This is a genomic window from Bacillus sp. AY3-1, from assembly GCF_008368785.1.
Lineage (GTDB): Bacteria > Bacillota > Bacilli > Bacillales > Bacillaceae_G > Bacillus_A > Bacillus_A wiedmannii.
In genome coordinates, this window is the sequence record NZ_QORZ01000014.1 from 61,705 (window position 1) to 109,884 (window position 48,180).

The 48,180-nt window shown below is 36.0% G+C and carries 48 protein-coding genes, 1 tRNA gene, 2 pseudogenes and 2 other annotated features; of the genes and pseudogenes, 17 read left to right on the top strand and 34 right to left on the bottom strand.

The genetic code is table 11. From position 1 onward, the window contains the following. The 5 genes from DN389_RS09425 to DN389_RS09445 form a co-directional block, all read right to left on the bottom strand. On the bottom strand, positions 1–697 hold a 697-nt coding region (locus DN389_RS09425), incomplete at its 3' end, for a DUF4047 domain-containing protein (protein WP_255450675.1). Positions 698–831: 134 nt separating this feature from the next. Continuing rightward, the gene (locus DN389_RS09430; RefSeq protein ID WP_048545061.1) at positions 832–1,419 is read right to left on the bottom strand and encodes a CalY family protein; all 588 of its coding nucleotides are present in this window, start codon (positions 1,417–1,419) and stop codon (positions 832–834) included. Positions 1,420–1,481: 62 nt separating this feature from the next. Beyond that, positions 1,482–2,051, bottom strand: a complete 570-nt coding sequence (sipW, locus tag DN389_RS09435; RefSeq protein ID WP_046958253.1) for a signal peptidase I SipW — start codon at positions 2,049–2,051, stop codon at positions 1,482–1,484. Between the two features lie 191 nt (positions 2,052–2,242). Then, complete coding sequence (locus DN389_RS09440; RefSeq protein WP_098189686.1) at positions 2,243–3,529, bottom strand: D-alanyl-D-alanine carboxypeptidase family protein; 1,287 nt, start codon at positions 3,527–3,529, stop codon at positions 2,243–2,245. Between the two features lie 155 nt (positions 3,530–3,684). Continuing rightward, positions 3,685–3,912, bottom strand: coding sequence for a hypothetical protein (locus tag DN389_RS09445; protein WP_000251864.1), 228 nt, complete (start codon positions 3,910–3,912; stop codon positions 3,685–3,687). Positions 3,913–4,199: 287 nt separating this feature from the next. Here DN389_RS09445 and DN389_RS09450 point away from each other — a divergent pair, with 287 nt between their 5' ends. Both DN389_RS09450 and DN389_RS09455 read left to right on the top strand, forming a co-directional pair. Further along, positions 4,200–4,415, top strand: a complete 216-nt coding sequence (locus DN389_RS09450) for a hypothetical protein (protein WP_149237036.1) — start codon at positions 4,200–4,202, stop codon at positions 4,413–4,415. A 180-nt stretch (positions 4,416–4,595) separates the two neighbouring features. Then, positions 4,596–4,668, top strand: a tRNA-Val gene (locus DN389_RS09455). Between the two features lie 124 nt (positions 4,669–4,792). Here DN389_RS09455 and DN389_RS09460 read toward each other — a convergent pair. The 12 genes and pseudogenes from DN389_RS09460 to DN389_RS09510 all read right to left on the bottom strand — a co-directional run bounded on the left by DN389_RS09460 (position 4,793) and on the right by DN389_RS09510 (position 12,162). After that, the gene (locus DN389_RS09460; RefSeq protein WP_149237037.1) at positions 4,793–5,098 is read right to left on the bottom strand and encodes a hypothetical protein; all 306 of its coding nucleotides are present in this window, start codon (positions 5,096–5,098) and stop codon (positions 4,793–4,795) included. A gap of 69 nt (positions 5,099–5,167) precedes the next feature. Then, complete coding sequence (locus DN389_RS29310; RefSeq protein ID WP_472926200.1) at positions 5,168–5,251, bottom strand: hypothetical protein; 84 nt, start codon at positions 5,249–5,251, stop codon at positions 5,168–5,170. A 108-nt stretch (positions 5,252–5,359) separates the two neighbouring features. Next, positions 5,360–5,953 (bottom strand): hypothetical protein, encoded by a 594-nt coding sequence (locus DN389_RS09465; RefSeq protein ID WP_149237038.1) that lies wholly within the window; start codon positions 5,951–5,953, stop codon positions 5,360–5,362. 151 nt (positions 5,954–6,104) lie between these two features. Further along, positions 6,105–8,120, bottom strand: a complete 2,016-nt coding sequence (locus DN389_RS09470; RefSeq protein ID WP_088082806.1) for a hypothetical protein — start codon at positions 8,118–8,120, stop codon at positions 6,105–6,107. 17 nt (positions 8,121–8,137) lie between these two features. Then, on the bottom strand, positions 8,138–8,665 hold the full coding sequence (locus DN389_RS09475; RefSeq protein ID WP_088082805.1) for a helix-turn-helix domain-containing protein: 528 nt from the start codon (positions 8,663–8,665) through the stop codon (positions 8,138–8,140). Between the two features lie 533 nt (positions 8,666–9,198). Beyond that, a complete protein-coding gene (locus DN389_RS09480) occupies positions 9,199–9,795 on the bottom strand; it encodes a hypothetical protein (RefSeq protein WP_137012228.1) in 597 nt (198 codons plus the stop codon). 157 nt (positions 9,796–9,952) lie between these two features. Next, positions 9,953–10,498: a hypothetical protein gene (locus tag DN389_RS09485; protein ID WP_116891862.1), complete on the bottom strand. Its 546-nt coding sequence runs from the start codon at positions 10,496–10,498 to the stop codon at positions 9,953–9,955. Between the two features lie 81 nt (positions 10,499–10,579). Beyond that, positions 10,580–10,848, bottom strand: a pseudogene (locus tag DN389_RS09490) (hypothetical protein). Between the two features lie 18 nt (positions 10,849–10,866). Continuing rightward, positions 10,867–11,227, bottom strand: a pseudogene (locus DN389_RS09495) (hypothetical protein). 134 nt (positions 11,228–11,361) lie between these two features. Next, positions 11,362–11,544, bottom strand: coding sequence for a DUF3976 domain-containing protein (locus DN389_RS09500; protein WP_001178300.1), 183 nt, complete (start codon positions 11,542–11,544; stop codon positions 11,362–11,364). Positions 11,545–11,572: 28 nt separating this feature from the next. Then, positions 11,573–11,950, bottom strand: a complete 378-nt coding sequence (locus tag DN389_RS09505; protein WP_149237040.1) for a permease — start codon at positions 11,948–11,950, stop codon at positions 11,573–11,575. A gap of 2 nt (positions 11,951–11,952) precedes the next feature. Next, on the bottom strand, positions 11,953–12,162 hold the full coding sequence (locus tag DN389_RS09510) for a helix-turn-helix transcriptional regulator (protein WP_002202726.1): 210 nt from the start codon (positions 12,160–12,162) through the stop codon (positions 11,953–11,955). A gap of 824 nt (positions 12,163–12,986) precedes the next feature. Between DN389_RS09510 and odhA the strand changes: the two genes are divergently transcribed. From odhA to DN389_RS09540, 6 genes are all read left to right on the top strand, one after another. Further along, on the top strand, positions 12,987–15,854 hold the full coding sequence (gene odhA, locus DN389_RS09515) for a 2-oxoglutarate dehydrogenase E1 component (RefSeq protein WP_098057940.1): 2,868 nt from the start codon (positions 12,987–12,989) through the stop codon (positions 15,852–15,854). 132 nt (positions 15,855–15,986) lie between these two features. Beyond that, entirely contained in the window at positions 15,987–17,246 is a 1,260-nt protein-coding gene (gene odhB, locus DN389_RS09520; protein WP_000569890.1) for a 2-oxoglutarate dehydrogenase complex dihydrolipoyllysine-residue succinyltransferase, read from the top strand. A 125-nt stretch (positions 17,247–17,371) separates the two neighbouring features. Then, positions 17,372–19,291: a putative thiazole-containing bacteriocin maturation protein gene (locus tag DN389_RS09525; RefSeq protein WP_048545080.1), complete on the top strand. Its 1,920-nt coding sequence runs from the start codon at positions 17,372–17,374 to the stop codon at positions 19,289–19,291. After that, positions 19,288–21,237, top strand: coding sequence for a TOMM precursor leader peptide-binding protein (locus DN389_RS09530; RefSeq protein ID WP_098057939.1), 1,950 nt, complete (start codon positions 19,288–19,290; stop codon positions 21,235–21,237). The genes DN389_RS09525 and DN389_RS09530 overlap by 4 nt, the downstream gene beginning before the upstream one ends. 16 nt (positions 21,238–21,253) lie before the next feature. After that, positions 21,254–22,795 (top strand): SagB family peptide dehydrogenase, encoded by a 1,542-nt coding sequence (locus DN389_RS09535; RefSeq protein WP_064056812.1) that lies wholly within the window; start codon positions 21,254–21,256, stop codon positions 22,793–22,795. 92 nt (positions 22,796–22,887) lie between these two features. Further along, the gene (locus DN389_RS09540) at positions 22,888–23,478 is read left to right on the top strand and encodes a class I SAM-dependent methyltransferase (RefSeq protein ID WP_064056813.1); all 591 of its coding nucleotides are present in this window, start codon (positions 22,888–22,890) and stop codon (positions 23,476–23,478) included. Positions 23,479–23,509: 31 nt separating this feature from the next. Here the strand turns inward: DN389_RS09540 and DN389_RS09545 are convergent, their stop codons facing one another. The 3 genes from DN389_RS09545 to DN389_RS09555 all read right to left on the bottom strand — a co-directional run bounded on the left by DN389_RS09545 (position 23,510) and on the right by DN389_RS09555 (position 26,083). After that, positions 23,510–23,920, bottom strand: a complete 411-nt coding sequence (locus DN389_RS09545) for a DUF3908 family protein (protein WP_000996803.1) — start codon at positions 23,918–23,920, stop codon at positions 23,510–23,512. A gap of 239 nt (positions 23,921–24,159) precedes the next feature. Beyond that, positions 24,160–24,648 (bottom strand): GNAT family N-acetyltransferase, encoded by a 489-nt coding sequence (locus tag DN389_RS09550; protein ID WP_149237041.1) that lies wholly within the window; start codon positions 24,646–24,648, stop codon positions 24,160–24,162. A gap of 100 nt (positions 24,649–24,748) precedes the next feature. Further along, positions 24,749–26,083, bottom strand: a complete 1,335-nt coding sequence (locus DN389_RS09555) for a CoA-disulfide reductase (protein ID WP_048567044.1) — start codon at positions 26,081–26,083, stop codon at positions 24,749–24,751. Positions 26,084–26,282: 199 nt separating this feature from the next. Between DN389_RS09555 and DN389_RS09560 the strand changes: the two genes are divergently transcribed. Further along, positions 26,283–26,711: a hypothetical protein gene (locus DN389_RS09560; protein ID WP_000332417.1), complete on the top strand. Its 429-nt coding sequence runs from the start codon at positions 26,283–26,285 to the stop codon at positions 26,709–26,711. Positions 26,712–26,750: 39 nt separating this feature from the next. Here the strand turns inward: DN389_RS09560 and DN389_RS09565 are convergent, their stop codons facing one another. Together DN389_RS09565 and DN389_RS09570 are read right to left on the bottom strand one after the other, a co-directional pair. After that, positions 26,751–27,986, bottom strand: a complete 1,236-nt coding sequence (locus DN389_RS09565) for a TcaA 3rd/4th domain-containing protein (protein ID WP_061672921.1) — start codon at positions 27,984–27,986, stop codon at positions 26,751–26,753. 19 nt (positions 27,987–28,005) lie between these two features. Next, positions 28,006–28,776: a zinc ribbon domain-containing protein gene (locus DN389_RS09570; RefSeq protein WP_149237042.1), complete on the bottom strand. Its 771-nt coding sequence runs from the start codon at positions 28,774–28,776 to the stop codon at positions 28,006–28,008. 197 nt (positions 28,777–28,973) lie between these two features. Between DN389_RS09570 and DN389_RS09575 the strand changes: the two genes are divergently transcribed. Next, positions 28,974–29,807, top strand: a complete 834-nt coding sequence (locus DN389_RS09575) for a hypothetical protein (RefSeq protein WP_098057933.1) — start codon at positions 28,974–28,976, stop codon at positions 29,805–29,807. 14 nt (positions 29,808–29,821) lie between these two features. On the opposite strand, the gene DN389_RS09580 is transcribed toward DN389_RS09575, so the two are convergent. The 10 genes from DN389_RS09580 to trpE all read right to left on the bottom strand — a co-directional run bounded on the left by DN389_RS09580 (position 29,822) and on the right by trpE (position 39,014). Then, positions 29,822–30,505, bottom strand: a complete 684-nt coding sequence (locus tag DN389_RS09580) for a DUF2278 family protein (RefSeq protein ID WP_098057932.1) — start codon at positions 30,503–30,505, stop codon at positions 29,822–29,824. Between the two features lie 91 nt (positions 30,506–30,596). Further along, on the bottom strand, positions 30,597–32,096 hold the full coding sequence (locus tag DN389_RS09585; protein WP_149237043.1) for an L-lactate permease: 1,500 nt from the start codon (positions 32,094–32,096) through the stop codon (positions 30,597–30,599). 115 nt (positions 32,097–32,211) lie between these two features. Then, positions 32,212–32,571, bottom strand: a complete 360-nt coding sequence (locus DN389_RS09590) for a DUF4029 domain-containing protein (protein WP_048567037.1) — start codon at positions 32,569–32,571, stop codon at positions 32,212–32,214. Between the two features lie 74 nt (positions 32,572–32,645). After that, complete coding sequence (gene trpA, locus DN389_RS09595; protein ID WP_149237044.1) at positions 32,646–33,422, bottom strand: tryptophan synthase subunit alpha; 777 nt, start codon at positions 33,420–33,422, stop codon at positions 32,646–32,648. 3 nt (positions 33,423–33,425) lie between these two features. Then, positions 33,426–34,619, bottom strand: coding sequence for a tryptophan synthase subunit beta (gene trpB / locus DN389_RS09600; RefSeq protein ID WP_149237045.1), 1,194 nt, complete (start codon positions 34,617–34,619; stop codon positions 33,426–33,428). Then, the gene (locus tag DN389_RS09605) at positions 34,616–35,230 is read right to left on the bottom strand and encodes a phosphoribosylanthranilate isomerase (protein ID WP_000865138.1); all 615 of its coding nucleotides are present in this window, start codon (positions 35,228–35,230) and stop codon (positions 34,616–34,618) included. The genes trpB and DN389_RS09605 overlap by 4 nt, the downstream gene beginning before the upstream one ends. Further along, entirely contained in the window at positions 35,227–35,988 is a 762-nt protein-coding gene (gene trpC, locus DN389_RS09610) for an indole-3-glycerol phosphate synthase TrpC (protein ID WP_064056820.1), read from the bottom strand. The genes DN389_RS09605 and trpC overlap by 4 nt, the downstream gene beginning before the upstream one ends. A gap of 1 nt (position 35,989) precedes the next feature. Beyond that, on the bottom strand, positions 35,990–37,015 hold the full coding sequence (gene trpD, locus DN389_RS09615; protein ID WP_046957046.1) for an anthranilate phosphoribosyltransferase: 1,026 nt from the start codon (positions 37,013–37,015) through the stop codon (positions 35,990–35,992). After that, a complete protein-coding gene (locus DN389_RS09620; protein ID WP_000636339.1) occupies positions 37,012–37,599 on the bottom strand; it encodes an aminodeoxychorismate/anthranilate synthase component II in 588 nt (195 codons plus the stop codon). The genes trpD and DN389_RS09620 overlap by 4 nt, the downstream gene beginning before the upstream one ends. Next, positions 37,596–39,014 (bottom strand): anthranilate synthase component I, encoded by a 1,419-nt coding sequence (gene trpE / locus DN389_RS09625; protein ID WP_002108692.1) that lies wholly within the window; start codon positions 39,012–39,014, stop codon positions 37,596–37,598. The genes DN389_RS09620 and trpE overlap by 4 nt, the downstream gene beginning before the upstream one ends. A gap of 52 nt (positions 39,015–39,066) precedes the next feature. Then, positions 39,067–39,311: a binding site (T-box leader), on the bottom strand. A gap of 42 nt (positions 39,312–39,353) precedes the next feature. Then, positions 39,354–39,591: a binding site (T-box leader), on the bottom strand. 306 nt (positions 39,592–39,897) lie between these two features. Between trpE and putP the strand changes: the two genes are divergently transcribed. Further along, positions 39,898–41,376 (top strand): sodium/proline symporter PutP, encoded by a 1,479-nt coding sequence (gene putP, locus DN389_RS09630; RefSeq protein ID WP_000107204.1) that lies wholly within the window; start codon positions 39,898–39,900, stop codon positions 41,374–41,376. 163 nt (positions 41,377–41,539) lie between these two features. Next, on the top strand, positions 41,540–41,938 hold the full coding sequence (locus DN389_RS09635; RefSeq protein ID WP_060489373.1) for an Ig-like domain-containing protein: 399 nt from the start codon (positions 41,540–41,542) through the stop codon (positions 41,936–41,938). Positions 41,939–41,962: 24 nt separating this feature from the next. Here the strand turns inward: DN389_RS09635 and DN389_RS09640 are convergent, their stop codons facing one another. Further along, a complete protein-coding gene (locus DN389_RS09640) occupies positions 41,963–42,358 on the bottom strand; it encodes a PH domain-containing protein (protein ID WP_000395645.1) in 396 nt (131 codons plus the stop codon). A 75-nt stretch (positions 42,359–42,433) separates the two neighbouring features. Next, the gene (locus tag DN389_RS09645) at positions 42,434–43,345 is read right to left on the bottom strand and encodes a DMT family transporter (RefSeq protein ID WP_000808244.1); all 912 of its coding nucleotides are present in this window, start codon (positions 43,343–43,345) and stop codon (positions 42,434–42,436) included. A 203-nt stretch (positions 43,346–43,548) separates the two neighbouring features. Here DN389_RS09645 and DN389_RS09650 point away from each other — a divergent pair, with 203 nt between their 5' ends. From DN389_RS09650 to cotY, 5 genes are all read left to right on the top strand, one after another. Then, a complete protein-coding gene (locus DN389_RS09650) occupies positions 43,549–44,280 on the top strand; it encodes an alpha/beta hydrolase (protein ID WP_060489369.1) in 732 nt (243 codons plus the stop codon). A 92-nt stretch (positions 44,281–44,372) separates the two neighbouring features. Continuing rightward, a complete protein-coding gene (locus DN389_RS09655; RefSeq protein WP_000765870.1) occupies positions 44,373–44,891 on the top strand; it encodes a YjcG family protein in 519 nt (172 codons plus the stop codon). 1 nt (position 44,892) lies between these two features. Next, entirely contained in the window at positions 44,893–45,315 is a 423-nt protein-coding gene (locus DN389_RS09660; protein WP_046957039.1) for a GNAT family N-acetyltransferase, read from the top strand. A gap of 99 nt (positions 45,316–45,414) precedes the next feature. Further along, positions 45,415–47,481, top strand: coding sequence for an ATP-dependent helicase (locus tag DN389_RS09665; protein ID WP_149237046.1), 2,067 nt, complete (start codon positions 45,415–45,417; stop codon positions 47,479–47,481). A 142-nt stretch (positions 47,482–47,623) separates the two neighbouring features. Next, positions 47,624–48,094, top strand: coding sequence for a spore coat protein CotY (gene cotY, locus DN389_RS09670; protein ID WP_001277699.1), 471 nt, complete (start codon positions 47,624–47,626; stop codon positions 48,092–48,094). Positions 48,095–48,180: the final 86 nt, after the last annotated feature.

The window sequence follows — 48,180 nt, forward strand, 5'->3', positions numbered from 1 at the left end:
GTTCTTCTACTTTCTTCTGCTCTTCTACTTTCTTCTGTTCTTCTACTTTCTTCTGTTCTTCTACTTTCTTCTGTTCTTCTACTTTCTTCTGCTCTTCTACTTTCTTCTGTTCTTCTACTTTCTTCTGTTCTTCTATTTCATTCTGTTTCTTTACTGTTTCATCTTTTAATAGTTTTTGTAAAGTCTGAATTTGTTCATCAATAGCTTGCAAACTAACTTCTTTCACGATATAATCTCGCTTCTCTTTTATACTGAGAAAACCTTCATTCACATATACGGCCACTTGTTGAATCGATTCACTTTTATTCACTTTTAATTCTTCTTGTATTTGATTATAAGGAGTTTCTATTGCAGTATATACATTTTGCAGCGCTTCCTCCTCAGAAGCAATTTTCTCACGTCCTTGTTGCCACACTACAATTGCCTGTTCAATTTCTTCTCTAGAAGTTACTGCCAACTTCCCCTTCATTTCTCCATACTGATGCTCAATAAACTGTTTATGTTTCTCAGCTTCCTCTTTTAACGTATCAACTGTCTTTGGAAATATAATCGCTGTAGAAAGAGCGGCTTCCACTTTCGTTTCATGAATAAATGCAGCTTCTGTATACGTCATTATTTGAGAGCCTAAATAAAACGTAATGGAGCACATACAAGGTAATATAAGCATCTTTTTTAATTTGTGAGGTGTTTTCAGCATCTTAATCTCTCCCATCGAACAAGATGTTCTCTATACAGAACGTTACTTTTATTATAATAAAGAACGATACAAAATGATAGCTATATACTAGAAAAATAGAAAAAGGGCTATCCATTTGATAGCCCTTTTACATATTATTTTGTTTCACCTTCTGTTTGTTGTGCATCAAACGTCCAAGTTAATTGTAACTTATCACCCTGGAATTCATTTTGATCTTTTTTATTATCAACGAACTCAAATTTCACCTTGAATTTATCAGATTTACCTGCAGAAATACCTTTTTCATCCCAGAACCAAGCAGCTAAATCATTATCTACTGCTGTAAGTGTATCACCCTTCAATTTATCTAATGTAGTTTGTTTCACAATCGTCTCATGCTTATCTACATTTTTTAAGAATGTTACTTTAATATGTTTACCAAAATCATCTTTATTATCTTTCTTCGTATCTTCTACACTATAGTCTGTTTTTAATAGAACTTTTTTAATATCTAATGTACCTTTATTTTCTAATTTAAATTCTTTTTCAACTGTATCACCAGGTTTTAAATTCGATACATTAACAACTGTTGATGGATTTAATGCTAAATCCAGTGTACCAGCCGCAAATGTATTGTTTGACACTTCTTTATCACTGAAAAATGCAAATGTTCCTCCGCCAACTAATGCTGCCCCTAACACTGCTGATGCGATACCCATACCTAATTTTTTCTTTAAAGTCATGTCCATATCCCCTTAATCTATATATTTGTTAACTTCCTAAACGGAAAGTATAACCAAACGAACTAGACGGATTGTTCTACTTTTTTCTCTTTCTTTTCTCCGTCAATGCTGCGAATCGCACCAAAAATAGAAATCGCAGAATAGCCTAATAAAAAGACTCCTGGAATAATAAGAAGCAATGCAGCTCCAGCCTTTGAACTAGCATAATTTAATGCATATCCTGCATAAGGAACTGTAATATCTGCATATTTCCCAATTACATTCTCCGCACGTACTGGTTCTAAATCAGGACCGTTGTTGTTATCACCTTTTGTTTCATACATTACTTTTCCATTTGTATCTTTCACACCGATAATACGGTGAGTGATAATTTTTTCATCTTTCTCTTTAAAGGTAATAACATCACCTTTTTGATATTTCGAACCATCTTTCGTCGGTTCTATCGCAATGATTGATCCTGTTAAAAATGTCGGTTCCATCGATCCTGATAGCACTGATTTAAATTGATATCCCAGCACTGTTGGATCTCCGCCACTCGCTTTTGACGAAATAACTACAAAAGCTAGAAAAACCATTAATGCAAATAAAACAAACGAGATAACGTTGCTAATCACTTTCCAAATTAATTTCATCGTCTCTCTCCCTCTCCGTTGTTTTATATTATTTGGAGTATATAATACTCAATCAGTTCTCTAACAAGAACACAACTAAATAATATAACGAACAACTCGTAAATGCAATAAGAAAATTTACAATTATTAGTTATTTTATATATACAAAAAAGACTGTGACAAAGTCTCTTCACAGTCTTTTTACTAGTAATTTATTTTTCTTCTGATTTCATTCCTGTTGTATTTCGGCGTAGCACTACAAATAAAATGGCTCCAAATAGTACAGCGGCACCTATCCCAATGCTTATTATTTTCACATTTGATTCATTTACTTCAGGCGTAGCCGTATCTTTTTTAGGCATCGCAAAAGTAACATCTTCTTTTGAAAGAACATTTATCGTCGCAATTGTTTGATTATTTTTCGTGATGTCAACTGCACCAACTACCTCACCACGATGAATTCCTTTATGATACAAAGAATCTTTATCTAATGAAGCCGCACGGAAAATCGTCCTCACATTTTTACCTTCATCTTTCTTAAGCATAAGCTCTGCACTTTTTTCAAGCTCGCTATCAATATCTTTATTTAAATACGTTGCCTTTTGATGCCAGCTATGTTTATCTAATACAGTTTGCTTCACAAATTGACCGAAAGAATAATCCGCCATCTGCTTCAAATCTTCATAAATTTCAGGTCTTTGGGAAGCCATTACTACATTTATAATGCGATTACCATCCTTCTCATTTAATAGAACGAGTGTATTACGCGCTTCATTTGTAAAACCCGTCTTCCCGCCAATGCTATATGGATTTTCAAAATAAGTAGACTTATTAAAAATAGAAACCGTCTGGCTAGATGTCGTAACCGTCGTCCTTTTCGTATTCATCGCTTGTAAAATCTCAGGATACTTTTGTACACCTCTCGTAATCATAGCCATATCATACGGCGTCGTATAATGGTTTGGATCATGCAATCCATTTGGCGTTACAAAGTGACTATCTGTAGCCCCTAATTGCTTTGCTTTCTCATTCATCATATGAGCGAACTTCTCAACATTTCCGCCAATACGCTCCGCAATCGCATACGACACATCATTTGCACTCAGCACCATTAAAATCATAAGCGCAGTATTTCTATTAATCGTCTCACCAGGTTGAAATTCAATTTGATAATTACTCTTCTCTTGATCTAATGCTAATTGCGAAAACGTAAATTGATCCTCTGGCTTCGTATGCTCCATAAGTAAAATCGCTGTTAACACCTTCGTCATACTAGCCGGAAATGCACGATGATGTGCGTTTTTGTTATACAAAACATCTCCAGTTTTTGCATCAATCGTAGTTGCAAACTGACTAAAAACATTTGGTCCTTCCGCAGGTGGTGGTGCCACTTGTTCTGGATTCACTCCAATATTCGTCTCCGCACGTAACGTCATAGGTGTCAAAAAAAATAAACAAATAACGGTAATAAAAGCCAAAATTTCCTTAAAATTTACCATATGACTCTCCCTTTTCACTATACTCTCACAGTTTAAAAACTGAATCTACCAATCCATATGTAATTTGTATTAAATTGGAAGAATATTCACTGTTTTTTACTATATCATATTTTTACGATGAAGAACATAAATATACAATAAAAAATAAGAAGGAGTTATTCTTTCTTATCCTTCTCATCAATCAACGAATCTATTAACTTTTGGCTAGCTTCTTCAGGCGTAATCTCATCTGTCATCCCCATAAACGACCAACCTTTAGAATCGACCCACTCAACAAACTCTTGTAAAAACTCATCATGCGTAACATCCACATCAAGAATTGAGCCATTAATCGAAATCGTTCTATTTCTAGATACACGCATCTTGAACGTTTTTCTTACCATTACAATAATTCTCCCTCTACTTCTGAATATTTATAAAATAATCTTGTATCTCTCTGTTATACATGATTTTAAGTAAATTGTAAAAAGGATATATTGGCCAATTTGCATATTAAACCCGAAAATCTATCATCCTGCCAAAATATCAAATGATATGGAATTGATCAGAAATGACTGAATAGATCCACATAAAAATAAAACAACTTCCATTTTATCACACCAAATACAAATGACTTTCGTACAATGAAATGGACTATACTACAAGAAACCTTAAAATGAGGAGGAACTCTATGGCGCGTTGTACGTATTGTAAAACGAAGTGGATAATAAATGATGTATGGTTGATACCCGTGACATTTGAAAAAGATTGTCCGTATTGTTTTGGAAAGCAATATCTATTAAATGACACCTTTCATCATGCTAATGCCGCTCTACCTTTATTATTCTTATGTCCTTTACTTGTTGATTTAAGCGATGAAAACCCTTTGGATAAATACATTAAATAATATGACCGCTACATTCTACTAAGTCTTCTTCTCATCATTATCCCTTCAGACACTACTCGCATAATTGCATATGATTTCCCTTTTAAAACTTACTATAAAAAATATTGTAAAATTTCAGTTAATTATATATAATTGCTTTAGCATAAAGATTAAAGATGCTGTTACATACGCATTTTTGAAGATCCCGTAGCTCAGCAGGGAGAGCGCCACCTTGACAGGGTGGAGGTCGTGAGTTCGAGCCTCTCCGGGGTCATACTAAAAAACCTTGATATACAAGTCTTTTCTTATATAATAGTTAATCGCAAAAAGTGAAACAGCACTTTTGAGACAGAAGGTATTTTTCAACTCCTTTTTCCATTCAGGACATCAATAAGAGTTCATCTACGTCCTCTCATTTTCCGCTGATTTTTTTGAAGTGTATTTTTTATAATGCTATGTAACTCATCTATAATTTCCCCCTGTAATATCTCTGTCACATCATTACTATTCAGCTTTTTCGGTCCTCTAACACCTTGGATTCTATGACCTTTTTCATTCAATTTAACAGCTACATTTGAAACATTGTTATCTAAAGCATACTCATATATTGCCTCTGTCTCTAAAGAATTCACCTCATAATTTGAAACTAATTCAATAAAATGACTCCATTTTTCAACTAAATCCTTCGCTTGTTGTAAGTTCATTTTCTTACCCCTCTCTCATCAATTATTCTATAACTATTATGTATATTAAAGGTTGGTATTTGTCAGTAATTATATCTTCACGCAATACCTCGATAAGTTTCTTCTATGAATAACTTCTATTCCATCTTCAGGTGTATAACTTCTAACTACCACAACCTCAACCCATCTTTAAGGAAATTCAATCGAATCATTACATCACTATATAAATAAAATGTTAGGCTTTTTATAAATAATTACTTTACAAAAAACCCCTGCCTAATGCTACTTTAGGGTTATCCTCTTCCACTCATCAACAAACAACTTCCTCCTTTTAGGATCATCAGTTGTAACAATGGTAAAATTCATTCCTTGTATTTCTCTCAATATTTCTCTAGATATGTTCAAATGTGCATGTAGTGCTTCTAATCTTTTATCTTTCATTCTTCCTCTTCTAAAGTGATCAAAGAAGGGATTTATAGATTTTTCATCTATCTTTCGGGATTTCTTTGCACTGTTAAAGGAATTATCTTTTTCATAATTGCATCTAACATAATCCTCTTCCCAAATAACTCTCTCTATTTCTCCATATAACGCAGTTAATTGATTATCCACCAAAATATCACACAAAATGACGGGATTAATATCTTCTAAATATTTAACATCAAATACATTATCAACAGTAGGATTAAAACCTTGAATATGATATGAATCATAATATTTCAAAATCAAGATGAGAGCTGGCACTTGTTCATCATAACAATCAAAATATACATTAATATCTGTCTTGAAAAACTTAAAAGAATATTTAATACACGCAGTTGGTCTCTTTAATTTCGCGGTCTCATAATTTTGTATTAAATGGTCTAATAGGGTCATACCTTACTCCTTCTAACTTTTTCTACATTACAACTTGGAAATACACACCAAAAATACACATCACAGCCCCCACTCTAAATTTAAGCAGGGGCTATTATTATAAGTTATTTTTCATTTATAAATTTTATTAAGAGATTTAATTTATTCTCATTTAACTTATTTCTTCCATGATACTAACTAAATCCTCTACGAATGAATTGACACAATTCACCAAGAATGAATCTATCGCTTCAAGAAATTGACTTTCCTTAATTTGCTCTTGGTAATACTCAATTATATCGAGCCTGTATCCGTTCCCTTGCCCCCATCTATAATTGGTTTTTCGCCAGAACTGTTCATACTTTTCGAAGGAAAATACATTTTTTTCAAATGTATGATAGACAGTCCGATTTATTCTATTAACCCTTTCTTCATAAAGCTCTCCTATATCTTCCATCAACATTTTAATAGCAACTTCCTGACCTGAACTTATATTCACAAAAGACTTAATACCCTCTAGCTTTAATAATACATTATCCTTAATATCCTTTAATTGATATTTAACTAAATCTTCTATCCGAATGGCACCTTCTTGATATATATCGTGATGGTCATATATTCCATGCCTCGTGTTTATGGCCCTAATAGTACTAGGGTACTTACCCATAAAATAGTTATTATAAATTTTTAATACATCCTCTTTAGCCTTGATATTGTCTTGATAATAGCCTTCAACATCTTTAATAACCTTAATGATTTGGTTTTTGGCATATTGATCATTTTCATGACTATATTTTATTTTTTCTAAGTTAATTCTAATCTCATTAATCTCTTGATCATATTTCTCAACTATATTTAAAACCGTGTCATTTACTTGTTTTAAAACACCTTGTCTCTCATATTGGATAGTTTCATTCTTGTATCTCAAGACCTCTTCTTTATCCCCATACTCATCCAGATCATCCATTGTTACTTCTAATCTCTTTTCACTATCAAGAAATCTTAACGGATTATAGAAGATAATATTATTCTCGTTAAAAGGTATTCTGTTCTCTATAAATTTTCTAAGTATCTGTTTCTTTCTAATCTCAATACCTTCGTTTTCTTCTTCTACTGTACCGTCTACTCCAACAACTAGATTCGGTTCATTGTTTCTAAAGTTCACAAGAAAAATCATTCGATCTATAAGACTTAAATTCTCATCATATGCATACGTGTTGAGAAGATCAATTAACGATAAAGACGGTGCAGCAAACTTGTCAATCAAAATAATAATATTATTTGGCTCTTCCCTAAATATCTTGTATAGATCTTTTCTATCACTATTAGCTAGGGAATCTAATCCCCTGGTATCCACAATTTTATTAATAAAAGGTAAATCATCAAAATTAAAAATTTCTTTACTCAAATGAATTTTTATAACTTTAGGAAGAGGGGCTGTATCAATTTTCCCAAGATTAAGATTTTTAAATATATTTTTAATCCATAATAATTCATCTTCCATGGATAGGTTATAATCGACTTGAAAAACCTCCTGAGAACGTTTTTCAAAATTAGCACATGAAATAACTGCATCTATAAATAACCCCAGCTCATCACTTGCAAATCGACTAGCTAATTCTATACCATGATCTATCCGATTCTCATATTCTTTAGTTTCCTTTAAATTTGTCATATTACGGCAGGCTCTTTCAATTTCTGGCGGTAATGGTATGCCCTCTTCAGCTTCCCTAAATATTTCATTTGTTTTTTTGTGAGCTTTGGCAAAAATATATTCTGCAAAAGACCTTAAATAATCAAGTAAATCTTGTTCACTTACCGCCTCTATGGTTATAAATGTTTTACCAGTTTGGCTAGGAATAATTTCTATGTCACAAATTGTAGTTGCTCCAGATCCAGTTTGCAAAATTTCCTCTATTACCTTGATACTCTTGTTTTTCCTTCTCTTGGAAACCCTATGTACTAAATTTAAAATTCTACATATACTCGTTGTTTTCCCTATCCCCTTTTCGCCAATAAAAACTAATGAAAAATCTAATGTACTGTTATCTTTTATAAATTCAATTTTCTCTAACATCTTATTGTATGTATTAAGAGAAAGTGTAGTTTGAACATTACTTTTTTCTAACTCATTTTTAATTTCATTTTCTATTATCTCAATATCTGTCAATAACGTTTTTAGACTCATGGGCAACCTCCAAAAATTTAATTCTTTTTCACCTTGCCATTAAGATAAATTATATCCCCCTTTAACCTTAGAACCTGTAATCTTTTGTAGCAATTTGGGCAGAGGGCTACAAAAGTGGTTTCAACCGAATCCACACCCATTCCCTCAGATTCAATTTCATGTATTTCTAGATAAGGTAATCCATCATTCCCAATAAAGGGTGCAAAATTGTTACATAATTCGCAGAAGCCATTTGCTCGATTCAAAACTTCCTTTTTCACATTCTCTTTTTCATTAATAAGCTCAATGTCTACGTCTTTTATCAATTCCTGTAGGTACAAAATTGCATTCTTCTCATTATGCTCTTCGTCAGTGTAGAAATAATTAACATTCAAATTAAATAATTTCGATAGTTTTATCGCTAAAGATAAATCAGGTTTTCTCACTCCTCTTTCGTACATTCCGATAGCAGAAGGAGATAGATTAACTAATTTAGCAAGCTCTTGAATTGTTAAACCATTTTCCCTACGCAACACTCTAATTTTATAACCTTCGAAATTTTCCATAAATTAATCTTACCATATAAAACTAAAAACACAAATGTGTTTTTTTTCGTTTGTGTTATACAGATTTAATTCATATAAATATTTTATTTATAATTATGTACTCCAATTACAATTCTGGATAACTTTTTTATTCATTATTATATAAAAACCTCCCCGCAAAAGCCGAGAAGCATAAAACAAAACATTCCCTAAATTCCAATTATAACCTTATGAAAATAGGAAATAATTCAACTGACAGAAACTCCCCCTAAACTTGATAAAAACTGGTCAAGTTTAGGGGCAAGAAATTTTCCCCGCTTTATAATATTTTTATAAATAAATGTAGCGCATTTTATAAATCCTTGATACAACTAAATTTCCGCTCTATATTCCCCAAACTTAAAATATATGTTTCTTATCTTGACAGGGAGAAGCCGTGAACTCGCCATCTCCGAAATTATAAAAAGAGACACCATATCAACCTACTAGATGATACAGCGCCTCTTTTTCTATCCAAATCACTTCTTACAAAAACTAAAAACTTTTTCAGTTAATCACTTCCCGCCAAACATCTTCTCCAAAGACTTCGCATTAGCAAACAATACTTCTTTCAAGTTATCATCTGCAACGATTTTATAGTCGCCATCTTTGTTTTTCTTTAAGTTTAATGTAACTTCGCGAGTTGCCATGATTGCATCTTTATCTGATAAGTGTTTGACGATTGCTGATGTCATCGTTTTTTCGATTGCTTTTTCCGATTGCTCTTTGTCTTCGCTGAAAGCGCTAGCGAAGGCCATTGGCATAACTTCTCCCACTGCTTTTGTTACAGCAACGGATAGATCTGCAGATGTAATTTTCACTTTCACTTCTGCTTTGTCATCTTTTTTCGACACTTCTTCTGGCTTTTCAAATTTAAAGTTTTTCGTAATTGCACTCAGCATTGCTTTTGCCTCAGCATCATCTGTTTTTTCATTTAGTTTATTAAATTCCTTGTCACTCTCAACAAATGTACGAGCTTTTTCTACATCACCTTTTTGTATCGCTGTTAAAAATTCTTCTGTCGTATCTTTCGGATTTGCACATCCTGCTAAAACACCTACTGTTAATCCTACTACCATCATTAACAGCAATAATTTCTGTATCTTTTTCACGTTCATTCTCCTCTTATCTTTTCTAGTAAGTCATCACTATATAATATTATGAAACTGACATTACAAACATTTTTTAGTATAGCATTTATGTGATTCATTTTCTATTCATTCCCAAAAGATAAAAAGCCTTGCAGCATTCCTACAAGGCTTTTTTCTATCAATCCGTATCCGTAGCACAAACTAACCACATTTTATGCTCCTTACTATCTAACACCATCCAAGTAATATCCCACGCAACATCGTAAAACCAATCTGTCCAAGGGCGATCGCTTTCGAACACTTTAATATCTTCGTATCGATCTTGGAACATGTATTGACATACATTGACCGCTAATTGCTTTGCGATAACTGGTCGTTCCTTAAATCCTTCATATGCTCCGCCCCACAAAATTTGAGCGGCAATACTTCCATCAAGCATGACTGCCAGCTGCTCTTTAAAACGAAACTTATATTTGTCTGATGTATGTATTTTTAACTCTTCTAAGTTATTGATTATGTCTAAAGAGTTGAAGATTCTTCTAAAGAAGTGCTCGTATCCATCTTTCAAATGTGGTATTTCTTTGAAAAAATTTTCGTTATGTACTTTAAAACAGCTTATAACCGCTCCGCCATTTACGTTTTGTTCCTTGAATGTATGTATGAGTTGCTCAATAGATAAGTCATTCGTTTCTATTTTTTCAAACGTTCCCTCTTTCCATCTCATAACGCCCACTACTCTCTATTAAAAATTTGTTTCTTCATTATAAATAGCAAAATTAAAACCAGCAACTTTAAGGTTGCTGGCTTATCTATTATTCATATTCGAAAAAACAATAACAATTGCTCCAAGCACATAATGCCCCGCTACCATCCACATATTCCACTCAAAAATCATAAGCGACAACCAAATCGATATATTAATAGCAGCAAATAATACATATAAAATAAAGTCTCTCTTTTGTAGCGCCTCTCGATTCATCAAAATATAAATTGCGCCGATTGGTGGAAGGATGAAGCAAAGGAAAAAACAAACATTTTTCTTAACGACCATGAATATGAAGTTACTGTCTGCATATGAGTCTCCTTTTCACTTTATAGTACATGTAACATCGGTCTTACTACCCCATATTCGTCACTATAAGGCTCCTTTATGATTAAAGGTGAGTGAGGATTTTTTTTCTTCTTCTATCATTGTGAATACTTCTGTTTTTTCTTGTAATATGTTGGATTCACTTTTTTTAATAGGTTTTTTACTTGTTTCAATTTTCTTTGTTACTTCTCCGAGCCTTTGCCCAACTTTTTCAGCTCCGGCAGGTTCATTCGTAACATAGTATTCTTGATCCTCCCATACTAACATAGGTGGCACTTGTTCTCGTTTGTTACATATTATATAAGTAATACTAGCTATAAGTAGTAGACATGTTAATAAAAAGAAGATAGTTTTTTTATTCATATACTATTCTCCCTATCTATCATTTTATTAAATTATATAATATCAATTATATTCATAAAATGGATTGTATGGAAATTTTAAGGTTTTATATCAAAAAGAAAAACCTTACTACAGTAAGGTTCCATTTTTAAATTCTATAGTGACTGATTTATTAAAACGATCATTACGATAATCGCTATAAACATAACAACTAAACAGCCGATCATTTTATAAAAGCCTCTTTTCGTTAACGTCCCACCTTGAACGTCTTTACGAATAAATAAGAATACGGCTAAAAATAATACAAGCCCAATGCCAAAAGCATACATCATTTGCATATGTTAATCTTCCTTTCTCTCTTCCATCTTAATATCTTTTCGCTAAAACAACAAATGAGATAAAAACTGTACTCATCGTAAGTGCCATCAGTATGTTCAATAGTTCAGTAGCAGATAGTGTAAGTATTTTTAAGTTTAAGCCGATAGAGAAAAGAAGGTAATATGCTGTTAATGCAAAAAAGCTGAAGAACATTCCTTTATAATGAATAAGTTTCATTCGCTCATCTTTTTCTTTAAATTGTGGATGTAAGTAACTTAGGCAGAAACTCATAATCATCATCCCAAGCAATGGATAAGTTATTTCAGGTGGTGCAGAATGCGTCATTATACCTGTTAGTATCATAAATCCACTCATAAACAGAAAAATAATTCCCATGATAACGAAGTACTTTTGTGAATAATTCATTCCTATTCCTCCTCTTCTTTCCCTTCATAAATAAATACATGTTCTATCGTTGTCTGAAATGTTTTCGCGATTTCAAATGCTAGTGGAAGTGATGGATCGTATTTTCCCTTTTCAATTGAAATGATGGTTTGTCTGGAAACTCCAAGTTTCTCAGCCAATTTTTCTTGAGATAGTCCAAATTTTTTTCGGTATTCGACCATTTTATTTTCCAAGGAAATTTCTCCCTCCTCCCTTATATCGAGTATATATGTAAAGGAAACTTTACGTCAAGTTTCCTTTACATTCATTTTGTTTATTTTTCGTTCTATTTATATAGAAGAAACTTTTTCATTTTCAGCACGTCTATTTTGAAATGAAACATGGAACACTGTAATGAACCGTTACTATATCTCCTCCTCTCTTTTTTTAAAATTTAATATCTCCCTATTTGTTTTATCCTTTTAAAATATTTCATTTATCTCTTTATTCCACGAAATGCGTTATTGGTTTTACGGTGTTTTTCGGCATATTTATAGAAACTAACTGTTTATGAAGCGTTTTTTATGTTTAGCAACTTTTTTTGTAGAAATCCTTCACTTTCCTTTCAATATTTAACACTATCTAAATAAAGTTTACGATAAATTCATAATTTTTTATTTTTTATACTATATTCCGTTATATTGTTGTATAATATCAATGAAAGCGCTTATTATTTCAATATACATAATTCGAACTCTTTTTTATGGAAACATTCTAACTATTATATTTATATTTACATGCAACAATTTTAGTTATTTGTATAGATATACCAAATATATCCACCCCATTTTTCTGTAGAATTACTTTATAACATGAAAGATTAACTTGGGTGATAAGTTATTGTGAATGTTTTTTTACAAAACAGATAAGTAATAGTGTTTGGTATTATGTAAATTATTGTAATAACATAAGAGTAAAGAAAACATTTACATTGATTATTGGTTCATCAATTATTGAAAAGAGCAAAATGCACCTTTTGTATGGAAAAAGGATTATATGCATTGGGAGGTTTAAACAAATGACGAGGAAGAATACAACGACAAACCCTTGGGCCAAGTTCCATGGTCCGAACCTTGGTTATGTTATTGAGCAGTATGATCTTTACGTAACTGGAGCAGGTTCTGTTGATCCGGAATTACAAGAGCTTTTTGAAATTTTTGGAGCTCCTTCGTTTCAAGATGATGTCGTAACAGGGGACAACACAGCAACACATTTTTCTCCTCAAAACACAGGGAACATTGAAAAAATTCTTAAAGTCGTTCAGCTTGTTGAACAAATTCGTTCATTCGGGCATACGTTGGCTCACATCAATCCGATGGAAGATGCTGCTAATGGACAATCTCTTCTTGAGAAAGCAATGAACGAACTGAGCGACGCTGACTTGAAAGCGATTCCAGCAAAAACAGTATGGCAAGATGCGCCAGAAGGTATTCACACTGCACTTGATGTAATTCATAGATTAAAAGACGTTTATACAAAATCTTTAGCTTATGAATTTTCTCATATACAAGATAGTGAAGAACGCGCGTGGTTACATCAAATGGTGGAATCAAATTCATTGCGTCAACCACTATCAAATAAAAAACGAACTGCTCTTTTAAAACGTTTAACAGCTGTTGAAGGTTTCGAGCAATTCTTGCATAAAACATTCGTTGGGCAAAAGCGTTTCTCTATCGAGGGCGTTGATATGCTTGTACCTGTTCTAGATGAAATTGTTCTCGAAGGTGCAAAGGGCGGCGTAGAAGATGTCATGATTGGTATGGCTCACCGCGGTCGTCTAAGCGTACTTGCACACGTATTAGAAAAACCATATAGTCACATGTTTGCTGAGTTCAAACATGCAAAAATAGAAGGCGCAGTGGCAAATTCTGGATGGACTGGCGACGTGAAATACCATTTAGGTAGAGAACAAGTCGTTAGTAACGAAGAAGTTCGCACTCGCGTTACATTAGCAAATAACCCAAGTCACCTTGAGTTCGTTAACCCTGTTGTAGAAGGTTTTGCACGTGCGGCTCAAGAGAATCGTAAAAAATCTGGTCTTCCAGAACAAGATACTTCAAAATCATTCGTAATTTTAGTTCATGGTGATGCTGCATTCCCTGGTCAAGGTATTGTATCTGAAACGTTGAACTTAAGCAGATTGAACGCGTACCAAACAGGCGGAACAATTCATGTTATCGCAAACAATGCAGTTGGCTTTACGACTGATAGCTATGATTCTCGTTCTACGAAATATTCAAGTGACCTTGCAAAAGGTTTCGATATTCCGATTGTTCACGTGAACGCTGATGATCCAGAAGCTTGTCTTGCTGCTGCTAACCTTGCGATTCAATATCGTACATTGTTCAAAAAAGACTTCTTAATCGATTTAATTGGTTACCGCCGCTACGGTCATAACGAAATGGATGACCCAGCAGTTACGCAACCACAAGTGTACAAAAAGATTAAAAATCATCCAACTGTAAGAGCGATTTATGCAGATCAATTACAAGCTGCTGGTGTTCTAAATGCAGATGAGGTTGAAACAATGACTCAGTTTATACAAGAGCAATTAAAATCTGACTATGCACAAGTACCGCCAGCTGATACGAGCGCTGCAACAATTGACGTTAAAGTGCCAGATGTTGTTGCAAAAGGCATTCAGCCAATTGATACTGGTGTTGAAATTGACTCACTTCGTGCAATTAATGAAGGTCTACTATCTTGGCCAGAAGGCTTTAACGTATATCCGAAAGTAAAGAAAATTCTTGAACGCCGTAAAGACGCTCTTGAAGAGAACGGTAAAATTGAATGGGCACTTGCTGAGTCATTAGCATTCGCTTCTATTTTACAAGAAGGTACGCCAATTCGTTTAACTGGTCAAGATTCACAGCGTGGTACATTCGCGCACCGTCATATCGTATTACACGATACTGATACAAATGAAACATATTCACCATTACATCGCTTACCAAACATTAATGCATCCTTCTCTGTTCATAACAGTCCGTTATCAGAAGCTGCTGTTGTTGGTTACGAGTATGGTTATAACGTATTCGCTCCAGAAACTCTTGTTATGTGGGAAGCGCAATATGGTGACTTCTCAAATACTGCGCAAGCATTATTTGATCAATATGTTTCAGCAGGAAGAGCAAAATGGGGTCAAAAATCTGGTTTAGTTCTTCTATTACCGCACGGTTATGAAGGTCAAGGACCAGAGCATTCTAGTGCACGTCCAGAGCGATTCTTACAGTTAGCTGCTGAGAATAACTGGACAGTGGCAAACTTAACGAGCGCGGCACAATACTTCCATATTTTACGTCGTCAAGCATCTATCTTAGGAACAGAAGCTGTTCGACCATTAGTATTGATGACGCCAAAGAGTTTATTACGTCACCCACTTACGCTTTCAACTGCTAGTCAGTTAAGCGAAGGACGTTTCCAACCTGCTCTAGAACAAGAAAACCTTGGCATGAAACCAACTAAAGTAAAACGTCTTGTTTTAAGCACAGGTAAAATGGCGATTGACTTAGCAGCAGAAATTGAGTCTGGTAAACATGAGTATAACTTAGATGAAGTTCATGTCGTTCGTATTGAACAGCTGTACCCATTCCCTGCTGAGAAAGTTCAATCTATTATTAAACGCTTTAAAAACTTAGAAGAAATTATTTGGGTTCAAGAAGAACCTCGTAATATGGGCGCATGGCATTACATGGCTCCAATTCTGTTCGAACTTGCTGGAGATAAAGTGAAAACAGGTTACATTGGACGCCCAGATCGCTCTAGCCCATCTGGCGGCGATCCATTCGCTCACAAAGCTGAGCAAGAACTAATTGTTGCACACGCTTTAGATGTGAAGTATAACTTCCGTCAAGATAAACAAGAAATTGAAGTTTTCAGCAACTGAAAGTAACAATGAAGGTTTCTAGCTTGTTCCCCGGGCAGATCTTCTGCCCAGGGGCAGGCTAACAAATGGAGATTACCGAAGACAAAAGAAGAAAAAACACACCGTTAGGCAAATAAGGGGAGGACATTTAAAATGATCGAAATTAAAGTACCTGAGCTTGCAGAATCTATTACTGAAGGAACTATCTCACAATGGCTTATCAACGTAGGCGACAAAGTTGAGAAAGGTGGCAGCGTTGTTGAGCTTGAAACTGATAAAGTCAATGTAGAAATCATTGCAGAAGATTCAGGTATTGTATCGAAGTTACTAGGCGAACCTGGGGATACAGTTGAAGTTGGCGCAACTATCGCAATTTTAGATGCAAACGGAGCACCAGTTGCAGTAGGTACACCTGCACCGGCTGCTGAACAGCCAAAACAAGAAACAACTGAGGCACCGAAAGCTGCGGCTCCAAATGCTGAGCAAGCTGCAACTTTACAAGGTTTACCAAATACGAACCGTCCTATCGCATCACCAGCAGCTAGAAAAATGGCTCGTGAATTAGGAATCGACTTAAACGACGTACGTAGCACAGATCCACTTGGACGTGTGAGACCACACGATGTACAAGCTCATGCTGCAGCTCCAAAAGAAGCACCAGCTGCTCCAAAAAGTCCAGCTCCTGCTCCAGTTGCAAAAACGGAATTCGAAAAACCAGTTGAGCGCGTGAAAATGTCCCGCCGCCGTCAAACAATTGCAAAACGTCTTGTAGAAGTTCAACAAACATCTGCAATGTTAACAACATTTAACGAAGTTGATATGACTGCAATCATGGAATTACGTAAAGAGCGTAAAGACGCTTTCGAGAAAAAACATGATGTACGTCTTGGTTTCATGTCATTCTTCACAAAAGCAGTTGTTGCAGCATTAAAACAATTCCCATTATTAAATGCTGAAATTCAAGGCGATGAGCTTATCATTAAAAAATTCTATGATATCGGTATTGCAGTAGCAGCTCCAGATGGATTAGTTGTTCCAGTTGTACGCGATGCTAACCAATTAAACTTCGCTGAAATCGAAAGCGAAATTCGTAATTTAGGTATGAAAGCACGCGATAACAAACTTTCATTAAAAGAGTTACAAGGTGGTACATTCACAATTACAAACGGTGGTGTATTCGGTTCTCTAATGTCAACACCAATTCTAAACAGCCCACAAGTAGGTATTTTAGGAATGCACAAAATCCAAGTACGTCCAGTTGCAATTGATGCAGAACGTATGGAAAACCGTCCAATGATGTACATCGCTTTATCTTACGATCACCGTATTGTTGATGGTAAAGAAGCAGTTAGCTTCCTTGTTGCTGTTAAAGATATGCTTGAAGATCCAAAATCATTATTATTAGAAGGTTGATAGATTAATAATCTATTACAGGCTGTAGAATGAATTATTCTACAGCCTTTTTTTATTGCGTTCATATGGGACAAATTTCATAACATAAGCTAATAATGTATGCCTAAAACGTAAGGAGGATTAAAATGAATAACCTTCCAATTGATGCAAAACTTAAAGCAAATAAGGATACTTTTTTCCTCCCCGACTCAAACGGGGGTGTCTATTTTCGAAATAATGCCAGTTCATTTCGTATGGACGGTGATGGAATTTACAACTGGATTGAAAAATTAATGCCAATGTTTAACGGGAATTATTCTTTAGCAGAAATAACCGATGGTCTCCCTCTCCCCTATCAAAATCGTGTATTTGAAATTGGAGAGATTTTATATGAAAATGGTTTCGTTCGGGATGTAAGTCAAGATGCACCTCATGAATTAAATAGCGCATTACTTGATAGATACGCTTCACAAATTGAATTTTTAGAAGCTGATTCTCATTCAGGCGCTCTAAAATTCGAAACGTATCGCGCGGCAAACGTCCTTATAATTGGTTCTGGAGATATGCTTACTTCCTTAGTTTCTTCTTTATTAGAATCAGGATTACCTACCTTTCATTACCTTGTTACAGATTATGAGGAAACAAATTACGATCGCATTCATGAGCTAGTAGAACTTGCACATGAAGTTGATGATCATGTCCTTGTTCAGGAAATAGATACGACAATTGATCGTCCCCTGCATGAAGTGTTCGAGCCTTTCGACTGGATTTTGTATGTTTCTCAAAATGGAGATATTGAAGGCCTAAGAGCAGTTCACACGATTTGTAGAGAAGTAGGAAAGAACTTCATACCTGCCGTCTGTTTATCAGCACTTGGTATAGCCGGCCCTATCGTAACAGCTAATCGTGAAGAATGCTGGGAATCCGCATGGCACCGGCTACATGAAACGACTTTACAAAATGAACATTCATCAGCATCATTTTCACCACTCCCATCTGCAATGTTAGCAAATATAATCGTATTTGAATTACTTAAGCATGTCGCTGATGATTCTTACCGAGAAAAAGAACCACAATTCTTTTTATTAAATTACGAAACACTCGAAGGAGCATGGCATCCTTTTATAAAACATCCTCTCGCAACTGATGAAAGTTTTACAATTGATACGATAGAAAATCTTTCTGAACAACTTGAACAGCGGTCCAACCAACATACCTCAACTGATTTATTCCGCTTTTTCGACTCATTAACTTCTAAAGAAGCTGGTTTATTCCATGTATGGGATGAACAAGATTCATATCAATTACCGTTATCACAATGCCATATTCAAGTAGCTACCCCACTATCAGATGGTCCTGCTTCCCTCCTGCCTCTTATGACTTGTGGTGGTTTGACTCATAATGAAGCGCGCCGAGAAGCTGGTTTAGCAGGAATTGAAACATATGTAGCAGAAATTATGCACCGACTTATTCCGGAACATAACGATATCGGTATCGGTGCTGGAGAAACGATGACAGAAGGTGTATACCGGGCACTGCAACAACATTTAAATAACAAATTGTATGAGCGGCAGTCACATATGCTAGAAGAAATTACGACGATTGATTTAACTGCAATTCATGATAAACATTGTAGATTTTATTACGATGCTCTCTCTACAATTCATGAAACACCTAAAATAGCAGTAAGCGAAGAGATTCTCAGCTTTCCTGTCGTTTGGGTCGGTATAAATGATCGCTGGTACGGTGCATCTAATATTAATATGACGTTAGCCTTACGAAACGCACTACAACTATCACTTCTTCATATTCAAAATGAAGAGACTCCTTACAGAGCTAATATCTTGCCTGAATCCTCTATTATTTTATATGACACGGATTCTTTTAGAGTGGAAATACAAGCGGAAGAAGAAGTTCCAGGTGTGCAATCTGTGCAGCTTGCCTTGCAACATTTAGAAGAACATAATTTTTATCCATTCGTGTTTGATTTAGCCATTGAATCATTTTTGAAAGAAAACTTAGATGGTGTGTACGGTGTATTAATTGCAAAGGAGGACAGTCTATGACTCAAAATATATTGCTTATAGGAGATGGCTTACTTGCAAACTATGTACATGATCAACTATGCAAACAATATTCTATCATTCGCCAACATAACCTTACAGAAGAACTCCCTGAAAATATTCATCTCGCTCTCGTATTACATGATGGCTCTCCTTCTACTATTCATCATGATGCCGAGCTAATGTTTCGGTCGAATCATATTCCATGGCTACGTGCATTCACTTCATTTGGTGAAGGTATTATCGGTCCTTACATTCATCCTCTTGCAACTGGCTGTTCCAATTGCTCTGATGGACGCCGCTTTATCGCCGGCTTTGATCAACAAGAAATGTGGGAACTACAGCGGAAATATACGTTAAAGGAAGATAATGTCACAAGGCGTGATGTACGTGCCACCCAAAATGGTATGTTACAAATGTGCCATCTTATTCGTGCAGAAACAGAGAAAATATTAACTCATAACCATTCTTCTTTAGAAAATGAACTCATTTTACTAAACTTACAAACACTGCAATGTACGCGGCATTCTTTTCTTCCCGATCCGCTCTGCCCTGTATGTAGCAATTTGCCTGATGATACGGCAGATGCGGCAGTGATTTCGTTACAACCGAGCTTAAAAACAAGCGAAGCAGCATATCGCTGTCGTTCCATTCATGAACTAAACACATTTTTAACGAGAGATTATTTAGATTATCGCGTCGGTATGTTGAACGGAAAAATGCAGCATTCTTTATTACCATTTGCTGACGTTATTATAAACATGCCATTAATGTTTGGAAACGAAGGTGTTGCAGGCCGAACTCATTCATTTGCAATGAGTGAAGCGACTGCTATTTTAGAAGGTTTAGAACGATATTGTGGTATGTCACCTCGAGGAAAAAAGACAAATGTACACGGCAGTTTTCGTGAGTTAGAGGATCATGCACTTAATCCCCTCTTGCTCGGTGTACATACAAATGAACATTATAATCGTAATAGTTTTCCGTTTAAACCGTTTGATCCTGACTATGAACAAAACTGGGTATGGGGCTACTCTTTATTACAAAACCGGCCACTTTTAGTTCCTGAATCAATTGCTTATTATAGTCTCGGTCATCGAGATGCTTTCGTGTATGAAACATCAAATGGATGTGCAATTGGTGGTAGTTTAGAAGAAGCAATTTTTCACGGCATTTTAGAAATTGTAGAGCGTGACGCCTTTTTGCTCACTTGGTATGCCGAATTACCTCTCCCCCGCCTTGATCTTAGTTCAGCAAATGATACGGAATTACAATTAATGATTCAGCGGCTGTACACGATTACTGGGTATGAATTACATGCTTTTAACGCAACGATGGAACACGGTATCCCAAGCTTATGGGTAATTGCGAAAAATACGCGTGAAAATGGAATGAACGTTGTTTGTGCGGGAGGCTCTCATTTAGACCCTGTCCGCGCTTTAAAGAGTGCCATCCATGAAATAGCAGGCATGTTACTAATAGCAGACGATGAACTCGAACAAAAAAGAGAGCATTACGAAAACTGCTTACACGATCCTTATCTCGTTAATAAAATGGAAGACCATAGTATGCTGTACGGATTGAAAGAAGCAGAAGAACGTCTTCACTTTCTTTTACGTGACGATGCCCCGGTGCAGTCGTTCCAAGAAATGAATGCATTACAATCAGTTGATCTAGATTTAACATCCGATCTTCATCAACTTTTAAACCGTCTGCAGCAATCTGGACTTGATGTAATCGTTGTAGATCAAACAGTACCTCTTATAGAAAAAAACGGATTACATTGTGTAAAAGTCATTATTCCAGGCATGTTACCGATGACGTTCGGCCACCATCTTACTCGGGTTACAGGACTAGATAGAGTATATACTGTGCCGATGACACTTGGATATACAAACGAACCTTTAACGCACGAACAATTAAATCCACATCCGCATCCGTTTCCATAGTAAAGGAGGGGATTCTATGCAGCTAGATACTTTTTTACATCATCTCCATTTTTCAATTGATGAAATTATGCCAAATCATGAAGTGGACTGGGAAGATGCACCGCTTCCTTATAAATTATATCGAAATGTACCTGTCATCCCTCTCCCTTTAGAAATACCATTATCTTTACCTAACTCTTCTACTACACCAACTTTGAAGGAAATTGGTCATTACCTTTGGTACTCATTCGGTTTAACTCAGTTATGCCAGCTAAATAGCGAAAAAATTTTATTCCGAAGATCTATCCCTTCAGGCGGGGCTTTATATCCAAATGAATTGTATATATATTTAAAGATTGACGATTATCCAGACGGCATTTACCATTACGACACCGCGCATCACCGGCTTGTTTTACTTCGTGAAGGAAATTTCGATTCTTATCTTTCGGAAGCACTTGGCAATCGTTGTAACATACAGTCTTGTTTTGGTGCTACATTCGTATCTACTATGTTTTGGAAAAACTTCTTTAAATACAATAACTTTTCATACCGGCTTCAAGGATTAGATAGTGGTGTTCTCATCGGACAATTACTTGCATGTGCCAAACAATTCGGTTACACAAATGGTGTATATTTTCAGTTTCTAGACCGTGCAATCAATCATTTACTCGGACTATCAGAAAGCGAAGAAAGTGTGTATGCTGTTGTTCCTTTAAGTACAGAACCGCAAACTAATTGGTTTCACAATGATTACCGTGAAAATAAAACAGTTACTTCTCATGAGTTGTTACAGCAAATTCCGCCGTTAGCACACGAATATTTCGTTCGATCAAAGCAAGTATATAAACATCCTATGATAACAAAAATAAATGAAGCTTCTATGATCGAATCGACAGCACACTTCCACACACTACATCATGAAGAGCACTATCAACATCATGCGCACGCTGTACAGTTGCCGCAAGTAGAACGGTTATCGTATGATTTCTTACAACTTTGTAAAGAACGGTATTCCCCTGATGCTGACTTCACTTTAACGAAATGGGATGCAACAGGGCTCGCTACTTTACTACAAGAAGCGAGCCTCGCCTTCCCTTATTACAACGACCTTGATGGTCAGTATGTAAATGAAAATACGCGCGTCTCCTTATATGGATGTTTTTATAACGTAAAAGATATAGAAAACGGCGCTTATTCTTATAACAGCAAAAATCATTCCATACAACCACTTCGATACGGAGACCTTCGTTATCCCCTTCAATCTAGTATGACGATGGATAACGTGAATCTTTTTCAAGTACCGCTTTGCCTACATGTAGTCGGAAAGAAAGATTACTATACAAATGCATTAGGCTATAGAGGATACCGTATTCACCAAATGGAAGCTGGTATACTCGTTCATAAACTCGTTTTTGCTGCGACCGCGATGGGGATGGGCGGGCATCCATTACTAAGTTTTGATACAAATTCATGTGATCAGTTATACGGGATAGATACTGGAAATGAAACGTCTCTTATTCAAATTCCTGTTGGGGCGTATCGAGCGCGGAATTGGTTAAAAGGGGATTTGCGTAATTAGAAGCACGCCGGTGGACGGCGTGCTTTTTTTAAAGGACTTAATTTATAAAAAGCGAAATGAGTATATATTCTTACATAAAAGGAGAGTTTAACTTGAGCATTTTACAACGATTAATCCAGCAAGCAAAAAACCCTCGCGGGACAATTGGTTCTTCCATGCTTTGTATTATGAACAGTGCACATACGGGGCTAACAAATTGGGCATTACAGAAATTACATATAAAGAAAGATGCAATCATATTAGATATCGGTTGTGGCGGAGGTAAAACGATACACACTCTTTCAAAACGAACTCCACTTGGGAAAATATATGGGATTGATTACTCCAATCAAGCTGTAAAAAATTCTCTACAGACGAATATAAAGGATGTTCAAAAACAAAAAGTCATTGTTCAACAAGCAAGCGTTTCTTCTATTCCCTATCATACGAACTTCTTCGATCTCATTACCGCTTTTCAAACACACTACTTTTGGCCTGATGTGGAACAAGATATAAAAGAAGTATTTCGCGTCCTACAACCGAACGGATCCTTTTTATTAGTGGCTGAAACTTTCAAAATTCAATATCATATGGAGAAATGTAAAACGAATGAAGAATTAATAAACCTATTTTATAAAACAGGATTTAAAAGTGTGAAATGTTACGAAGAAAGAGGATGCCTTTGTGTAATAGGAAACAAATAAAAAAGCAGACCCTTTGAGGTCTGCTTTTTTACTAGATTAACTTAAAAATACTCTTAATTTGTCTCGCGAATAACCAATTTTTCGTACCGTAGTTATCATTTAAACTATCTAAATTGATAGATTGTCCATTAGCAAACTTTAATTCTAACGTTGTATTTTTGTCATTTGTTTTTAAGTTGCTATGTGTAATTTCTTCATACTTTAATTTTTCGATTTCAACATATTCATCTTTCTCTTGCCCAATCACGACATGATCTTGGAAGAAGAACAATACTTCTACTTTCTTACCGAAACAAAATACATTTTTCGTATAAATTAATGTCGCATTATCAAGTCCGACGCATACTTCTTTCATCTCTTCTACAACGTTTCCAAAGTCTTCTTCTTGTCTTGCATTTGATTCAGCAATCCATTCTTCGATTGTTTTCATATTAATTGCCATACTGTACCCCCTGGTTCGTCCATTGCTTTATTTAAAAATAAATACTATATGAAAATATAAGCGATAAGCACTATGTTTTCAAGGGTGAACGGTATATTCGAAATAAAGTGAAACTTTAATTAGTGGAGGTTTTCTTCATCCCCCACTGATTATCAGCCCTCACTAATCGGGCTCTTACTGCCCGCAAATAGCGGGATAAAGTTACATTTCAAAGTAATCTACTAGGGGCACCGATTTTATTATATTTTAAACGTTTGAACGAGACATTCTTCATCATCGATTAACTGTGTTTTTTCATCAAATTCGATGTTTAGCTCCCTATATACTTTCTTCCACAAAGAAGCAGCTGGTACATTTTTCACAAGTTCGATAACGAAATATTGTCCTCGTTTCTCTTTTAGTATACTCTCAATAACTTGTTTACCGATTCCTTTCCCCTTGTACTGATTCAATATAAAAATGTCATTTATGCTAAAGTCATTTTCTTTTTTCAAGTATGGACGTTCCAGTAGTAATAAAAATCCTACAATATCATTGTCACTTTTAATAAAATACGGAGTGATTCCATCATTTTCCCAAAACATGTTTAAATCTTTGTATTCAAAAAATCCATTTGCCCCAATCTTTATATTAGGAGTGAATGTAGAGAGGTCATGAAGATATAGTGCGTACAAATTACGTAATATTTCTTTTTCTGATTCTTGAACTGTTTGAAGTGTTACAAACATTTTTAATAATCCCCTTCCCTATATGTAACTGTTTCCCCCTCTTTATTATTCGCTAAAAAAGTTTACCTACCTTTGCAAAAAAAATAGCACTTAAAAAGTGCTATTCTGCTCTCCTTGCCGCTTGCTGAATTGGATCCCAAACGCTGTTATATGGTGGTGCGTAACTTAAGTCGACATCTTCTAAATCGTGAATGCTCATTTTATTGAAAAGTGCCATTGCGATCACATCAATTCGTTTATCTACACCTTCTTCTCCAATTACTTGTCCACCTAATAATTGTTTCGTGTCAGAACGATATAATAATTTCAAGTAAAGTGGTTTCGCATTTGGATAATAGCCCGCCATATTTGTGGAGTCTACTTTGACTGTTTTATACGGAATATGTAGCCCTTTTGCTTCTTTTTCATTTAAACCTGTTCTTGCGAGCGTCAAATCCATAAATTTAATAATACCTGTACCTAACGTACCTTTAAATGCTCTTCGTTTATCAAGCATATTCAGTCCAGCGAGTCGGCCTTGTTTATTAGCAGTCGTTCCGAGCGGGATATGATCATGAATTTCCTTTATAACGTGGTAATGTGTTGCGCAATCACCAGCTGCATATACGTCCTGCACATTCGTTTGCATATATGCATTTACTTCGATTGCCCCTTTATAATTTGTACGTATATTTGTTCCTTCAAGAAAATCAGTATTTGGCTTCACTCCAACCGATACTAAAACAAGATCTGCTTTATACGTCCCTTTATCCGTTTCAATTTGTTCCACTCTTTCATTTCCTTTAAATGCTTTCACATTTTCATTCGTTAAAATTTCAATATTGTGTTTATCTGCTTCTTTATGTATATATTCAGCCATATCTGCATCATAAATCGTACCGATATGATCATTTCGCTCAATCATTCTTACTTTCTTACCAAGTTCGACGAATGTTTCTGCCATCTCCAGTCCAATCGCACCGCCGCCAATAATCGTTACATCTTCAACTTTACTCGTTTCTAGCGTTTTTAATATGCGCTCAGCATCCGGAATTGTTTTTAAAAGATGAACGCCTTGCAAATCTCGACCTTCCCATTCTGGCATAACAGGACGCACTCCAGTCGCAATTAATAATCGATCGTACGGAAATTCAAAAACATCTTTCGTCTTCGTATGCTCTGCGTACACCGTTTTCTTTTCCGTATCTACTTTCGTTACTTCATGACGCACTTTCGCATCAATTCCGTATTTATCACGAAACGTCTTTACATTACGCGCGATTAATTTTTCCGTTGAAGTGATAGCACCACTAATGACATACGGTAATCCACACTGCGCGTACGAATAAATTTCACCTTTTTCTAACGTTACAACATTTGCATTTTCATCGTTTCTAACAATTTGCATAGCTGCACTCATACCAGCTGCATCTCCGCCAATAATGACATAGTTCACTTTACCACTCCTTCTTTTTTACATACTCTTTACGTTTTCCATATTTTTTAGAAATAACACCTACTTCCATTGTAAAGAAAGAGAATTTCAACTTCAAATTTGGTGCACAAACCTATACTTTAATAGGTAACCGTCGTGTCTTATAAACAACATGTTTAATATGCTATAACAGTAACAATTGAAAGTAGGTGAAACATACATGTGCGCCGGCCTTCTCGCTCAAACTCCAGAGGAACCGAAAGAACCAAAACCCGCCTTGTCGCTTGATCAAGAATTCTCTATTAACGCAACCATTTATAGTGCTCGTGCTTGGTTATCTAATGATGAGACTTTCCCACAAACGATTTGGAAAGGCTCTCGCTTCGCTTCAGCATCACACGCTGGCAAGTCCATCTTACCAATCGGCACTGTAAAAATTTTGAACTTATCTGATGATACAATAACAGTTACTGCATCATCAGAATCAGATGATACTCTCAAAATAGTCGTACCCCCTCATTCTGAAGGTGTTTTAACATCTAATGGTTTATCTGATGTGCAAGCAAGTACATCAGGAGGAGCAAGTAAAGTCACGTTCCTCTTTCATATCTTTTTCTCAAGGGATCCTGGTTCAGATAAAAAACCATAAAAAAGGTACAGTTATGCACTGTACCTTTTTTCACGTATTCTATTCTCTTGATTTGATGAGTTCAACATTATAAGATTCAATATCCGTTAGCTTTCCTGCAAAATATGGATTTTCTCTATACCAAGACTGCTTTGAAAAATACGCTTGCATGTCTTTCGTTTGAAACATATGTCCATGTCTTGCGTATATTTCGTTTCTCGCTATTTTCAACTGTTCTTTCGATAAATATGCTAAGTCCGCACTCGTTAGTTTTCGAATATCACTATCAGGGAAGATAAAACCATTATATACATACCGAGTCGTAGCTGGCGGAGTAACATTGTAAACAACTGTTTTTTCCGAGCTCTTCTTCTGGAATGGAAGATTATACGAAGGAAATGCCGTTACCGTTTCTACCTTCGTCGTTTCCCTTCCATTTTCTCCATTTCGTTCTAAATAAATCGTCGCACTTCCATCAGTCGCTACAGGCCCCCACGTAATTTCTTCTCCAACCAGCGCTGTAACTGGATTTTGATTCACGTACAATGTTGCACCAGGCACGTTCGTTTGGACAGTAATATATTGACCTTGCAACGTTAAATCTATCGTTACGTTATTTTGACCTTGTTTCATAAGTACAACCTTTTCTTCACGTGATAGTTTCACATAGTCATTTTTATATTCTGCTTGAAACATTTGAGTTCCCGGAAGAAACGGTCCATATTGCTTCTCAAACTTTTTGTCATCTGTTTTATCAATTTCTTTTCCGTTCATTTTTAAAGCTGCACCTTTTTCATTTGAAAGCAACGTCGTATAATACGTCTTTGCTTTCAATTTATACCGATCAAATAAAAAGAAATACTTTCCGTCTTTCGTTAACGAAAAGTCTGTTCTTTCGATTCCGTTCCCTTGTTTTTTATCTATCCTCAAATGTTCTTTCAATTCATTCACATAAGATGGATTTTCTTTTATATACGAAAAGAGTGGCATTAGACTCTCTCTCGTTACAACAACTGACGGATCATCTGCCGTGACGATTTCAGCTAACTTCTCCCCGTCCTTCTCTTGTAAAATCGTAATCATCCGGTCTACTTGTGCCGACTGCTTATAATACGATGATCCGTATAAATAGAGTCCGACAATCGCTATAACAAATAGTGCTAACAGTGTAATGCCAACCTTTGCACCACCACTCATGTTCTTCTTTACTACAGGACTTCCCCTCTTCATCCCGCAGTTTTGACAAAATTGCACACCTTCTTCAAACTGAGTCCCACACTTTGTACATACATTCATCCATTCAACCACCTTTTCATTAGAAGCCAGTTATTCCCTGTGTAAAGGTTTGAATTATCGTGCTAATGTAAGACCACAGTACAATGAATGTTGCAATTCCGATTAAAACATTTGCGATAAGAAGTGTATAAATAGGATCTAATCCGCCGTTATCTAGTTTTACTGTAGCTACAATTATACTAATTCCCATATACGTTGTAGCCAGCCCTAATAAAATTGGTAAGAAAAAGATTAATAAGAAACTAAAAAGAAAAGAAAGAACTAATATAGCAATTGCCGGAGTTGCTATCGTTCCCCATATACCGAATACTTCAAGATACGAAAAAGATGCTTTCATCATCTTACCGCTTACAAAAATAATAAATCCGACAAATAAAGTTAAAATTAATAAAAATAAAAAGACCGTTACAGTGTCCAAAAAGAATGTAGGAGTAGGTATATCTGGTGCAAATGTTCTCGTAACAGCTGCTGCAGCACTCATCATTCTATAAAAAAGACATGCTCCTAAAAAACAAATAAGAACAAGACTTACAATTCCATTTCGCACTTCAACCTTGCCGCTTTTCATAATCGCTGTCGGTGCTTTGAAAGCATGTTTAAAAAACTGAAAATATCCACTCGCAAATCGCTTCGCTTGCTCTACCGTTTCCTTTGCTAAAGCTACGCGTTCCTGTTGCTCACCTTCTTCCTGTGCACCACTCGCTACTACTTCCTCCGTCAACGAATGTCCACAATTCCCGCAAAATTTTGCCTCTGCTGTATTTTCCGTATGACACGCCGGACATTTCATTCTCGCATTCCCCCCTTAAGCAGATACCGTATAGGGTGTTACAAATTCAATATATGACTTTGTACATAAAACATGACTACAAGAAAAAGATTATGAAATCCTTCTTTCAAATGAAAATATATGTGCTAGCAATCTTGAAAAATAATGCTATTATGAAACAGAACAAATAACATTTTTAACAGATTGGATGACAGGCAATGGAATTAGTAAACTCAATTTTTCAAATACTCCTTACAAGCGTAATCCAATTATTTTCCTTAATTGGCGTTATCATTGTAATTGGATTTCTATTAGGCTATTTAGAATCATTAACACGCATGTATTGGTCGAGAGCTTTCGGAAGAAAAGGATTCCTTTTAACGGCGTGGATCGGTGTTCCTATTCATGAACTTGGACATGCCATTATGTGTGTACTTTTTCGTCATAAAATTGTAGCAACGCAGTTTTTCCCAACAGATACAAGTCAAGGTGCTTTAGGATACGTACAACATCAATACAATCAAAAAAGTGTATATCAACGAATTGGGAACTTCTTCATTGGAATCGGTCCTATTATTTCCGGTATTACTGCGTTAATCCTTTTAATGCGCTATTTCGTACCAAATTCATATTTCTTATTTAATACAACTCTCGAAAAAACAATCGCTTCTACTTCTATTAATGTAGAAATGGTTCAAAACATGCTCTTGTCGACGTTTGTATTATTGAAAAGCTTATTTACAATAAGTAATTTATTAAATCCTTCTTTTTGGTTATTTTTATTTATCGCCATTTGTATTTCTGCACATATCGCTTTAAGTAAACCAGATATTAAAGGATCAATAGACGGTGTTATCGTCATGTTTATCGTGTTATTTTTATTCAACATAATAGCAGGACTATTTCAGTACGACAGTAACCAGCTCATTGGAAAAGTGATGAAGTATAATATGTACCTCATTGCGTTTTCTAGTGTGGCTCTGCTGTTCTCTTGTCTTTCTACACTTGTTAGTTTTGGATTTTATAAAATAAGAGGAGGGCGTTCGTTTTGAACGCCCTCTTCTCATCACCTATTGTTCTTATAATCACAATGCTCAACCGGAACGCGAGCATGTCCTTCTTCATCTGTACACCATGACTGCGACTGGAAGGCAAGAAAGATACCAACCCATTCTTCTTCCTTTTCAAAGTGAATGAGTATTCCCCCGTCTTGCCATATACCATTATCACCTTTCCATTTCTCTACATTCCCTTGATTCATATGAATATCGTGTATCCCGTTTCCTGGCTCGAAATGAAAGTAAGAATCAGGTGTATTTTCTTCTGGTCCCCATCTTTCACCGAACGCATAAATAATTGCTTTTTCTTCTATCGCTCGTTTTATATAACGCTCTATTTTTTCATTTAAATCATTATCCACTCCTGCTTTTTCAGCTGGTAAAGGAATCATTTGCTTCGAATCAAATACATTACCTCTTACGTAGTCTAAAGCTACTTTCGGTTCATTGTTTTTTATTTCTGTAAAACCGAACGGTAATGTCGGTAAAATATGAATCGCCTCTGACCTAATATTATCACTCGCAAAATATAAAACTTCTGACGGATAACTCTGCGATTTCACGTTAATTGCAATACGATAATCAACTTCTGCTTCGCCTTGTAAATGAACTTGATAATGAGGTGTTTTCCCTTTTCCAATCTTTGATTGTATAACTGTACCTTTTAACACGCCGTATTTTTTTAGGGGCATACATTTCATCTCCTATTCATTTAGTAGAAGCTTTTCATACTTAAGGCATTATCCATATAAAAAGAAAATCCTCCTTTCTCAGGAGGATTTCTTATTTTCTCAACATATACCAAAAAATAACCTCTACGACCACAAGTAACACCGCACCCAAAATCATTAACGTCGTCTTCTTTAATAGTTCATTTTCACGATAAGGGATGTTACATAAATACGCACCCAGTGTAATCCTTGACGGGCAAGCGATTGTCGCTACTGATGATGCGGTGTTTTGCAGTGTTGTGACGTATTGCCACGGGAGTGCTACGTTTTGCGCAGTTTGCATTTGTAGTTTTATGAACATCGCATTTGATCCTGCGTTACTACCTGTTAAAAAGCCACCGATTCCGCCGATAAACGGAGCAACGAAAACGAAAAACGTTCCAAATGTGTCACCAGCTGTTTTTGCCAGTAATGAATGCATGCCAGATGCACCCATTAGTTCTGAAATGGCGATAAACATCGTCGTCGTAATTGCAAATGGAATCCATTGTTTTATCGTTTGCGAGAGTGATTGTTTAATAATATGAGATGGAATGCGGAAGAAAATAATAGTAAATAGGCAAGTCATACCGAGCCAAAATCCTGGTGAATATAGTAGCTCCAGTTTATAAGAATATGATTTTAAATCAAGGACTGCATATGATCTGAATACATCATGTAATGCTGGTACAAGGCGAGAAAGTAAAATACAAACGGTTAAGAATATATAAGGGCTAATAATTTTTATAATAGATACTTCTCTCTCCGTTGCCGCAGCATGTTCTGTTATAAGATTTTGTTCATTTTTCCCTTTTAATTTAATGATAAGAAAGTCAAATGCAATTGTAACGATAGAACTTAATATACCTGCTAGTTCAACACTTACATATGCGTTAGAAAGATAAATTCCGAGAGAAAATAATAGAAAGAAACCGCATCCTTCCTTCCACTTTTCAATAACCGCCTGCCAACCGCCAACAACGTGTAAAGAAAGAATGATGAAATAAGCAAACATCGGAATGCTTAGTAGTGCCGTATTCGTGCCAAGTGTTGTAAGCGGCATATTTATAAGCTGCGAACCGATAATCGTACCAGTTGCCATTGCGCCCCATGAACTAGCTAGTAAACCAATAAATGAAAGTAGTACAGCTTGAAACGGTTTATAGCCTAATGATAGAAAGATAGGTGCTGCAACCATGAAGCCAATTCCGAATCCACTTACTGATTCGATTAGCGGACAAATACCAAAACACATAAGGAGCATTTGTAATAAACGATCGTGCGTCACTTCTTCTAAAAAACGCGCTACTTGATCGATGTACCCCATTTTGTTCATGAGGTGAAATAAAAAAATACCGAAAAACAACACGTACCCGACAATAAAACAAATTAACCAACCTTTAATCGTTGCGTGCACAGTTTCACTTATCCCTAGTTGAAACGTTGGCGAGAGTAAAACGATTCCAACAGACACAACGTAAGCGATTAAAGAGGACCTTAATGACGTTTGTTTAAATAAAAATAAACAAATGAAAATCATCATAATTGGGATAAGTGCCAACAATATGGCCATGTTATCATCTCTTTTCATTAAAAATACAATTTTTAACTATTATATAACAGATGTCATAAATTTCAATTGTTTTTGCAACAGATTCAAAAAAGGAGCCATTTAGCTCCTTTTTCAATTACTCCCATTTTCTATTATCCTGAAAAACCGTCTGCTGTCTGACTATTTTGTCTAACACAACAAACACAATATAAGCACATATTACTTGCAATACAACATTTCCAAATTTCATTAATTCAAATGAATGGATCCAGCGAAATAATTCGTTTAATAATACAATCGAAACGATACTAAATAGTTCTATACTAATCGAAAATATACATATTTCTAAAATAGATTGCTCTTGAATGCGATTTAAGTTGGAAAAGATGAATACATATCCTAAAAATAGAGCCATCACCTCTATTTTCGTCATGCTAATAAGCCAAGCGTATAATGGTACAGTTAGAAGAAGATATAGTAGTTTACGTCTTAGCATGCTTTCTCACCCTCTAAGTTATATGTATTTTCTGTATATTTTAACATTTATTACGTAAAACAAAAAGAAGAGACTTATGCCTCTTCTTTTTGTTTTGTTGCCTGTATTAATTCACATATTTCTTCTCGCTTTTCATTTTCTAACAGCTCGATGACTTTACTTCCAACGACTACTCCATCACATATTGTAATCATTTCTTCTACATGTTCCTTCGTTGAAATACCAAACCCTGCCACTACCGGTAAATGTGTATGTGATTTTACTTTTTCTAAGTAACTATGAATCTCACCTTTAAAGTTTTGACGTACTCCTGTTACGCCCGCTACTGTAACAGCGTAAACGAACCCTTCTGATTCACTCGTAATTTTTTCAATTCGCTCAATTGGGCTCGTTACTGTAACGAGTGGAATTAGCACAATGTTTGCCTCTCGAAGTAACGGGGCAATAATATTTTGCTCTTCATACGGTAAGTCTGGAACGATGATGCCATCTACACCTGCTTCTATACAGTTTTCGATGAATCGTTCTTTTCCGAATGCGAGTACCGGATTTAAATATGTCATGAGTACAAACGGAATTTGTACTTCTTTCCTTACCTCTATTAATGCTTGAAAAATACCTTTTACTGTTACACCGCTATCTAACGCTCGTTTCCCTGCTCTTTGAATCGTTGGACCGTCTGCGACTGGATCTGAAAACGGAATGCCGATTTCAACGATACTCGCTCCTGCTTCGTCTAGAAAACGAATTCTTTCTTTTAATTTTTCAAGGCCACCATCTCCGCCCATTACATACGGAATAAATGCTTTCTTACCATTTTCAAACGCTGCTTTAATTTTTTCTACTCCCATTTTTTACACCTCTTCCATATAACGTTTTATACTCTCTACATCTTTATCCCCGCGGCCAGATAAACAAATGACAAGTCCTTCGTCTTTATTCATTTGCGGCGCTAATTTTAATGCGTATGCGACAGCATGTGAGCTTTCTAACGCCGGAATAATCCCTTCTTTTTTCGTTAATAATTGAAATGCTTCTAACGCTTCTGCGTCTGTTATCGAATGATAAGAAACGCGGCCAATATCTTTTAGCAAGCTATGTTCTGGCCCAACACCTGGATAATCGAGTCCCGCTGAAATAGAATGCGCTTCTTGAATTTGTCCTTCTTCATTTTGCAGAAGGTACATCATCGATCCGTGTAAAACACCAACGCTTCCTTTCGTTAAAGTCGCTGCGTGCTTTTCTGTGTGAACACCTTTTCCAGCTGCTTCTACGCCGTAAAGAGCGACTTCTTCATCGTGTACGAACGGATAAAACATGCCCATCGCATTACTACCACCACCAATACATGCAACGACTGCCTCTGGTAATTTCCCTTCTAACGCTTCATATTGTTTTTTCGTTTCTTTCCCAATTACACTTTGGAAATCACGAACAATTTTCGGGAATGGATGTGGTCCAAGAACGGATCCCATAACGTAGTGTGTATCGTGTACATGTGAAACCCAGTAGCGAAGCGCCTCGTTTACCGCATCTTTTAATGTACCGCTACCTGCCGCTACGCTTTCTACTTTAGCTCCGAGTAATTCCATTCGGAACACATTTAATTTTTGACGTCTCACATCTTCTTCTCCCATAAAGATGACGCATTCTAATCCGAGTAGGGCACATACAGTAGCGGTTGCCACTCCGTGTTGTCCTGCCCCTGTTTCAGCGACAACTTTTTTCTTGCCCATTCGTACTGCAAGTAGTGCCTGACCGATTGTATTGTTAATTTTATGAGCTCCTGTATGGTTCAAATCTTCACGTTTTAAATAAATCTTTGCACCGCCGCAATACTTCGTCATATTTTCAGCGAAATAAAGCGGTGTTTCTCTTCCGACGTACGTTTTTAAATAATGATTTAATTCCTTTTGAAACGCTTCATCTTGTATCGCTTCTTTATATGCTTCTTCTAGCTCTAATACAGATTGCATTAACGTTTCTGGAACGTATCGTCCTCCGTATATACCGTAGTGACCTTTTTCATCTGGATGTGCGTAGTTCATTTGGAACACTCCTTCGCTTTTATAATAAATTGTTTTATTTTCTTTAGATCTTTCTTTCCTTCTGTCTCCACTCCGCTACTTACATCGACCATGTATGGCTGAATCGTTCGAATCGCTTCTTCTATATTAAAAGCGTTTAATCCACCAGCTAATATCGTTTTCTCTCGCAATTTTTTTGACATATGTGCGAGTAACTCCCATGAAAATTGCTTTCCATTTCCTCCGTGAAACTTTTCTTTCGGGCTATCAAACAATATATAATCCGTTTCATATGTCTGAGCATTTTTCATATCACTCTCTGAAGTTACCCCAAGTGATTTTATAGACGGAATATTCAATCTTCTGATTTGATGATTGTCTTCATCCCCATGTAGTTGCACATGCGTTAACCCACATTCATCTGCAATTTTCTCGATCACTTCTACTGATTCATTTACGAAAACACCAACCTTTAACACGTTTGTTGGAAGCTCCTGAATGATTTCTTTCGCTAGCACTGGAGTGATTTTTCGCTTACTTTCTGCAAAAACAAATCCGAGTGCATCAGCTCCGTATTCGCAAGCACGTTTTGCCGTTTCAACATCAGTGATGCCGCAAATTTTCACTTTCATATGTTCACCTTACAGTCTTCAAAAAAGGTATGAATAGAAGATGATGTCATAAGTGCCTCTCCAACTAACACACCTTTTGCTCCAGCTTTTTTAACACGGATAATATCTTCCTTTGAATGAATCCCACTTTCACTAATCCAAAGTAATCTCTCCTCGTTTAATCGTTTTCCAAGCTTTTCTGTTTGGCTTAAATCGACTTCGAATGTTTTTAAATTACGGTTGTTAATGCCGATAACGTGCGGATTTAATTGGATTGCAATTTCTAATTCTTGCTCATCATGAACTTCAACAATTGCTTCTAATCCTTTTTCTAGTACGTAGCTGTACAGCTCTTTTAATTTTTCTTTCGTTAACGCCGCTACAATTAATAAAATAATATCTGCTCCAGCTTCATACGCCCTATCAATTTGAATCTTATCAATTATGAAATCTTTACATAGAAGCGGAATGTTACTTTCTGCTCTTGCCGTTTGTAAATCGTGAAACGACCCTTTAAAAAATTGACCGTCTGTTAAAACAGATACTGCTCCTGCGCCGCATTCTTCATATATTTTCACTTGTTTTCGTACATCAACGTGTAAATTAATATCTCCTTTTGATGGTGATGCTCGCTTTACTTCTGCAATGACAGTAAACTGCTGTAATGCTTCTACAAGTGAATATGTCTTTCTACTTTCTTTTAATGGTGTATACGTTTCATATAATGCCGCAACTTCCTTTTTCTTTTGGTCTACAATTTTATCTAAAATCGTCCCCACGTTAATTCACCCTTTCTAATTTTTCATTACTTGCTGCAATTAATAAGTTTAGTTTGGCTAATGCTTTTCCAGAGTCAATGCTATATGCCGCTAGTGTAATTCCTTCTTCAATCGTTTCTGCTTTTCCATTTGCAAAAAGGGCTAGACCTGCATTTAATAAAACTGTATCGCGGTAAACATTCTTTTCTCCGCTTAATACTCCGAGCGTAATCTTTGCATTTTCTTTCGAATCCCCGCCTCTAATCTCTTCGTTTTTCACTATTGAGAAACCATATTTCTTAGGTTCAATACTCGTTTCTACTATTTCATTATCTTTCAAAATGACAACATAATTCTCTCCTTGTAATGATGCTTCATCTAAAAATCCACTTCCGTTTACGACAAGCGCTTGTTTTCTGCCTAGTTTCTGTAATACTTGCGCAACTGGTAGTAACATATCTCGTTTATAAATGCCGACAAATTGTGTTTCTAAATTTACCGGATTTGTTAAAGGACCAATTAAGTTAAAAATCGTCGGCACATTCAATTCTTTTCTTATTTTCATAATGCGTCTTAATGCTGGATGCATCGCTGGTGCGAATAAAAATGCGATGCCGACATGCTCTAATAAATAATCAATTTCGTTTGGCGTACTGCTAATATTTACACCGAGTTCTTCTAATAAATCTGCACTTCCTGTTTTACTAGAAACAGCTCGATTACCATGTTTTGCAACCTTTACGCCAGCTCCTGCCAGTACAAATGCCGATGTTGTACTAATATTAAACGTTTGGGCACCGTCACCACCTGTCCCGCAATTGTCCATTGCTCCTTGTATATGGTTCGAAAACGGTAATGCCTTTTCACGAAGAGCTCGAACAAGGCCGTATATTTCTTCTGCCGTTTCACCTTTCGCTTTCAGTAATACTAAGAAAGCTGCAATTTCACTCTCCAATATGTTTTCATTTAATAAAAGAAGCCCTGCTCTATACATCTCCTCTTCTGTTAAATGTTGTCCCTCCACTAATTTACGAAGATAGTTATTCATACTCTTTCCTCCTCCTTCACTTCTGTTAAAAAGGCACGTATTAACTTTCCACCTTCTTCTGTCGCGATTGATTCCGGGTGAAACTGTAATCCGAATAGCGGATAATAATTGTGACGAACTGCCATAATTTCTCCATCGTCCATCGCTGTCGCTAGTATGTCAAAACACTCTGGCAAGCTCGTTTGCGCTGCAACAAGGGAATGGTAGCGCATCGCCGTTAATGGCTGTGTTACATATGAAAAGATTGAAGTTCCATTATGTTTTACACGTGATGTTTTACCGTGTTTAATGCGTTCTGCTCTTACAATGTCTCCTCCAAATGCTGATATAATTGCTTGATGACCAAGGCAAATCCCTAATATGGGAACGTTCTTATAAAAATGACGAATCACTTCGATACAAATGCCAGCATCCTCTGGTTTTCCTGGTCCTGGTGATAGCACAATTCCTGTTGGGTTCATCCCTTCTAACTGTTCTATCGTTATTTGATCATTTCTTACGACTACAATATCTTCTTCGTATTCACCTAACAGTTGATACAAGTTATATGTGAATGAATCATAATTATCAATTAGTACAATCATTTCATTACCTCCAATAGCGCTCTCGCTTTATTTAACGTTTCTTCATATTCAGCTACTGGGTCTGAATCATAAACAATTCCCGCTCCTGCCTGAACATATGCTTTTTCATCCTTTACGACCATCGTTCGAATGGCGAGCGCCATATCAAGATTCCCTGAAAAACTAACGTATCCAACTGCACCTGCGTATACATTTCTTTTTTCATTCTCTAGCTCATTTATAATTTCCATCGCTCTAATTTTCGGAGCTCCCGACACTGTTCCTGCTGGTAGGCAATACGCTAATGCATCAAATCCACTCATTTGTTTTCGTAATATTCCGTAAACTTCAGATACAATGTGCATAACGTGGGAGTATTTTTCTACTTTCATATATTTATCTATCGTCACGGATCCAATTTCACTTACTCTGCCAATATCATTTCGCCCAAGATCTACAAGCATCATGTGCTCCGCTCGTTCTTTCTCATCTTCTAACAGTTCTTTTTCAATTTCCGCATCTTCCTGCTTCGTTTTCCCTCTCGGCCTCGTACCGGCAATTGGGTTCGTCATCACTTTATCGTCTCTTACTGATAACAAACTTTCTGGCGAGGAACCGAGTACAACATAGTCTTGAAAATCGATATAGAACATATATGGTGATGGATTGGCGATTCGAAGTTTTCGGTATAACGCGAATGGATCACCGATACATTCACTTTGCAAACGCTGTGACAGTACGACTTGGAATATGTCCCCGGCTCTTATATGTTCTTTCGCCGTTTCTACCATCACGCGAAATTCTTTTTCAGTTATTGAAGAAGTAAATGATAATGTTGATCTTATTTCAGTTACTTCAGATTCTTCTCCCTGTAATACTTCCTCTTTGTATACTTGCAATCTTTCATATACTTCTTCATAAGAAGCTGAATCGTCTTCCCTGCATACATATACAAATGATAATTTTTGGCGTAAGTGGTCATACACGATAAACTCACGGTACAGTAAAAGGTGTACTTCCGGAATATTCAATGGATCGTGTAAATCTGCTCCAATGTTTTCATATTGCCGAATGACGTCATAACCAATATAACCAACTGCTCCTCCGCAAAACGGGAATGGACTGTCTACTTGAGCTGACGCGATTTCTTCTTCTAACACTTGTAGTACGTTACTTTGCAGCTTTTCTGTTTGGCCGTAAATCGTTCGTTCTACTTCCGTACCAACACTTTTCACTTCACCATATGGATTACATCCTAAGTAAGAATAGCGTCCTTTATCTTGATGAAGCTGCGAACTTTCTAATAAAAACTTTTTCTTTCCTTTCATACGTCTATATAAAGAAATTGGCGTAATGCTATCTCCTTCTTCTTCAGCGATTACTAAAAATGCTCTTCCCTGTTCTTTTTGCTTCATAAATTCCTCTTTTGTCATCATGCCTTTCACCTCAATCTGAAAAATAAAAAAGTCCCCTACATATCGAAAATATGTAGAGGACGATAATTTTACCGTGGTACCACCTCATGTTGGACGCAAAAGCATCCCGCTTTGTTCAGGTACAAAATATATACCTTATCCTTGTAACGGCGGAACCCGGGTTGCCTACTGAAAATAATTGTTCAGCATACCTCTCGTAAGCCCATTCCGTATATGGCACCGCACCGGGCTCCCACCTATCCCCGGCTCTCTGTAACGTCTCCAATATACGTACTCTTCTTACTTAAACGATTTCATTTATTTAATTTTTTGTACACAAAAAGGGAGTACTCATCCTATAGAAAGGACGGGTACTCCCGTGGTGCCACCTTAATTCGTTACAAATGTAACGCACTTTACCGTATCAAAAACAATACGTGTCTCTTGTATCGATGAGATCATGTCGCCAAAGCCTACTTCTTTCGTTTCGGTTTGGAAGCTCCGAAGTCCATTCCACATCAATCCCATACTGATTCGCACCAACCATCAGCTCTCTGACATGTTCATCATGTGTACTCTTCTTCATCAACGCTTGCATTTTTTTAAGTTGCACTCATTATAGACCTAACTTTTTTCATAAGTCAATACTTTTAAAAGAATTTTATTTTTCTCTCCTTTCAATATTATATTGACAAAACAACCTCTTTTTATGTAAATATAATAAATACTCTATTAAAAATAAGGTTTTTTGCATGAATATTATATATTAAAAAAGTAAAACAATGTCAAAAAACGCTTACATTTCTGAAAATTCGTATTTCTGTATGGATTTTTCAGAATAATCATGATAGATTATAAATATGCATAACGCATCAAAAGACATGACAAAAGGAAGGGGAACTACATGAGTACGCAGATGTTAACTTTAACTTCTATCTCTATTTACATGCTCGGGATGTTAGTAATTGGCTATTTCGCCTATAAACGAACGTCCAACTTAACAGATTATATGCTTGGCGGGCGTACATTAGGCCCCGCAGTAACAGCATTAAGCGCTGGAGCATCCGATATGAGTGGTTGGCTTTTAATGGGCTTACCCGGTGCAATGTTTAGCGTTGGATTAAGTAGTAGTTGGATTGCGATCGGCCTGACACTAGGCGCATACGCAAACTGGCTATATGTCGCTCCTCGCTTACGTACCTACTCTGAAATTGCAAATAACTCTATTACTATCCCAGAATTTTTGGAACACCGTTTCCACGACAAATCTCACATGCTACGTTTAGTATCCGGACTTGTTATTATGATTTTCTTTACTTTCTATGTAGCTTCAGGATTAGTTTCAGGCGCTGTATTATTTGAAAATTCATTTGGCATGAACTATCATGTTGGATTATTCATTGTTGCAGGCGTTGTTGTCGCTTACACATTATTTGGTGGTTTCTTAGCAGTAAGTTGGACAGACTTCGTGCAAGGAATCATTATGGTAGTCGCTCTTATTCTTGTTCCTATCGTAACAATTATGAATTCGAACGGACTTGGACCTGCATTTGATACAATTCAATCTGTAGATCCAACACGTTTAGATATTTTTAAAGGTGCCTCTACTTTAGGAATGATTTCTTTATTCGCATGGGGCCTTGGTTATGTTGGACAACCTCATATTATCGTACGCTTTATGGCAATTTCCTCTGTAAAAGAAATTAAAAGCGCACGAAGAATTGGTATGAGCTGGATGATTTTCTCTGTTGTCGGAGCTATGTTTACTGGTCTTATCGGTATTGCTTACTATTCACAACAAGGGTTGACATTATCTAACCCAGAAACAATTTTCCTTGAACTAGGAAAAATTTTATTCCATCCACTTATTACTGGATTTTTATTAGCCGCTATTTTAGCAGCTATTATGAGTACAATTTCATCTCAGTTACTCGTTACTTCTAGTGCTATAACAGAAGATTTATATCGTACATTCTTTAAACGTTCTGCTTCTGATAAAGAACTTGTATTTGTCGGTCGTATGGCTGTACTTGTTATCGCATTAGTCGGATGCGCTTTAGCGTTTAAACAAAATGATACGATTTTAGCTCTTGTTGGATACGCTTGGGCTGGATTTGGTTCTTCATTCGGACCTGCTATTTTATTAAGCTTATATTGGAAACGTATGACGAAGTGGGGCGCACTTGCTGGTATGATTTCTGGTGCGGCTACAGTAATTATTTGGACTCAATTCAAATTCTTAAAAGAATTCTTATATGAAATGATTCCTGGTTTCACTATTAGTTTACTAGTAATCGTTATTGTTAGTTTACTAACGCAACCTTCAAAAGAAGTTGAAGAGCAATTTGAGAATTTCGAAAAACAACATAGTCATAATCTATAAAGGAAAAGCTCTGCTGTTATCGTATCAGCAGAGCTTTCTTTTTATGAAAGTTCGACAATCTTCTACTCGAATTTAACAATTTCTTTATGTTTCGTTAAATTAAACATAACACTACTCCTTTATAGTATTACTATCAGCACTTATACAGAAAGGGGACTCCAACATGTTAGCAGCTTTCCAGCAACAACAAACACGAAAATTTTCACCTATTACAAATACTTCTGCGTCTTGTTTGAACATACAACCTAACCCACCTAAAATTTCAATCGCTCCTTCTGTTATTTCAGTCATTGGTGTTCATATGGAAAAAAATAAGTTGAAAGTAAGAACTGGACAAAGCACTGAGTTATCAGCTTCCGTTTTGCCAGTGCAAGCAACGAATAAAGAACTTATTTGGACAAATATGAATGCTGATGTTATCACAATGTATCCAAAAGGTAATACGGTAACGATTACTGGAAAAAGTGCCGGAAGAGCAGTCGTAATTGTCACAACTACTGAAGGAAAGTTCCGTGACCTATGTATTATTCATGTACAACCTTATATGACAAATCCAAAGTAAAAGAGTGGCTTCCTAGCCACTCTTTTACTTGATTTCAATGTGTGAATTTTTACTTGTAACAAGATTGATGAATTGGTCTTTATCTTTAGGAGAAATAACTTCTGTTTTATGTGCGCCATAAACAATTTCAAGTCGATCCAATGACAATGCATGAGCAGCTATTGGATTTTTCGTATTTGAAATTTGTTTTATATCTCGTATAAATATGCTTTTTTTAACGAGACCTGATCTAATTGTAATTGTTTCTTCTCCGACGATGTATTTTGTCGAAAACCAACTCCACATAAATAATATTGCTAACGGAAGTGTAAAAAATAAAAGAAAATACTCTTTTCCTGCAAATAGAGGAGCAACACACGCTCCAATGACAACGAAAAAAATCGGATATAACCATATATCTTTTTTTGATGGAAATTCCATTAAACTTCCCTTCCTCCCCTATATTTCTGTAAAACAAAAAGAGAAGTATCACAACTTCTCTTTTCTCCTCTAACATTATAATTCCTGTGTATACGCAGGCTCATTTACTACATTTTTTGCTGTTCGTTTTTGTTGCTGTAGTAAGAAAACAGATACACCAAACAATACGAGCATGCTACCGATAATTTGCATGGCATTTAGTCTTTCACCGAGTAAGAAGAACGCTAATATAGATGCTCCAACTGGTTCACCTAAAATACTCATCGAAATTGTTGTTGCATTTACGTAGTTTAATAACCAATTATTAATGACGTGTGACACTGTCGGCACAACCGCAAGTAAAAGAAAAACGGTCCAATCCCACTTCGTATAACCTGTAAAAGGTACTTGCAATACTATATTATAAATCCCCATAAAAATACCGGCGAATGCAAAAACTGTAAAGCTATAAATCCAGTGTGATACTTTCTTTACTGTTGTTTGCCCGATAAATAAATAACCGACAACCGCTATGACACTTAAAAAGGATAATATATCTCCATAAATCGCTTGTTCACTTAGCCCTAAATCTCCCCACCCAATACACATTACGCCTAGTATCGCTATTCCCATTGTCGCAATGGCTGAGTATGTTGTTCTTTCTTTAAATAAGAAAAAACCTCCAACTAAAGATACGATTGGTTGAAGCGCTAAAATAATCGTCGAACTAGCAACTGTCGTATGCTTTAAAGATTCAAACCACAAAAGAAAATGAAGCGCTAAAAAGAAACCAGATCCAATTAAAAATCCCCAATCTTTTATTTGAATCTTACTAAACTCTTCACGTTTTTTCCAAACGATAGGCAGCATAATAAGTACGATAATCCATAATCGATACATACTTAATATTGAAGATGGTGCTGAGGACATCTTTACAAAAACTGCTGCGAATGAAATGGCTATAATGGAAATTGCTAATGGTAGTGCGATTGATCTTTCCTGTTTCAAATTCCGTCTCCCCTCTCACCTGTCAAAAATCCCACTTCATTATATCCGTTTTCTTTCATAACTTAAATACTAATTTTTTAGATTCTTCGTACCATTATGGTAAAATAGAAACGAAAGCACCTATTAGTGAATATTTCTTTCTTTTTCACTACAAGCGTCGCTCTTACAATCATTACAGTAAATTTTTATTTAGGGGGATCTACATGAATCAAACAATAGGGAGAATTGAAGAAATTTCATTTTATAGCGCATCACTTCAAGAAGATGTTACACTTCTCGTTTACTTACCAGTAAATTACACACCACTGCACAAACATACAGTTGTAATTGCACAAGATGGTAGAGATTATTTTCAGCTTGGTAAAGCGCACCGTGTAATTGAGCGCCTTCGTGAAACTGAAGAAATTGACCGTACAATTATTGTCGGTATTCCATATAAAAATGTACACGATCGTAAAGAAAAATATTTCCCAAATGAAGTGAAAAACGCTGCGTATATTCGTTTCCTTGCTCATGAACTTGCACCATATATCGATGAAAATTATCCAACGTACCAAATGGGAAAAGGTCGTGTGTTAATTGGTGATTCTCTTGGCGGGACAGTTTCCTTCATGACTGCACTTATGTATCCGCATACATTCGGTAAAGTCGTTATGCAATCACCATTTGTGGATGAAACAGTGATGAGCTTAGCAAAAGACTTTAAAAATCCGGAGGCGCTAGACCTTTATCACGTCATTGGGACAGAAGAAACAGCTGTAAAACGCACTGATGGACAAGTATCCGATTTCGTTGGGCCGAACCGTGAGCTCAATACGCTTCTGACAGATAGAAATTTCATCACACATTACGAAGAATTCGAAGGTAACCACACGTGGAAATATTGGCAAACTGATTTACCGAAAGCTTTCTCTCATATTCTATCAATGAAATAATAGAGAGCAGTATTCAGAATAATTTGATATAATAGATTAAGAGAGTTATTTTCTCAAAATCTAACTAGACTTACAAAGGGAGGAATTGGAACATGAAATTAGGCATTGTAATTTTTCCATCTAAAATGATTCAAGATAAAGCGAACGGATTGCGTAAACGTTATGATCCGCACTACGCATTAGTTCCGCCACATATTACATTGAAAACACCCTTTGAGACGCAAGATGAACAATTAGAATCGATTGTAAAAGAGTTACATACAATCGCAAGTAAAACGAACCCTTTCACCCTTCATGTCGGAAAAGTTGGTTCATTCGCACCTGTTAATAATGTTCTTTATTTTAAAGTAGAAAAAACACCTGAACTTACTTTCTTAAATGAGGAGATGCATAGCGAATTCTTTATACAAGAACGCGAGTACGCTTTCGTACCTCATTTAACAATCGGACAAGGCTTATCCGATGCAGAGCATGCTGATGTATTAGGTCGATTACGTATGAAAGATTTCTATTATGAACAACCAATTGATCGCTTCCATCTTCTATATCAATTAGAAAACGGAACGTGGACTGTATACGAAACATTCCACCTTGGAAAGGGGAACAACTAATTTGCACGCACAGATCGTACAAACGGACGAACAACTAAGAGATGCATTCTCTGTACGTAAGCAAGTATTTGTGAATGAGCAACAAGTTTCTGCTGACGAAGAGTATGATGAGTTTGAAGAAACTTCAACACACGTTGTTATATATGATAATGATGTTCCAGTTGGTGCTGGTCGTTTTCGCATACTGGATGGAATAGGAAAAATGGAACGCATTTGCGTACTAGCTTCCCATCGTAAAAAAGGCATTGGAAAAATTGTTATGGATGCACTTGAAGCGTATGCGAATGAAAACTCGCTACCAAAATTAAAGCTGCATGCCCAAACACATGCTGAAGATTTCTATAAGAAACTTGGATATGTAACGCATTCTGATGTATTCATGGAAGCAAATATTCCTCACATCGTTATGATAAAAGAATTGTAATTTGAAAACAGGAGGTATCCCCTCCTGTTTTTTACATTGCTATTTTCTTTTTCTTCCGCTAAAGTTAAATGTTGATGCTATAGTTTTGAAGGTGAATATATGACACAAGAAAAATTTTCACAAAAATCATTAACGCACGCTGACATTCCGCGTGCAACATATCATATTCCGAAAACATCTATCCATTTAATTATGGAAGAAGATGCAGATGCGGCGTATTTTCGCGCTCTCGAACAACAAAATGTTTTTTTAAATGAAAAACAATTAGAGGCTGTGCGAACGACAGAAGGCCCTGTCCTTACATTGGCTGGTGCCGGAAGCGGGAAAACATCTGTTTTAACAACCCGCGTAGGTTATTTAGTAAATGTAAAACAAGTTCATCCACGAAATATTTTATTGCTTACATTTACACAAAAAGCAGCTGAAGAAATCCGAAACCGTGTAGCAAATTTACCAGGTATGAATCGTGCTGCAAGTAGCTACGTTGTTGCTGGTACATTCCACTCTGTCTTTTTAAAATTGCTTCGTAGTCAAGGATATAATCAGCAAATTTTAGCAAACGAAAAACATAAACAAATTATGATAAAGAAAATCTTGAAAGAATTGCGTCTAAAAGACGATTATGATGCTGAAACAATGCTCGCCATGATTTCACTTGAGAAAAACAAATTGAATCGTCCGAAAGATGTAAAAGCAAAAACACCCGTTGAACAAGAATTTAAAGAAGTATACGAGCGTTTTGAAGAAGTAAAACAACGATATAATTATATTGATTTCGATGACATCTTATTAGAAACATATTATATGTTAGAAAATAACGTTCCTTTGCTTACCCAATTACAACAACGTTTCCACTATATTGAAGTAGATGAGTTCCAAGATACATCGTATGCACAATATGAAATTGTAAAATTGTTAGCCACGCCAAGAAATAATTTATTTATCGCAGGTGATGACGATCAGGCGATATATGGCTGGCGAGGAGCAAGTCACCAAATTATTTTATCTTTTCCAAAAGAATTTGATAACACTACGATTATCGCACTTAATACGAATTATCGATCCAATCCTTTTATCGTCGGGCTTGGAAATGAAGTTATCAAACTAAACCAGGAGCGTTTTGATAAAGAGCTCTATTCTGTGCGTGAAGAAGGTGTACAACCTTTTTACGCAAGACCTGCTACGACTCTTGATGAAGCAAATCAAATTTTGCAGCTCATTCAAGAAAAAGTAGATAGCGGCGAACGCAACTTTAAAGATTTTTGTTTACTGTATCGCACACATTCTGTAAGCCGTTCGTTACTTGATCAGCTTACAATTCACAAAATCCCGTTTATTAAGCACGGGGCGAGTCAATCATTTTATGAACATTCTTTAATTAAGCCTGTATTAGATCATTTAAGACTGGTGATTGAACCGTTTCGACTAGAATCACTTTCAAATATATTGCCAACTATGTATATCGGGCGTGATGATTGTATTTCATTTATTGAACGTGAACAATGGAAATATGGCGAGGGGCGGTTCCCTTCTCTCCTTCATTTCTTATTATTAAATCCGAGCTTGAAACCTTTTCAAGTAAAAAAGGTAAATGAGCGTATCGATTTTATTAAATTTATAAAAGAATTAGAACCGAAAAAAGCATTAAAAGAAATTATTCATGGTAAAGGAAAGTATTTAGAGTACTTACAAAGTAACGATCGTTCTTCCTTTACAATGCATAAAGATATACAAGAAGAAATGTTAGAAGAATTAATGGAGTCAGCAACTCGTTTCACCGATATTCCAGCATACTTACAATTTATTGATGAAGCAATTCAAGGTCAAAAAGAAATGGAAGCATTAAAAACAATGCCGGAAAAAAATGCTGTTTCGCTTATGTCTATTCATAACGCAAAAGGCCTTGAATTTCCATGCGTCTTTTTACTTGGAGCGAGCGATGGTATTCTTCCCCATACTTCTTCTTTAAAAGATGCAAATGATCGTGTTACAGAGACTTCTGAAGCTTTAGAAGAAGAACGTCGACTACTTTATGTCGCAATTACACGTGCGAAAGAAGAACTTTACATTTCCTCTCCGCAATTTTTTAGAGGAAAAAAATTAGATATATCTCGTTTTTTATATACTGCGCGAAAAGATTTACCTGAAAAGACATCCACTAAATAAGGATGTCTTTTTTTATATTGCATTATGTACATCCCTACTATATAAATTCCCTGCTTTTATCGTAAGAATTAACGTAATATCAACCATATCTCATTCATATTGTAATAGTGTATGTCAGAACTCACGATAAGGAGTGAACATAATGAGCTGCAATTGTAACGAAGACCATCATCACCATGATTGTGATTTCAACTGTGTATCGAATGTCGTTCGTTTTATACATGAATTACAAGAATGCGCAACTACAACATGTGGATCCGGTTGCGAAGTTCCATTTTTAGGTGCACATAACAATGCATCAGTAGCGAATACACGTCCTTTTATTTTATACACAAAGACTGGAGAACCTTTTGAAGCATTTGCACCATCTTCAAGCCTTACTAGTTGCCGATCTCCCATTTTCCGCGTAGAAAGTATAGATGATGATGACTGTGCTGTACTCCGTGTATTGACTGTAGTTTTAGGTGATGGTACCTCTGTACCACCTGGTGACGACCCAATCTGTACGTTTTTAGCTGTACCAAATGCAAGGCTAGTGTCGACATCTACTTGTATTACTGTTGATTTAAGTTGTTTCTGCGCTATTCAATGCTTACGTGATGTTTCTATATAAAACTAAATATTAATTTAAGCATGGATTGGGTGGTTCTGCCACCCAATCCATGCTTAAAAGCTATTATTATGTATTTTTCATAAAAT

Coding starts and splice junctions, on each gene's coding strand:
- DN389_RS09545 (WP_000996803.1), bottom strand. CDS start 23,920: ATGGCAATTAATATGAAAACAATCGAAGAATGGATTGCTGAATCAAAT.
- DN389_RS09650 (WP_060489369.1), top strand. CDS start 43,549: ATGAATCAAACAATAGGGAGAATTGAAGAAATTTCATTTTATAGCGCA.
- DN389_RS09665 (WP_149237046.1), top strand. CDS start 45,415: ATGACACAAGAAAAATTTTCACAAAAATCATTAACGCACGCTGACATT.
- DN389_RS09570 (WP_149237042.1), bottom strand. CDS start 28,776: ATGAAATGTCCGGCGTGTCATACGGAAAATACAGCAGAGGCAAAATTT.
- trpB (WP_149237045.1), bottom strand. CDS start 34,619: ATGAACTACGCACATCCAGATGAAAAAGGTCACTACGGTATATACGGA.
- DN389_RS09500 (WP_001178300.1), bottom strand. CDS start 11,544: ATGCAAATGATGTATGCTTTTGGCATTGGGCTTGTATTATTTTTAGCC.
- DN389_RS09430 (WP_048545061.1), bottom strand. CDS start 1,419: ATGACTTTAAAGAAAAAATTAGGTATGGGTATCGCATCAGCAGTGTTA.
- trpA (WP_149237044.1), bottom strand. CDS start 33,422: ATGGGAGTAGAAAAAATTAAAGCAGCGTTTGAAAATGGTAAGAAAGCA.
- DN389_RS09585 (WP_149237043.1), bottom strand. CDS start 32,096: ATGGCCATATTGTTGGCACTTATCCCAATTATGATGATTTTCATTTGT.
- DN389_RS09635 (WP_060489373.1), top strand. CDS start 41,540: ATGTTAGCAGCTTTCCAGCAACAACAAACACGAAAATTTTCACCTATT.
- DN389_RS09575 (WP_098057933.1), top strand. CDS start 28,974: ATGGAATTAGTAAACTCAATTTTTCAAATACTCCTTACAAGCGTAATC.
- odhA (WP_098057940.1), top strand. CDS start 12,987: ATGACGAGGAAGAATACAACGACAAACCCTTGGGCCAAGTTCCATGGT.
- DN389_RS09530 (WP_098057939.1), top strand. CDS start 19,288: ATGACTCAAAATATATTGCTTATAGGAGATGGCTTACTTGCAAACTAT.
- DN389_RS09460 (WP_149237037.1), bottom strand. CDS start 5,098: ATGAACTTACAACAAGCGAAGGATTTAGTTGAAAAATGGAGTCATTTT.
- DN389_RS09620 (WP_000636339.1), bottom strand. CDS start 37,599: ATGATTGTACTAATTGATAATTATGATTCATTCACATATAACTTGTAT.
- DN389_RS09640 (WP_000395645.1), bottom strand. CDS start 42,358: ATGGAATTTCCATCAAAAAAAGATATATGGTTATATCCGATTTTTTTC.
- DN389_RS09525 (WP_048545080.1), top strand. CDS start 17,372: ATGAATAACCTTCCAATTGATGCAAAACTTAAAGCAAATAAGGATACT.
- trpE (WP_002108692.1), bottom strand. CDS start 39,014: ATGATGACAAAAGAGGAATTTATGAAGCAAAAAGAACAGGGAAGAGCA.
- putP (WP_000107204.1), top strand. CDS start 39,898: ATGAGTACGCAGATGTTAACTTTAACTTCTATCTCTATTTACATGCTC.
- DN389_RS09605 (WP_000865138.1), bottom strand. CDS start 35,230: ATGAAAGTGAAAATTTGCGGCATCACTGATGTTGAAACGGCAAAACGT.
- cotY (WP_001277699.1), top strand. CDS start 47,624: ATGAGCTGCAATTGTAACGAAGACCATCATCACCATGATTGTGATTTC.
- DN389_RS09485 (WP_116891862.1), bottom strand. CDS start 10,498: ATGAGATGGAAAGAGGGAACGTTTGAAAAAATAGAAACGAATGACTTA.
- DN389_RS09440 (WP_098189686.1), bottom strand. CDS start 3,529: ATGGTAAATTTTAAGGAAATTTTGGCTTTTATTACCGTTATTTGTTTA.
- DN389_RS09445 (WP_000251864.1), bottom strand. CDS start 3,912: ATGGTAAGAAAAACGTTCAAGATGCGTGTATCTAGAAATAGAACGATT.
- DN389_RS09505 (WP_149237040.1), bottom strand. CDS start 11,950: ATGAATTATTCACAAAAGTACTTCGTTATCATGGGAATTATTTTTCTG.
- DN389_RS09655 (WP_000765870.1), top strand. CDS start 44,373: ATGAAATTAGGCATTGTAATTTTTCCATCTAAAATGATTCAAGATAAA.
- DN389_RS09565 (WP_061672921.1), bottom strand. CDS start 27,986: ATGAATGTATGTACAAAGTGTGGGACTCAGTTTGAAGAAGGTGTGCAA.
- DN389_RS09535 (WP_064056812.1), top strand. CDS start 21,254: ATGCAGCTAGATACTTTTTTACATCATCTCCATTTTTCAATTGATGAA.
- DN389_RS09580 (WP_098057932.1), bottom strand. CDS start 30,505: ATGCCCCTAAAAAAATACGGCGTGTTAAAAGGTACAGTTATACAATCA.
- DN389_RS09550 (WP_149237041.1), bottom strand. CDS start 24,648: ATGTTTGTAACACTTCAAACAGTTCAAGAATCAGAAAAAGAAATATTA.
- DN389_RS09450 (WP_149237036.1), top strand. CDS start 4,200: ATGGCGCGTTGTACGTATTGTAAAACGAAGTGGATAATAAATGATGTA.
- DN389_RS09465 (WP_149237038.1), bottom strand. CDS start 5,953: ATGACCCTATTAGACCATTTAATACAAAATTATGAGACCGCGAAATTA.
- sipW (WP_046958253.1), bottom strand. CDS start 2,051: ATGAAATTAATTTGGAAAGTGATTAGCAACGTTATCTCGTTTGTTTTA.
- DN389_RS09470 (WP_088082806.1), bottom strand. CDS start 8,120: ATGAGTCTAAAAACGTTATTGACAGATATTGAGATAATAGAAAATGAA.
- DN389_RS09590 (WP_048567037.1), bottom strand. CDS start 32,571: ATGCTAAGACGTAAACTACTATATCTTCTTCTAACTGTACCATTATAC.
- DN389_RS09560 (WP_000332417.1), top strand. CDS start 26,283: ATGTGCGCCGGCCTTCTCGCTCAAACTCCAGAGGAACCGAAAGAACCA.
- trpD (WP_046957046.1), bottom strand. CDS start 37,015: ATGAATAACTATCTTCGTAAATTAGTGGAGGGACAACATTTAACAGAA.
- DN389_RS09475 (WP_088082805.1), bottom strand. CDS start 8,665: ATGGAAAATTTCGAAGGTTATAAAATTAGAGTGTTGCGTAGGGAAAAT.
- odhB (WP_000569890.1), top strand. CDS start 15,987: ATGATCGAAATTAAAGTACCTGAGCTTGCAGAATCTATTACTGAAGGA.